The organism is Marinobacter sp. BW6 (assembly GCF_008107725.1).
GTDB lineage: Bacteria > Pseudomonadota > Gammaproteobacteria > Pseudomonadales > Oleiphilaceae > Marinobacter.
This window is the reverse complement of sequence record NZ_VIRN01000064.1, coordinates 1,148,895-1,203,997: the sequence shown is the minus strand read 5'-3', so window position 1 is coordinate 1,203,997 and position 55,103 is coordinate 1,148,895. Positions and strand designations below refer to the sequence as shown.

The window sequence follows — 55,103 nt, the reverse complement described above, 5'->3', positions numbered from 1 at the left end:
TTATCAGCAAGCGCACATTGGCTAGACGTTTGAAGGCCGAAGGCACCAGTTTTCGACAGATCAGAGACGGCATCCTGTCACAACAGGCTCTGGGGTATCTTCGTGACAGTCAGTTGACCGTAGAGGCCATGGCGGAACTGCTCAACTACCACGACAGCGCCAATTTCAGACGCGCATTCAAACGCTGGTTTCAGGTTACGCCCGACGATTATCGCCAGGGAATTCGTGGCCACGGTGGTTCAGCCGACAACTCAGAAAAGGAGAGTCAGACCGCCGGTAACAACCGCGAAAAGCACGGATAACCAGATAACAGTCTTCCAGGAGAAAGCGGGTGGAGCTGGTTCAACCGCCAACTCCTTTTCCAGGTAGTTTCTGAGCAAGCGGGTGTTACGGGTATTGGCTTTGTAAACCGCATCAAAGGCATCACCCACCACCGGCAACAGACCACCGAGGAAATCAATGCCCATGTTGCGCAGCATGCGAAGCTTTACCGCCTTGCTGGCGCCTGCGCGCTGAGCCTCCACCAGCACGTAGCCGGATAGCAGCAGGCCGGCGGCGTCACCGACAACCGGCAGCAAGCCAATCACAGCTTCCGCACCAATTCGTACATTGGTAAACGGAATCGCAATGTTGCTGTCGGTGAACCGGCTGAACTTATCCAGCCGCTCGAGAATGGCCCGCTGCCGGGCTTCGGAAGGTTTCGGCATTTCCGCTCCAGTTGGGGGACTTTACTCAGGCTTTGCGCCGATTTCCCCGAATGCCTGCACCAGAGTATCGGGTTCCTGGGCGCCGGAGATCAGGTATTTACCGTTCACGATGAACGCCGGCACGGCAGAAACGCCTGCCTGCTGATAGGTGGCTTCGTCCTGCCGGACCACCTTGGCGTACTCATCAGAATCCAGAATCTCTCGAGCCCGGGCAGTGTCCAGCCCCAGACTCTCAACGCAGCCAAGGAGCACCTTGTCGTCAGAAACATCCTCCGCCCTGCCGAAGTATGCCTCGAAGAGCGCCTGTTTCATCTCCGTCTGGCGGCCCTGTTCGCCGGCCCATTTTACGAGCCGATGCGCATCGAAGGTGTTGCAGGTGAACCGTTCCTGCATTTTCTCAAAGTTGAGGCCCAGATCCCTGGCGATCGTCATCATCTGGTCCTGGGTGGCGCGCATTTCCTCCTCACTGCGACCATACTTGCGGGCCAGAGCCGGAAGGATCGGTTCACCGTCGCCACCATGGTCCGGGTTCAGTTCAAACGCGTGCCATTGAACGTTGAACTCGTAATCCTCCGCCAGCCGCTCCATGGCTCGCTCAAGGCGGGCAAAGCCAATCGCACACCACGGGCAGGCAATATCCGAAACAATGTCGATCTGCATCTTATGCATGGGCAATCCTATTAACGCGTGAGAGATTGAAGTACGCCTTTACCCTAACACGGAGTCGGGTCAGCCATCGCCAGCCAGATGCTCTCTGATCAGTTCCGCCATCTGCCTGGCTGGCTGTGTTGGTCGGCCGGACGGGCGGTGAAGAGCCATCTCGATGGATTGCAGAGCCGGCATACCGCTTCTCTCATCCAGTACGCGCAACTGGGGAGTGAGCATGTCGCGGGTTACCGGTACCACGGCTAATCCGGCTACCACCACGGGCATCAGGCCGGTCATCGACTGACTGGAGTATGCCAGACGCCATTGCCTGCCAGCAGCTAGCAGAGACTGCTCAGCCACTTCCCGGAAAACATCGGCGCCCGGCGAGTAAAGCGCAAGAGGAATCGGATCTGTCAGAGACGGCTGTTTCTCAGCGCCCACGGCCCATACCAGAGGTTCCCGGCGAATCACCTCGCCCCCGGGGGAGCGGGTCTGGCGGGTCACAACCGCCAGATCCAGCTCACCGGCCTGCACTTGCTGTAAAAGCCTGACGCTGGAACCACAGATAACCTGCAACTGCACCGCAGGAAAAAGCTGGCTGAAGTGGGAAAGAACGGAAGTCAGCAAAAATGCATAGTCTTCCGGGATCCCCAGGCTCAACTGCCCCGAAACCTGCCGCTGCCGCAGCGAATCCAGTGCCTCATGGTTTAAAGCCAGCATCTTCCGGGCGTAGCCGATCAGCTGCTCACCCTCAGCGGTAAACCGAATACGCCGGCCCTCGCGCTCATGAAGGGACACCTCCAACAAGGCTTCCAGGCGATGCAACTGCATGCTGACTGTGGACTGGGTGTAAGCGAGTCGATCTGCCGCGGCGGTAACCGTTCCGGTATCGGCAATGGCCACCAGTGTCTGCAGTACGTTCAGATCGAGAATCCGGGGACGCAATTCATCAACTCCTGTGATGCTTTAAATCAAAAACCGTTGTTTTTGTGATTCTTAAAGCGAGTATATCCTGCCGCTGTCAGATCGCAACACACCAGCAAAAGGAGGACAGCCCATGAGGATTCTGAACACAACAATCCGTATGCCCAACATCCTGAGCATTACCGCGGCTTTGGTTGCGGTTGTGCTATGGGCTGTCGCACCTTTGCTGGTGGACGCGGCGCAGTCCATTCCGCCTTTCCAGCTTACGACCATCGCCCTGATCAGCGGCGCACTGGCCGTGCTGCCCATGAGCTTCCGCGGCCGCCGGGCGCGCGGATCCGTGAACGTGTCCTGGCAGTGGAAACTGGTAATTTTCGGGCTTGTGCCTTTGCTGGTGCTGGGTGCAGTCGGCGCCTACCTGGCCGGACTGGGCATGGCGCCCACCGCAGAGGCGTCACTGATAGCCTATACCTGGCCGGTCATGTTCATACTGATCAGTCAGTGGGCGTTCCATCGGCGGATTGCCTTTCCAGTCATCGCGGGCGCACTGATTGCCTTTTCAGGGGCTGCCCTCTTGCTGGGTCCAGAGGCCCTGAACAATGGCTTCTCAGGCAACCTGACTGGTTACGGGCTGGCTCTTCTGGCCGGAACTTGCTGGGCTATTTATTCCTGGATCTGCCAGGCCACACCCGTAGCGATCGCTCCTGTTATGCCGGGCCTGTTCCTGCTGGCAGGTGCCGGTGCGGCGGCTGCAGACACCGTTTCCGGCTCTGCCACCGTGTTGCCATCAGGAACTGCTCTCGCAGCGGGCGTTGCGCTTGGTCTGGGGCCCTATGGATTGGCCATGGTGGCCTGGGATCTGGCACTTCGGAAGGGGCCGGCTGCCCTGGTCGGGAGCCTTGCTTATGCGGTGCCTGTGCTGGCAGCGCTGTTCCTGGTACTGGCCGGAATCGCTGCACCAGACTGGAGACTCCCGCTGGCAGCTGTGCTCGTGGTTATGGGATCGCTGATTGCCGCCGGACGCCGGCGCGCCGGAACCGATAGGCCGACAACCTGACTATCGGCCTTTACTGCAAGACATGCGTATACTCTTCGGAGCCAATTAAAACCAGTGCCGAGGAGTATACCAATGGCCGACGAAGATACCCTTACCGCCTTGAAAACCGCCTTCACCTTCATGCCCCAGCCGGTCGAGATCAACCGGTTCGAATACGGGGATGACGCTGACAGAATTCTCGCTCAGGTGAACTTTGTGCGGGAAGTGCTGACCAGTCACGGCATTGACCCAGAAGAAGTCGCCGGCGAAATCAATCCGGACTCATCCCCCAATTCCTGCTACTGAACCAACCGTGTTTTCGGGAGACTGCATGCCTTACCAGTTTGACGATCTGAAACGGAGCTGCCAGTGCGAGTGGCAGGCGTACATCCAGCACGACTTCGTGCAGCAATTGGGTAATGCGTCGCTAGCGCCCGAAGCGTTCCAGCATTACCTGAAACAGGACTACCTTTTCCTGATCCAGTTTGCCCGGGCCTTTGCGCTGGCCGCCTATAAAAGCCCGACACTGTCGGACCTCCGCCAGGCCAAGGATGGTTTGCAGGCCATCCTGGATGTGGAACTGGATCTGCATGTCAGCTTCTGCAAGGAATGGGGCATTTCCGAACAAGAGCTGGCCGAACTGCCGGAAGCCCGAGCCACGCTCGCCTACACCCGCTACGTTCTGGATACCGGTAACCGTGGCGACCTTCTGGACCTGCACGTCGCCCTGTCACCATGCATGGTGGGCTACGGAGAAATCGCCAACTGGCTTAACAGCCGGGCGGAGACTATCCGGGGCGATAGCAATCCCTATGATGCCTGGATCGCCATGTATGAAAGCGAGGAGTTCCAGGACGCTATGCAGGCAGAGATCAGCTGGCTCAATGAGCGACTGGCCGAAGTCTCCCCTGCCCGCTTCAAAGAGCTGAGCCGGATTTTCAGTGACGCTACCCGACTTGAAATCGATTTCTGGGAAATGGGCCTGAAGCAGAGCGATTAACTTGCCCTACTGGTGCGGCAGGTGGCACGCAGGTTGAAGCTCAAGCCTGCGCGGCCTGCTCCTCCCGCAACCTGGCCCGCACATTCATCAACACTTTCCCATAACGGTTTTCGCCCCGCCGATCCCGGCCACAGCCCCAAAAATAATCGAAATTGCTGTTTTCAACGATCTTCGTGTCGCCGGTATCCAGCAGAGCCTCTGCCAGTTCGGGATGGGTTCGGCAGCGTACATAGATCCCTCTCGTCATAACGGTTTCGCGCACCTGCTTCCAATCCCGCCGCAGGCTCTTATGGCGCTTGCGCCCAAGCTTTCCTGCCTTGCCGGGCGTGTCGGCGTTGCGCACCTTTTCCTGGCGGTTGTCGTCGGTGAACTTCATTCCCTGAAAATAGTGTTCCACGGTTGGCCAGATCTTGCCTTCCAACTCGAAACTATAAGGGGCATGGGTGCCCAGCGGGTTTTCCGGGTCGGTTCGTGACATGAACAGATCGTTCTCGCCGTTGTCGTCGGGGAAGAGAGACATTCGTGCAATCCTTTAAAATATAAGTGGTCCTGCAATACCCCTAGTATCAACGAGTCCGCGCCAGGGGTCACGCCAATAAATCTGCTCATATGCAAGACTAGAGATCTCGCAGGTATCCAGCACCCAGCTGTGCAATCTGGCCCCGAATCCAGGCCACTCGTTCCAACACATACGACGACGGCGAATTGACCCGCAGGACTTTCGGATTCGGGAGTACGGCCGCGAGCAGCGCGGCCTGGTACTCGGTAAGGTGACGGGCAGGCTTGCCGAAGTAGGCTTGGCTGGCGGCTTCAACGCCATAAATTCCGGGGCCAAACTCGGCAATATTCAGATAAACTTCCAGTACCCGCTGTTTTGACCAGAGGCCGTCTATTACAAGCGCCAACCCCGCCTCGATGGCCTTGCGAATGAAACTGCGCCCGTTCCAGAGAAAGAGGTTCTTGGCCGTTTGCTGGGTGATGGTACTGGCTCCTCGAAGCCCGTCGCCAGCCCGGTACTCCGAGAGCGCCTGGCGAACCGCCTCAAAATCCACGCCCACATGATGCGGGAATCGCTGGTCCTCGCTGGCAACCACCGCCAGCGGCATCCAGGGAGAGATCTCGCGCATGGGCACCCATTCGTGGGCGAGGGATTTGTTCGCGCCCTGAAGCTGATAACCCAGCATGAAGGCCGAGGTGGGTGGATTTACGAACCGAAACATCAGAACCACCAACAGCACCAGCACGATAGCGCCGGCGCATAGCAGCAAAAACCATCGCAAAAGCTTGCGACCACCTGATGCTCTGGCCATCAGTTCAAATCCTCATCTTTGTACGAGCGAGTTCCCGGCCATAATTGACCAACGGGCCGCACAACGCGCAAACTGCTGTTAGCGATTCTGCGAGAGCGTATGCCACTACCATGCCTGCAAAAGTAAAAACCCGGATTCTCTTTCATTCCAGACGCCTGAATATATACCTGGTCCGATATCCAGAAGGCCACAAGGTAGGGCCGCACGTGGACATGGTTTCCGAGGGCCGGCTCTACAAACTCAATTGGGTTCTGGCGAAACCCAAAGCCGGTGGCGAATTCATCTGCGACAAGAATATTTTCAACCTTTTTGGAAGATTGTATCTGTTTCGCCCGGATCTCTATGAGCATCGGGTATCAAAGATCGAGCGCGGAAATCGATGGCTGTTGAGTTTTGCGTTGACTTCCGGACTCCATAACTCAAGCAGGACAGTAACATGATGTATTTTGCCCATGAAATGAGCCGTGCCGCGCTGATGCCCTTGCGCATGATGACAGACGCACAGAGTAAACTGCTCAGGCATCCCCTCAGCCCCCTGTCCCGTTTGCCCGGCGCCCGCAGTATTGCCTCCGCCTATGGCGTATTCGGCGATTTGACCCGACGCTACCCGAAACCAGCCTTCAATCTGCACACAACAGTGTGCGATGGGGAACAGGTGGACGTCAGTGAAGTCATCATCCAGCGAAAACCCTTTGCCCAGCTCAAGCATTTCCAGCGCAGTGTATCGCGGCCCGATGACTCGAAACTCCTTATCGTTGCGCCCTTGTCCGGGCACTTTGCCTCACTGCTGCGTGGCACTGTGAAGGAAATGCTGCCAGACCACGACGTCTACATCACCGACTGGCGTGATGCCTGCAGGGTTCCTCTCTCCGCGGGCGACTTTGGGCTGGACGACTATATCGACTACGTGATCGATTTCATTGAAGAGCTTGGGCCGGACACTCATGTATTGGCGGTTTGCCAACCGGTAGTGCCAGTGCTCGCGGCTACCGCCCTCATGGCCGAGGATAATAACCCCGCGACACCACGCTCACTCGCCCTGATGAGCGGCCCCATAGATGGACGCGTCGACCCCACCGCGCCGTGCGAACTTGCCACTAAACACAATCTGGCGTGGTTCCGGCGCAATCTGGTTCACCCTGTGCCCGCGCCTTATCCGGGAGCCATGCGGAAAGTCTATCCCGGCTTTCTGCAGCTGACCGGTTTCGTGAACATGAACTTCGACCGCCACGTTGACGCCTACCGCGGCCTTTTCAAGTCCATGCGAAACAAGGAGGTCGAGAAGATCAGACGGCATCGTGAGTTCTACGACGAGTACCTCGCAGTCATGGATCTGCCGGCCACGTATTACCTGGACACTATCCAGCGTGTATTCCAGGAGTTTCATCTTGCCCGGGGTTGCTTCATGCATCGCGGCCGCAAGGTGAATCCGGCCGCAATCGAAAAGACAGCACTGATGACGATTGAAGGTGAAAAGGACGACATTTCCAGCCCCGGGCAAACCCGGGCCGCTCATGATCTATGTGTGAATATCCCGGACGCCAGACGCCTGCACCATCTGCAAAAGGGTGTTGGCCATTATGGTGTCTTCAACGGCAGCCAATGGCGCGAATCCATTGCGCCGCGACTCAAGACATTCATCCGCGAAGCGTGACACGCATCAAGTTTTCTTGTCGCACTTCAGGGGCTCTGCTAGCTTGAATGAGGTTATGAATAATAAAAAATAACACTCAAAGCGAGCGATAGCTCCAGGGAGGATGTCATGCAAGATCTCAAAGGGAAGGTCGCCCTCGTAACCGGCGCCTCACGCGGCATTGGTCGTCATATCGCACTTCAACTAGCTCAACGCGGCGCCGACGTCGCCATCAACTACCGCTCCCGTCAGCATGAAGGCGATGAGGTTGCCAAGGAAATCGAGGCGACCGGCGTCCGGGCACTTGCCTTCCAGGCAGACCTGTCAAAAATGCCGGAAGCACGGAACCTGGTGCGTCAGGTTCAGGAACAGTGGGGCCGCATAGACATTTTGGTGAACAACGCCGGCATCACCAAAGACAAGTCCATGAAAAAGCTTACCGACGACGATTGGAACGACGTCCTGGACACCAACCTGGGCAGCGTCTACGCCACCTGCTCCGAAGTGTTGAAGATCATGATGGACCAGAAATACGGTCGCATCATCAACATCACGTCCTTCGTCGGGCAGGCCGGCAACTTCGGGCAAGCCAACTACGCGGCCAGTAAGGGTGGCATTATCGCGTTTACCAAGACCCTGGCGCTCGAAATGGCCAAGTACAACATCACCGTCAATGCCATCGCCCCCGGCTTTACCGAAACCGAAATGCTGGCCCAGGTCCCGGAGAATATCCGCGAGCAGATCATTGCCCGGGTTCCGATGGGCCGCTTCGGCAAACCAGAGGAAATTGCACGCGCCGTTGTTTTCCTGGCAGCAGAAGGGGATTACATCACCGGCCAGCAGATCAACGTTAACGGCGGCGTTTACATGTAACATGTGAAAGGCATAAGGCGAAAAAATGGCTGATAAACCAATAAAAAAGCAAACAACGCCTGACTTCGAACCCAATGTGGTACGCCGCTCTCTGGCGCGAGTGGGTGTCCATGGTGGCCGTCTTCTCAAGCGCTCTGTCATGCGGCGTTTACGCGGCGGCCCGCCGAATCCGGCCAGCGTGGGGAGCATGACCAGGCCCTTCGTTACCCTGACCGGCAAGCTTGCAACCCAGCCGGACACGCTTCTCTTCGCACAGATGCGACTGCTCAAGGACACCAGTCTGTTCTGGTCTGGCATTCTGGCCAGCGGTATTGGCAAGAAACCGTTGACCGTGGCCGAACCGGAACCCGGCGACGGTCGCTTCCGTGACCAGGCCTGGAACGACGTCATTGCCTTCAACGCGCTCAAGCAGGCTTATTTGCTATCAACTCGCTGGGTTATGGACACCATTGACGATGTCCGGGATATGGACGATCACGATAGACGGAAAGTCCGTTTTTTCACCAGCCAGATGACCGATGCCCTCTCCCCTAGCAACTTCATTCTGAGCAATCCAGAAGTGTTACGCACAACCGTCAAGACACGGGGTAAGAACCTGCTGCGTGGCATGGCCAACCTGCTGCGTGATCTGGACGAAGGCAAGGGCCCAATGCCTTTCCGTATGTCCGATCCGGACGCTTTTGAAGTGGGCGACAATCTGGCCAACACACCGGGCGACGTGGTTTTCCAGAACGATCTGATGCAACTCATCCAATACCGGCCGACCACCGAAACCGTCCATCGCCGGCCTTTGCTGGTGATACCGCCCTGGATCAACAAGTACTACATCCTTGATCTTGGAGAGAAAAAATCCTTCATTCGTTATTGGGTGGAACAGGGGCACACCGTGTTTGTGGTTTCCTGGGTAAATCCCGGGCCAGAGCTGGCACACAAAACCTTTGAGGACTACATGCTCGAAGGTCCGGTCGCCGCCATGGATGCTATTGAGCAGGCGACGGGTGAGCGAGAAATCAATACCGTCGGATACTGCATTGGCGGAACCCTTCTGGGTTGCACACTCGCCTGGCTGGCAGCTCGCGGGGATAACCGGGTAAAAAGCGCGACATTCCTCAACAGCATGATGGATTTCTCAGACGTGGGTGACCTCGAAGTCTTCATCGACGAGGACTCAATTGCGAAAATCGAGAAGGCCATGAACAAACAGGGCTATCTTGAAGGTGCCTCCATGGCAACGGCCTTCAACATGCTACGGGCCAACAGCCTGATATGGTCTTTTTTCGTCAACAATTACCTTCTCGGCCGCGATACTGCGCCCTTTGACCTGCTGTACTGGAACTCGGACGCCACACGCATGCCAGCGGCCATGCACAGCTTCTACCTGCGCAATATGTATCTGAACAACCGGCTGCGTGAACCCGGTGGTATTAAACTGGCAGGCACTCCGATCGATTTGAGAAAGGTAAAGGTCCCGAGTTACTTTGCCTCCGCTATTGAGGACCACATCGCACCCTGGGTCTCCTGCTACAAAGGCGCACGTAACCTGGGCGGCCCGCTGCGTTTTGTTCTCGGTGGTTCGGGACACATCGCCGGCATCATCAATCCACCCGAGAAGAAGAAGTACGGTTATCGTCTGAACGAAGACAACCCATCCAATCCAGAGACATGGCTGAAAGGTGCCAGCCAGTTTGAAGGTTCCTGGTGGCCAGATTGGGTGGCGTGGGCTGAACAGTTCGGTGGCGGCGAGGTGAAGGCTCGCGTTCCGGGAGAGGGAAATCTCCCGGTGATTGAAACCGCGCCCGGAGCTTACCTGCGCAACGAGCCGGCACCTCCGACCCCAGTGGCCAGAAAACGCCGGCAATCACCACGCAGAAAAACAGCACCAGCAAAACAAAAGACCCCGGCATGAGCGCGAGGACCGGGGTGTAACTAAAGAATTTTCACATCGAGACCGCGGCGTCAGGACTGTGCTGTGCGGCTGAGGCTCAGCTCCTGACCGAAGTCCACTGCACTTAAGATAAAACTACCTCCCGAGGTACCTAAAGCGCAGCACATCCTGATACTTATCGATGTATTTCTGGTTAATCGCACCGACGACACCTGATCCCCTCAATCTGTCAAAGCAGCGATCAAAGGCTTCGGCCAATTCAGCGTCCCGAAACACCATTTTATGCGGCGCCGGATTGAAGATTGGCGCAAAACGAAAGGCATCGCCCTGCGAAGGCCACATTTCGCCACGACGCTTCGCGCTGAAGATTCGCCGATTTACTTCTGCCACTACGAATCCATCAGCCAGGATCGCATCAACTCGGCCCATGAAAAGCAGGCGCGAGTGAATGGTTTGATTGGCGATTTCCGTCAGTGACGCAAACTCCGGAACGTTGTCGCGGATTCCCAACACATCAACGCCTTCACGGAACGTCACCACATGAAGACCGGCCAGGTCTTTGATCCTTTCAATGGGTCCAACGCGGGAATGATTGTAGAAGGCGCCGTTCTGATACCAGATATAGGCTGAAGTAGAGTGGCCAGGAAGACGCCAATGCAGAGGCACGGTCATGATGCCATCAAAGTCCTGACGATCACGGTAGGTCCTGGCGTGGCGCTCGTAGGGCTGCATGATGAACTCAGCCTTGAAGCCACACTCCTCGAAGCTTGCCAAAACCAACTCAATATCACGCCCTTCAAGACTCGACTCCGCTGCTCCCGGGATCTCGGGGGCAAGGATCTTGAGCTGCTGAAGAGGCTTGGCAGATCCGGTCAGAGGCAGCCAGATCAGAAGCGCAAAGACCCAAAGGTGGAGCACCGACATCTTCAAATCGCTTTACACTCCCCTCAAAACATAGTGTTCATATTTTGAACAATATCGTTAACCGCCAGCGCAGGCAATCAACTCTGTAGAAACCACTGCCCACCAAACCAAATGTCAGCCAAGAAGGCACTCCTTGGCCTCATTGATCCGCGCCGCCAGATAATTACTGCCGCCGTGATCCGGGTGCAGCTTCTGCATCATCCGTCGATGGGCCTTGATGATTTCGTCCCGACTCACGCCGGGCTCCAGCCCCAGGATGTCCAGCGCTTCGCTTTCAGTCAGGGGGCCACCAGCGCTGCCATTTCCGCCCGCTTGGGTGTCCTCAGAGGCGGCCTCATCATCCGCTTGCCAGGAATCACCGAACCGGCGATCCAGGTAGGTCTCCAGAAGCCGGGCTGAATCCTCGTCCTGCGCTCGGCAATAGCGCAGCAATTCGAGGAACTCGCTCTCACTCAGGTCTGCCAGCTCGCGGCCCTCCATGGGGCCCTTGATGACTTTGCCACTCATGGCTCCGGAATCGTGGTCCAGAGTCATGTCCAGGATGTCGCTGGACACATGGGATTGGTTACCGGGTTTGGCGTTGGCTCCGCCAGCGACGCCGCCAATCCCTCCACGCAACAAGGATGGCAACAATCGTCGCAAAAGCGGATAAAGAAACGCCAAACCCGCGAACAGGAAATGCAGGCGTCCGGTCACGGCCAGTAAAACCACTATCCCGATGCCGACAAGCAAAGCGAGCTTTAGAATGGCGGCATTGCGCTGGCTGGCCGGCTGGTTACGCAGCCATACCCACGCAACAACTGCGACGACGATGACAACAAGCGTTAATGGCACTCACATACCCCGGGCCCACCGGCCCACCAATGGATTCTCATAAGCGCTATCGCATCTGCCGCGTCAGGCGCTTCACTTCCGGGGAACTGCGGCTGGAAAAGTCCTGCAGGGCCTTCGCTCCCCCGGAAGCATAGACCGCAACTGCCGCCATAAGATCCTTGAGAATCTGAGGACTGTTACGATCAAAGGGCGCGTATGCGCCTCCAGACAGCTTACTCACCTGCTGAAATACCGCCCTGGCATGGGCATCACCGCCCTCGTGAAACATAAACACCGGCGTGCGCAGCATGCCCAACTCCCCGGCGGTATGGCAAAGCTCGTCGACCGGTTCCTCGCAGCAGTCCCCGATAAACACCACAGCCTTGACCGGTTTTGCTCGGGTTTCTTTCACCGCATGGGCCAACACCCGACTGATCTGGGTGCGGCCACCCAGGCAGGAAACGCCGTTCATCAGGTTCAGCAGCTGCCCGGTCTCGGTGACAAACCCAGTGGCCTTGAACTCACCGAAGCCTCGATAGTAACAGAGCTGAATGGCCAGCCCGCCCAGATCCCGGGTTGCCATAAACAGTTCGCTCTGCAGGTGGCAGGCCTGATCCCAGGTGGCTTCCCGACTTGCGGTCGCGTCCAGCGCGAAAATCAGCCGCCCCTGTCCACTACCCTGTTTGGGCAGCGTACGAACCTCATTGATAAACTCATTGATCGCCTTTTTGTCGGATCGGGTGCGCAGCTCTTTGTCGGACATAGGCTCCTGAAAATCCCAGTAACGGAAGAATCTAACGCTAAAATAGTAGGGCATAGACCACGCAATTCACAGGCTTGGCAAGAGGCAACGCATGGTAGACACAGGGCGTTGGTATCGAATCAGGAATTTGGCCAGATTCCGGCTTTGCCTTCTGGCCCCGTTTCTTTTTGTCACCCTTGCCCTGCCATGCACGGTGCAGGCCTCAAACAATTTTTACCTGCTCTATCGCCAATGGCAGCCATACGATTGGCCGGAGAATCTGCCGTCTGCCAACGAGGTGACCCGCTCGCAGCGAGGGCTGGGCTGGCACAGACAGGGCTCTGGCAGCACGTTCGGCATCAATTATGATTATCAGCCACTACGCATCCGCACCGGCGATCCGGCCCACAACGGGCACCTGCATCGGTTAACCTTGGGTGGTGAATGGCAGCATCAGCTTTACCGCCTCGAAGCACGGGCCGGCGTTGCCGGCACTTCAAATATGTTCAAGTATCAGGACGTCCACAGTGACTTGGTAAACGGCCGTATCGCTCTGTTCCGGACTCTGGATGAGAACAGCTCCCTGAGCCTCGGCATCGGCGGCGACCACCGCTTCGGATCTTTCCGCTGGCTTCCCAGGGTACGCTGGCAACAAAGCAATGAGCGCGGGAATTGGTTGGTGGACCTGCCGGTTTTAATGGAATGGCAAAGCCCCGGGCGGCTATGGGAGTTCCGGCTGGAACGAAACGGGGATCGTTGGGCCACGCTGGACAAGGCCAGGGAAGTCGAAAGCGCGCTCTATTTACAGGAGTGGAAAACAGAACTGATGTACCGCGTTCACGATGGAGGCGGATCTTGGCCGGCGGTGGTCATTGGCATCGGCGCCAGTATAGATACCCGTGTCCAATACCAGGACTTGAACACGGGGAACGTGGACCTGAGCCTGGGCGATGCCCTGTTGGCCAGCCTCAGGCTCGATTGGTAGACCCGGATGCAGAGCCAGGCTCTGCCAGCCGCGTATCAGCCCACCCGGTTCAGTGTTACATCGATGTTGCCGCGGGTTGCGTTGGAGTACGGGCAAACCTTGTGAGCTTCATCAATCAGCTTCTTGGCCTCGGCATCATCCATACCGGGCAGGCTGATGCGCAGTTCCACCTCGATGCCGAACCCGTTGGGAATCTGGCCAATACCAACAACACCTTCAATGGAGGCATCTTCCGGCATCTTGAGCTTGTCGCGGCCAGCTACGAACTTCATCGCACCGATGAAGCAGGCAGAGTAACCTGCGGCAAAGAGCTGCTCCGGGTTCGTTCCCTTGCCTCCGGCACCGCCCATTTCTTTCGGGGTTGCCAGCTCTACGTCGAGAATGCCGTCTGAAGAAATGGCCCGGCCGTCACGACCACCGGTTGCTTCTGCATGGGCACGATATAGCACTTGTTCGATAGACATAACGCTTTCCTCTCTGCTTTGCATTTAATCAGGAATGCCTGTTCAGGCACTCTCTGCAAGATGACTATCCAGATGACTGTGCAAGCGGTTTCTCAATGCACAGAGCTCGGTCTTCAAACCCTCCAGTTCGGCCAGCGAGCAACCAGAAGCACTGGCAACCCGCTGCGGAATTCCGGCCGCTGCTTGCTGGAGACTCCGGCCTTTTTCAGTAAGGCGAACAAACACCTGCCGCTCATCCTCCGGCGAACGCTGGCGAACCAGCAAACCGTGTTTTTCAAGCCGTTTAATGAGGGGCGTCAGAGTGCCGTAATCCAGAAACAAACGCTCCTTGAGCGTCGACACCCGAATATCATCCTTCTCCCACAACACCAGCATGACCAGGTACTGCGGATAGGTAAGCCCAAGCTCCGACAACAGCGGCTTGTAAAGCTTGGTCATGGCCAACGAAGCGGAATAGAGCGCAAAACACATCTGCCGATCCAGTGTCAGCAGATCTGCGCCGGGAATCGATTGGTCTGAAAATTTATGCTCTGACATTTTAATTGCTCACGATTACCTTGTGCACAATTTAATTTAACGAAACAAGGAGCAGCTTGCAACCCCCGCTGGACTCAGCCAAACAGGGGCAGATCGAAATCAACCCGCCAGTGCGGCTCTTACCTTCTTGCTCAGATGACCCATATCAACACGACCAAGCACCTGGGGCTTTAGCTCGTTCATCACTTTTCCCATGTCCTGCATCCCCTGGGCGTCGGTCGAACTGATGGCCATTCGGATCAAACCGTCAAGATCATCCTCGGTCAGGGCCGCAGGCATGAACTCCTCAATGATCACCATTTCAGCGCGCTCTTTGTCGCCCAATTCCTCTCGACCGGCATCATCGTACTGACTCGCAGCGTCGCGGCGCTGCTTGAGCATCTTGTCCAACACCTTAAGGACGTCCTCATCGTTGAGCTCGCGGCGCTCATCAATCTCGACCTGTTTAACCGCAGACTGAGCCATGCGAAGGGTCACAAGCCGAGTCTTATCCTTATTCCGCATCGCCTCTTTTACCGCATTGTTGAGCTGTTCCTTCAGGGTTGGTGCCGTCATGACTGATCTCCTGTTGTTAGGGCTGTTTTCTGCTTTATGGGGACGAATCGGGAATAATACAAAGGGTAGGAATTTCACGATTCATGCCGCACTGTAGAATTTAGACAATCCGATGACTCAAAAGGGCTCAAACGCAATGATCGATTTCCGCAGCGACACTGTCACCCGCCCTACCTCAGAGATGCGCGAGGCCATGGCCAGCGCTGAAGTGGGAGACGACGTATATGGCGACGACCCAACAGTAAACAGCCTGCAGGCCTACGCTGCCGAGCGGCTGGGTTTCGAGGCGGCCCTCTTTACCGCCACCGGCACCCAGGCCAACCTGCTCGCGATCATGAGCCATTGTGGCCGGGGTGATGAGTACCTCTGCGGCCAATCAGCCCACAACTACCGCTATGAAGGCGGAGGCGCCGCCGTGCTGGGCAGCGTGCAACCCCAGCCGATCGAGAACGAGCCTGACGGCAGCATCAATCTCGACAAAGCCAAAGCCGCCATCAAGGCTGACGACTTCCATTTCGCCGTCACCCGCCTACTCTCTCTGGAGAACACCATCGGCGGCAAAGTGCTATCTCAGGACTACCAGAAGCAGGCCCGCACGTTCTGCGACGAACACGGACTGCTACTGCATCTCGATGGCGCACGGATTTTCAATGCGGCGGTGAAATCAAATTGTGATGTCACCGAGATAACGAGGCACTACGATTCCGTCAGTGTTTGCCTATCCAAAGGCCTGGGCGCACCTGTTGGTTCGTTACTGCTGGGGTCCCGAGCCTTTATCGAACGGGCGACCCGGCTACGCAAAATGGTGGGTGGCGGCATGCGTCAGGCTGGCATACTGGCCGCCGCCGGACGGATCGCCCTGGAGCAGAGTCCGCTTCGGCTGTTCGAAGACCATGAAAACGCCGAATACCTGAGTGTTGGCCTGGCTAAAATTCCGGAACTGGAGATCGATCCTGCCAGCACCCAGACCAACATCGTTTACGCCAGATGCCAAGCCGGGAAGGCCTCGCAACTGAGAGAGTTCCTGGCTGATCAAGGGATCCTGATTACCGCCGGCGATCCCATCCGTTTTGTCACCCATCAGGATGTCAGCCGACAGGATGTGGACACCCTGCTAAGTGCCATCCGGCAGTTCTATTCGTCTTGATCAGATATTGCCGCCCAAACAACAAGGCCCCTCAATGAGGGGCCCGCTGTTGCTGCAATTTGTAATTAAACTGGCAGTCACATCTTGCCTTCAGCCATCAGCAAGCGGCGCTCATGGTGAAGGCCCTTAAACAGGCTGTAGCTCATCACCAGCAGCACCAGCGTAAATGGCAGCCCAACGCTCAGGGCACCAGCCTGCAGTGCGTTCAGCGCCTGTTCACCGCCAACGAACAGAAGCACACCAGCAATCGACCCTTCGGTAACCGCCCAGAAGATGCGCTGTGCTTTTGGGGCGTCGGTCTTGCCACCAGAGGTAATGCTATCAATCACCAGCGAACCGGAATCGGAGGACGTAACGAAGAAGGTCAACACCAGAGTGATCCCGATAAACGAGGTGATTCCCGCGAGTGAAATATGTTCCAGCATCTGGAACATGGCAAGCGACACTTCCGTGAGACCATCAGCCCCCAGCGCACCAATATTGTTCTGCACCTGATTAAGCGCGCCGCCGCCAAAGGCGCTCATCCAGAAGAGCGTAATTATCGTCGGGATGATCAGGACCGCGGTTACGAACTCACGTACCGTACGGCCATGGGACACACGCGCGATAAACATACCTACGAACGGTGACCAGGAGATCCACCAGGCCCAATAGAATACGGTCCAGCCGTGGAACCAGGTGGTGTCTTCCTCGCGACCGAACGGATTGCTGAGTGCAAACATGTTGGACGCGTAGGAAACCGATGTATCCCAAAGCCACTGAAAAACGGCGAGCGTGGGTCCCGCAAAAATCACAAACAGGAGCAGCAACCCCGCCATCACCATATTGGCGTTACTTAAAATCCGAACACCGCCATGAATACCGCGAATCACTGAGTAGGTGGCGACAGCAGTCACGCCCGCAATCACGCCAACCTGAACGTTGAGACCTCCCTCAATATCGAACAGGTAGGAAATACCCGATGCTGCCTGCTGAGCGCCAAAGCCGAGCGAAGTCGCAAGACCAAAAATCGTCGCCAACACGGACACGGTATCGATCACGTTACCGGGCCAGCCCCAGACCTTGTCACCAAGGATTGGGAAAAAGGCAGAGCGGATGGTGAGCGGCAGGCCTTTGTTAAAGGCAAAGAACGACAGTGAAAGCCCGACAATCGCGTATATCGCCCAGGGATGCAGGCCCCAGTGGTACATGGTCGCGCCCATCGCCAGGCGCGCGCCTTCTGCGGTGTTTGGTTCAACTCCCAGAGGCGTTCCATACCAGTCGGTGTAGTAAGCCACAGGCTCGGCAACTGACCAGAACATCAGCCCTGTCCCCATGCCCGCCGCAAACAGCATGGCAAACCAGGACAGCAGGGAGAATTCAGGCTTGGCATCGGTACCGCCAATCCGAATCTTGCCCACCGGCATGAAAATCAGTGCCAGGCAGAAGAGCACAAACAGGTTTGCACTGAGGAGAAAACCCCAGTCAAAGACAGCGATCGCGCCATTCTTGGCGCTATCAAGCAATTCCTTTGCACCCGAAGGAAAAATGAGTGTTCCGACGACAAAAGCAACGATCAGGATTGCGGTTAACGGAAACACGATGTTGTGTATATCGAATCCGAACTTCTCGATATTATCCTGACCTGCTACGTAGTCGGTCTGATAATCATCTTTAATGACGTCACCCAATGTGAGGACTCCTATGACTGCATAACCCGGCAGTCGGTTGGAAAGTGTACCTCTCAAGTGCTACACCAATATTTTGAACTCTAATGATTAAAATTTCCAACGCCGCTCCGAAAACCAGGGATTAAAATGGGAATAACGACCCTTGTTTCGGTTTCGAATCCTCTTTGGCCTGACCTCACCATCAACTCTGTTAGACTTGGCCGATACTTGCCCCTGCAACACCTGAAGGTTCCTGCTCATGAAACTCAACCCCTTTAACACCCGTATCGGTCTGGCTCTGGGAGGCGGGGCTGCGAAAGGCATTGCCCATATTGGCGTTCTTAAAGCCTTCGAGGAGGAGCAAATCAAGATCCACTGCATTTCCGGAACCAGTGCGGGGGCACTGATCGCCAGCTATTACGCCTTCGGCCGGCCGGCGGAATCCATTCTTTCCATCTGTTCGACGCTGAACCTCTCGAAAATCATCAACTTTACGTTCGAGCGCGGCGGTCTTTTCAGCACCCATGCCATTCGGGAGATGATCCATCGGGACCTCGGGGATGTCCGGATCGAAGACGCCGAGATTCCACTGGCCATCTGCGCAACGGATATCGAAACCGGCGAACAGCTGATCTTCCGGGAGGGCAACCTGGCGGATGTCGTTTGCGCTTCCATGGCGGTACCCGGCCTGTTTGTGCCGGTCGAGATCGATGGGCGGACACTGGTGGACGGCGGGCTGGTTGAAAACGTCCCTATTTCGCCGTTGGCGGCGATGGGCGCCGGGATTTCTGTGGCGGTTGATCTAAGCCATGTCAGCCGATACCCGAAACCGGACAACACCTTCGATGTCATCACCAATGCCATCAACATTGGGATCGATTTCAACACCCGCAAGCAGCTCAAGAACGCCGACATAGCGGTACCGCTGGATCTGAGCGACTACAGTCTCACCAACAACGCAGACCGTGTGGACGAGCTTTACCTGGAAGGCTACCAGCCCATGAAGAAAAAAATTCGCCAGGTACTCTGGTACAAGCGAATGCACATTGCGATCAGCCTTCTGAAAACAACCCGCACATTAATGCCCTTCAAGGTGCCCGAGATTCTCAAGGAACTAAAACGCCACGGCTTTGCCGTGCGCAACCGGAATTAGCCGCTCAATCACCGCTGGCGGTGAACCAAAACGGACTTTGAAGACTACTCTTCACACCCAACCATTTTTCAATGCGAATGGAGCTTGCGCATGATTACTGTCCACCATCTCAACAATTCCCGTTCACAACGCGTTCTCTGGATGCTGGAAGAGCTTGGAGTTCCCTATGAGATTAAGCATTACCAGCGTGACCCAAAAACCATGCTGGCGCCGGAAAGTCTCAAAAAGGTACACCCTCTGGGAAAGTCCCCCGTGATCACCGACGGAGATCTGGTGGTGGCCGAGTCCGGCGCCATTATTGAATACCTGGCCCACACCTACGGCAAAGACACCCTGCTGCCTGAGGGCGGCGGGCAGGCATGGCTCGATTACACCTACTGGCTGCATTACGCAGAGGGCTCCCTGATGCCACCGCTGGTCATGCGCCTGGTGTTTGAGAAGGTCAAAACCAGCCCGATGCCGTTCTTTATAAAGCCCGTCGCCAAAGGCATTTCAGACAAGACCAACGAAATCTTCATCGGCCCAATGATCAAGACCCATCTGGATTTTGTGGAAGACCACCTGGCAAAGAACACCTGGTTCCTGGGTGACAACCTGAGTGCTGCGGATATCCAGATGAGCTTCCCCCTTGAGGCTTCAGTGGCACGGGGCATCGTTGGCAAAAACCGGCCCCACATCACCGACTGGGTGAAGCGGGTTCACGCCAGACCGGCATATGAGAAGGCGCTTGCAAAGGGCGGGGATTACGACTTTGCTTAGGTAAGAAGGCAGCGCCTCGATAAACACGACACAAACCCAAACCACGCCTGCAGGTGACACGATGGGCCCCACAGACAAGCCAATCGCTCTGATCATCGGAGCAGGAGACCATCTGGGTTCCGCCATCGCACGGCGCTTTGCCAGGGAGGGGTTTCACCTGGTTGTCACCCGCAGGCGCGGTGATCTGGATCTGGTCAGCGCACAAATCGAGGCGCTTGGAACAACGGCTACGGCCATTCACTCCGATGCCCGGGACGAAGACCAGGTCAGCGAGCTGATCAATCGAGTGGAATCGGAGCTTGGCCCGATCCGAGTCGCCGTCTTCAACGTGGGCGGAAATGTCCGATACGACATCTCTGAAACCAGCACCCGGGTCTATCGAAAAGTCTGGGAAATGTGCGCACTGGCAGGGTTTCTCGTGGGGCGCGAGGTGGCAAAGAAGATGTTGCCTCGCAACGAGGGCACTATCCTGTTCACCGGCGCATCCGCCAGCCTCAGGGGTGGACGCGGCTTTGCGGCCTTTGCCGGCGGCAAGCATGCCCTGCGGGCCCTGGCACAGAGCATGGCGCGGGAATTGGGCCCGGAAGGCATTCACGTCGCCCACGTCATCGTTGATGGTCTCATCCGCAACGAGGCCACCGCCGAATTCCTGCCGGATCTGTACGCCAGCAAAGGCGAGGACGGCATCATCGAGCCAGACGACCTCGCGGAAACCTACTGGCAGCTGCACAACCAACCGCGCTCGGCCTGGACCTTCGAGCTAGATGCCAGGCCGTTTTCAGAAGCCTGGTAGAAGCCTCCGAAGTACAGCCTGCCCAGTAGCTTCCTGCAGGCTCAGTTTGCCAGCAGGAAATCCGATACCGCCGCGTTATAAAGCTCGGCATCTTCAAGGTAAGGCGCATGCCCCAGGCCTTTCAGTTCCAGGTGCTGCACGTGTGGGATATTCTCGAGCAGCGGCTCGGCTTTTTTTAACGGCGCTACCGAGTCCTTGTCACAGGTAATCACAAGGGTCGGCGCCTGAATTTTCGACAATTCCGGTATCAGGTTAGCAGTCTGGATAGCCCAGGCCGCATTCACCACACCATCCGGGCGGGATTCAGCCGCAATCGCCGCTACTCGCTGGAACAACGTCTCGCTGGCTCCTTCTGGCAACATGCCTTTTGCCCTTCGCCGACCGTACTCCTCCTTGGGTAGTTCCTCCAATTCCCGCAACCTCCGCTGGTAACGATCGTTAGCTCCGTCCGTCAGGCCGTGGCCTGGATGGGTACACGACAGCACCAGTCGTTTCACGAGCTCGGGTTTCATGATGGCAATTTTCATGGCCACCAGACCACCCATGGAATGCCCGACCAGATTGACCGGGCCGGCACCAAAGGATTCCAGAAACTCGATGGCAACTCTTGCCAGATCTGTCACCGAATCGCCGGCAACATCGGACTGTCCATATCCGGGTGCGTCCCAAGCCCACATCTTCATCGACGTCGCCAGAGCCGACAGCTGGTCAACCCAGCTCGATCCGTTGCCATTCAGGCCGTGAAGGAAGAGCACCGGCGTACCGCTGCCGTTTTCCAGGTAGCTAAGCCGACCATGCGCAAGGCGTACAATCGATCGGGGCATTTGCTGTTCCATAGTGGTCCCTTCGCTCAAAATTGAGTGTCTTCAGAACGGAGATTCTTCACCGTCGTCTGAGCCTTTCAGCAGTTCGTTTTCTTCTTCGGAATCACCGTCCGAGCGGTAGGATTCGTTCACCTCCATATCGTCTGTGAACAGTGGCTCCTCGGCTTTACCTTCCAGCAGGTATTCGGCGCCTGCTGCCGACATTTTTCGCCCGCTGTGGCCAACGCCGTATACCGTTTGCAATTCCCAGTTGTATTTCGTGTTCAACTTGTCGGCCAGTTCCCTGTTCACCCGGTAAAAGTTCTTGCCCTTTTCCAGACGGTGGGCCCCCTGAGCCTTGGCGATCTCAAGCTGGCTAAGCAGGCGATGGGAAGTGTCGTCATCATCGGTGCCCAACATAATCACCAGGTGATGCTTGTAAGACGCTTTGAGGTCTTCCGGCTCGATACCCGTGTTCTTCAGCCCGTAACGCAGTGGCAGGCTCCAGTCCGGGAACGTATAGGTGCCCGAGTTTGCGGCTATGCCGGTTCCAATCCGGGCCTGGGGATAGAGCATGATCATGCGAGTTACAAACTGAGCCCCGCTGCCATGGCCCCAGATGTCATAGGTTTCGGCGTTAAGGTCAAAATGCTTTTTCAGCTCATCAAATGCCCGCTCGAAGGCAGCAAATGATGTCTGCTCAACGGGTACTCGCTCGCCCTTGGAGGCATCCGTGGAGTCGGAGTCCGGCGTCACCCAGTTGCCGGTTTGATACCCCCAACCCGTGGGAAAGTCCTCGTTCGAAATCTCCGGAGCGACGATCAGTACGCCGTACTGTTTGGCGTAAGCACCCCAGTAGTCACGGTACGTGTCCGCATCACGGCGCCCGCCATGCATTACCATCATGACCCGGGTGTTGGGCGTGATCTGGTCGGGGCGGGAATACCACAGCCTCATATCCACCGGCTTTGCATCAGTGCCGGCGGATACCACGAAAGAGCCGTAGCTCTCAAAGGTTTCCGGCTGGAATAGATCAGATTCGGATTCGTCGCTGTATGCCGTGCTACCAGATTGCACCGAAGCACAACCGGAGAGGGCAGACATAAGCCCTATTAGAAATATGGCGATGAGTTTCATGGCGCAGGTCCTCTGTTTTGTTGTTTGGATCAGGATTTCAGTTGGCTGCCGGCGGCTCTTGCCTTCCAGCACTGAACCAGCGTGTTGTCGATGAGTTCCGGCGCCGGGGCCTGTTCACGGCATTGCTGATCCGCAAGCGGACAGCGTGGGTGAAATGGACACCCGCTGGGCCGATTCATCGGATTTGGAAATTCGCCGGACAAGCCCGGGTCAGGCACGCTCTCGCCCGGAGAAATGCTCAGCGCCGAATCCATCAGCGCATGGGTATAAGGATGCTTGGGGTTGGACATCACCTGGTCACGCTCGCCGCATTCGACGATTTCGCCCAGATACATAACAGCTACCCGATCCGCCATGTGCTGAACAACAGACAGGTTATGGGTAACGAACAGATAGGTCAGATCCAGCTCGTCCCGAAGGTCCAGCAGCAGGTTCAGGATCTGGGCCTGTACGGAAACATCCAGCGCAGAGGTGGGCTCATCGCAGATGACCACCTCCGGATTCAGTATCAAGGCCCGGCCTATGGCGGCACGTTGGCGCTGACCACCGGACAACTGATCTGGGTAACTGTTGAAAACCCGTGAAGGCAGGCCCACCAGGTCCATCATTTTTCGAACCTGCTGATGCTGCTCGTGCTTAGACCCAATACCGTGCACCACGAGTGGCTTGGCGATGATCTCGCCAATGGTTTTCCGGGGATTCAGGGACGAATAGGGGTCCTGAAAAATGGGCTGTATCATGCGGGCCCGTTCCATGGGCGGCAGATTTTCAATCCGCTGACCATTGAGCGTAACAGAGCCCTTAGACGATGCCTGGAGTCCCATGATGGTTCGGGTTAATGTGGTTTTCCCGCATCCGGACTCACCGACCAGCGCCAGTACCTCGCCCTTTTTCAGGGTCAGGCTGACGTCATCCAGTGCCTGCAGCGGTTTGCGCTTGCCGAAGAGGCCCCGTCGCACTGAAAAGGTACAGCTGACGTGGTCCACCGTCAGAACATCTTCCGCCCCATGGCTAGCAGTTTTGCCAGTCGCTTTACCAGGAGCTGACTGCTTGGTTGCCCTGCCCTGATTCGGAATATCCGGCTCGTGGCAGACAAAATACCGGCCCTCATGGAGTTTCTTGGTGGGAGGATTCGTAGTCCTGCAAACATCGGCTGCCCTCGGGCACCGGGAAGCAAAGGCACAGCCAGAGATTTCGCCAGTCATGGCAGGAACGATACCCGGAATGGCCCCAAGCCTTTGCTGACTGCCGCCCTGATACCCCGGCACACACTCCAGCAGCCCTTTCGTGTAGGGGTGGCGAGGGTCTTCGAGTACCTCGGCAGTCTTACCGGTTTCGACAATGTCACCTGCGTACATCACTGCTATGTTGTCGGCGGCTCGCGACACCACGCCCAGATCGTGGGTGATCAGAATCATGGACATACCGAATTCCTGCTGCAACTCCCGCAGCAGGTGCAGAATCTGGGCCTGGATGGTCACATCCAGAGCCGTCGTTGGCTCGTCGGCAATCAGCAACTCCGGCTCGTTCATCAGGGCCATGGCGATCATCACCCGCTGACGCTGACCACCGGACAATTCATGGGGGTACTGCTTAAGCCGGCTGGCAGGGTCTGGCAGGCCTACCTTCTCCAGCAGGTAGATTGCCCGCTTTTCGGCCTCTGCGTCGGATACCTTCCTATGCAGCGTCATGGTTTCCTTGAGCTGCCGGCCGATCGAATACACCGGATTCAGGCTGGTCATCGGCTCCTGGAAAATCATTCCGATGCGCTGGCCCCGGATCTTGCTGGCCAGTTCACGTTCTGTGGCGTGAGTCAGGTCACTGCCGTCAAAGTCGATACAGGACGCCTGGCGCCGGGCAGCCGGTGGCAGCAGGTTCATCAGAGCCAAAGCCGTCATGGATTTACCAGAGCCGGATTCGCCCACAATACCCAGGGTTTCGCCCCGATTGAGCTCCAGGCTGATGCCCCGCACCGCGTGCAGCGTGCTCGAATCGGTCGGAATGTCGACTGACAGATCCTGGATATCCAGAATGGAAGCCGTGCTCATATCAATTCCTCCGATTGGTAACGGTCACGTCCCGCACACCATCACCCAGCAGGTTGATGGCAATAACGAGGATGAATAGCGAGATGCCGGGCAGAATCACCAGCCAGGGCTGGAAGAACATCGCCTGCTTGCCTTCGGCGATCATCAGACCCCAGGACGGAATCGGCGATGGAATGCCCAGGCCCAGGAATGACAGGGTAGCCTCGTTCAGGATCGCCACCGCCACCTCCAGGGTGAAAATCACCATGATCTGGTTGACCAGGTTCGGCAGCACTTCCTTGACCGCAATCTGGAATTTGCTGCACCCCATGGCCTGTGCCGCTGCGACAAAATCCAATTCCCGCATTCGCAGCGTTGCTGATCGCGTGACCACCAGATAAAACACCCAGTGAGTGGCACCAATCACGAAGATCACCACCGTGATCGACTGGCCAATGACGAACACCAGCGCCATTATCAACAGCAGGCTGGGCACCGCCAGCTGGCAAGTCACCAGAAAGTTCACCGCCTGATCCAGCCAGCCGCCGAAGTACCCGGCGAGCAGACCAAGGGTGACGCCGATGATCATGCCAATGGTGGCGGCCCCAATACCGATGGTCATGGAGATGCGAGCACCGTAGATAATGCGGCTGAGGTAATCCCGGCCTAGATGATCAGTACCCAGCAGGTATTCCCAGGTGCCGCCTTCTACCCAGACCGGCGGCAGCATACGCATGGGCAGGTTCTGCAGGTATGGATCATGGGGTGCCAGCCAGGGAGCAAACAGGGCAAACACAGCCATTACCAGCAGGATGCCGAAGCCGATCTTCAGGCCATAGTGGCTGCGGGCGCGCTTGAGAGCTGCCATAGTCGGGCTGAGGCCAAGACCGGCCTCTTCCGACTCGATGTGCCGTTCGTCGGCTGTCAGTTCAGATGGATTCATAGCGTTTCTAGCAGTCATGGTTCACCCCATCCGGATCCGTGGGTCAAGCCAGGCGTTGATCAGATCAGCCGCCAGCGTGAGCAGTACGAACGTCAGTACAAAGATCAGGATCAAAGACTGCACTGTCGGAATGTCCGAGTTGAAAATGGATTCCACGGCCAGGCGGCCAAGGCCATTCATACTGAATACTGATTCGGTCACCACCGAACCACCCAGCTTGTGGCCAAGCTGCACGGCCAGCACACTGACAATAGGCAGCAAGGCGTTGCGCATGGCCTGCTGCAGAATCAACCGGTAGCCCATAAAGCCCTTGGCGCGAGCGGTGCGAATGTAATCGGATGAGAGCACGTCCAGCAGACCAGTTCGGGTCAAGCGCATCACCGCAGGGACCGAGCTGGCCCCGAGTACCAGCGCAGGCAGTACATAGTGTTTCCAGGTGGCATCACCGGACACCGGAAATATCGGAAAGGTCACGGAGAACAGGATGATCAGCATCAGGCCCAGCCAGAAGTTGGGGATGGCCTGGGCCGACACCGCCGTCGACAGTGCAAACCGGTCCACCCAACTGTTGGGTTTCAGGGCTGCACTGATTCCCAATGGCAGCGCGATCAGGATGGTGACCCCCAATGCCGCCAGCGCCAGCACGATGGTGACTTTGGCGTGGTCCTTGATCAGTTCCACCACCGGTTGCTTCCAGAAATAGCTCTGGCCGAAATCGCCCTGAAGGGCACTGCCAAGCCAGTCGGCGTACTGGACAGACACCGGCCGGTCAAAACCGTACTGCTCGCGGATATCGTCGACCATTTCCTGGGGCGCGTCTTCGCCCGCAATGGTCTGAGCGGGGTCCGTCGCAAAATGGAACAGTGCAAACGTGCCGAAAGACACTGTCAGTGCTACTAGCAGGGCCATCAGCCCACGTCGGAGGATGTAATTAAGCATTATTGGTCGCTCCAGCTGGCTTGCCAGAAACGCGGAACACCGTCTTTGGGAACTGAGAACTCAAGCCCCGGCGACAGCAGGTAGTTTTGGCTGTAGGAAAACATGGGAACCCAGTAGGCCTGCTCGGCAATGCGATTCAGGGCCTCACGATAAAGCCGTTTCCTCTTATCGGTGTCGATGGTGCGCTCGGCGGCCAGAACGGTCTCTGCCAGCGCTTCGTCATCGGTGTAGTTGCGGGCAGAACCCTCGGCAAAGTGCACCCCGGTTGAAGCAGAGGCGTCAGCGGTACCACCACTACCGTAGGAGGCAAAGAACGCTTCCATGTCCTTGTCATTGCGGACTTTGGCGAACACATTCAGCTTCACGAACCGAAGATCAACATCCAGACCGATCGCCTTCAGGTCGCTGACCACGGCTTCGGCAATGATCTTTTCCCGGTAGGCCCACAGCTTGAAGGCAAAGCCATCCGGGTAACCGGCTTCTTCCAGAAGCCGCTTCGCCTTTTCAGGATTGTAGGGATAAACCGGGCCGTCACCTTTGCAGCCAAACTGCCGGGGGTGACAGGCATAAGGAACCACCTCCGCACTGCCGCGCACCAGATATCGGGTGATTTCCTCGCGATTGATGGCGTGATTGATCGCCTGACGCACCTTGAGTTTGGTAAACGGGCTTTCCGGGTCTGAATAGCCGGCAGCGTCCAGAGTGATGTAGCCAATGCGAATATCATTGCCTTCCTTGCGCTCGACACCCGGGAGGTGGCTGATGTTGTCGGCCACATCCGGCGGCACGCCCATCATCATGTCGATACCACCACTGAGCAGCTCCGCCTGTTGGGTCCCCTGGTCCGGGATGACCCGGAATATCATGGTTTCAATAGCGGGATTGGCTTTCGGACTGGCCTGGTAGTAATTATCAAAACGCTCAATGACAATTTCCCGGCCGGCACTGAACTCCTTGATCCGGTATGGGCCAATACCGTTCAGCGGTCTGTCTTCGGCCGCGTCCTCCATTCCATCGGCCCCCTCATACGTACCCTTTTTGCGTACAGGGATACTGATCGCCATGTCCCGCAACGCCATTGGATACGGCAGCCGCAGGTTAAAGCGCACGGTTCTCGGGCCGGTCTTCTCAATGCTCTCGAGCCAAGACTGAATCACAGGTCCGCGACTGGTGTCGGACTCTCCATCGAGCACCCATTCAAAGGTATAAACCACATCGTCGGCGGTCAGTTTGCTTCCATCATGGAAAAGCACATCGTCCCGCACGGTGACATCCAGCGTGGTTTCATTGACCCACTCATAAGACTCGGCAGCCAGTGGCTCAAATTCGAGAGACTCTGGGTTCACATAGAAAAGGCCGTCGTCGGTCAGGCGGGAGAGAATCAGTCCCTCACGCTGGATCGAATAGAGCCGGTCGACGGTGGTCAGTGGTTTTTCAAAAGCAACCACCAGCGTGTTGTCGTCCTTGCCTGCGTTTGCGCACAACGGCAAGAGGCCAGCGACGACCACGCTCGTTAATCGGTTTTTGAATGGCACCGGGGTCCGGGTCCTCATCTCTCCTCCTGATTGTCATTATTTGGAGAATCTAACCAACCCACCCTGGCGAGGTTCATTGATGGGCGATCAGTGAATGAGGCCAGTTTAGGGACGGCTAATTGATTTTAAAATTGAATATAAGTCATATTTCTATGCAATTAATGCATCTTTAATCGATGTCGCCAGTCATCACGGCGTGATCGCCCAGAGACTCGCGTACCTGGTTACCAAGGCAACGAACCAGGCTCTTAGTCGCTGGTGTTTCTTCAAAGCCCGGAGGAAAGAGCAGAACAAACTGAAGCCTGTATGTCGGGTTCAGGGGCAGCAGACTGTATCGGCTTTCATCAACCGCCAGTGCTGCCAGTCGGTCAATAATGGTTACGCCAAGCCCCTCTACCACCATCTGGCAGGCCAGCACGCTGGAGGTTGTTTCGATCTTGCAGGTGAGTTCAACGCCAGCGGCATTGAAGATCTCTTCCATCTGAAATCGTGGTCGCAGTCCCGGAGCCAGCGCAATGATGTCGTGTTCTGACATCTGTTCCGGTGTCACGGAATCCAGCTGTTCCAGCGGATGGCCTTTTGGCACCATCACCATGGCATCCGTATCAAAGAAAGGCCTCTGAATCACCGATGGGTGGTTGCAGGGCTTGGTCAGTGCCACCGCAATGTCGTAATGCCTGCCAGCCACCCACTGTTCGATATCACGATGGCCTCGAACGTCTACACTGAAACGTTGTTCAGGATGTTCCGCCACGAACCGGGCAAGCGCCGGAGAAACCAGGCTGTTCGCCAGCCGGGCAAGTGCCACAATCCGAAGGGTACGGGTACCACCATCCTTGATTTCCCTCACGATGCGGGGCAGATCATCGAGGTTGGCCAGAATCTTCTCTGCCTCCTGATAGAACTCCTTGCCTTCAGGGGTCAGCACGAGGCGGCGCTTCTCACGCTTGAAAAGTTTTAGCTTCAGTTCGTCTTCTAATGTGGAGATGAGACGACTGGTTGCCGGCTGACTCAGGTTCATCACAGATGCGGCCGCCACCAAAGAGCCATGTATTACCACCGCACGGAAGCACCTCAACTTCTTGATATTCATAATGATCTCCGGATCACATGCATAAAACGCATATATCTATCTAATGTTTTCAATTTACATAGGTATCAACTGTAGTCGATAACAGGAGGCGTCAACATAGGAAACGCCACTGAGGAATCAGTACAAAACAAAAACCGGAGGCAATATGAGGTTTTCAAAAACACTGCTGGCGGCTGGAATTTTCGGCATTGCGGCATCCCCGGCATCGGCCCTTGAGGTAGAAGTAGGTGGCCAGGTAAACCGGGCAATCATGTACGCGAAAGACGGTTATAATGCCAACGAACTTGGACTTGGATCCGATACCGAGATCTACCATGTAGACAACCGCAATAGCCCCACCAGGTTCAACATTGGCGGCACCCAGCGCATCATTGACGGCTGGACCGCCGGTGCACTGATCGAAGTTGGGGTATTTGCCAACGGATCCAACGATGTGGATCCAGCACAGAAAAACTTCGGCCCGGAGCTGGATGAGCGCGTCACCGATGCCTTTCTGGACACACCCTACGGCAAACTGACCGTAGGCCTCGGTGAGGGCGCCGCCTACAATGCGGGACGCCGGGATTATTCCGGCACAGGCGTGATCAGTTTCCGCAATCCCAGTCTGATTGGTGGCGAACTCCGGTTCGCACTGAAACCCTTCCCGGCATCGTTTCGTTCAAGGCCGAACAGAACCCCACCGGAAATCAATCCCTTTGATGAAGCCAACCCGTTCGGGAACGAAGTAAGCATTTCCGGCAGTATCCGGGATTACAACTTTGAAGGCCGTCATAACCGGATCCGTTACGACAGCCCCCGCATTGGCCCCGTTACAGTATCAGTGAGTGCCGGCCACGACGGCGATGATGGTCAGGACTCAGTTCTCCAGATGGGCGTTAAATCCGGCTTGCGGGTTCCGGGTGGCCGTATGTTGATTGGCGCCGGTTATTCCCGTGCGACTCAGAACGTCGACAACCTCAGCAGTGACGAGCCGGATGTAAACATCTACGGCGGCTCGGTATCTTACTTTCACAGTGATACCGGCCTGAACCTGACCCTGGCTGCAGTAAACCGCGCCCAGAAACTGACCGCCGAGGAAGCGACGGATACCTTTGACGCCACCGATTCGGAACTTGGTCAGTTCCGCTACGTGAAGCTCGGCTACCGTCCTAACAGAACACATGCCTTTGACATTCATTACGGCGAAACCCGGGATCGGAACAAAAATGACGAGAAAGGGTCTGTGATTGGCATGGGTTATGTCTTTAGCCCGACCGACCTGTTTGACGCCTACGCGGGCGCCAAAATCCACAGCCATGAGCGGGCCGAATGGTGCACCACATCAGGAAATACCTGTTATGCCCCGGAGTATGAAGACATCATTCTGGTGACTACCGGCTTGCGGGTGAAGTTCTAGAGCGATCAACACAGCATCTTTGTTGTTGTCTTTTTGCCCCTGCTTGCAGGGGCTTTTTTATGGTAATTTCAGCGAATGACGAACCCTCAACAGACCTCACTCCAAACCCTGCTAGACACCCTTCCCCAGACCGGTCGGGTCGACAGGATCGGAATCCGCCCAGCCCGCGGTGACCAGGTTCAGGCTTGCATGTGAGCAGTGATTACTTGGCGGGAGACTCGCCTGCGCCCCGGTCCGCAACGCCGGAACAAACCTTTTCCGAAGCTGAGGTAGAGCAGGCAATCCGCTCAGGCATTGAGCGCTACTTTGACGACTGCCGGGGCCGAATACCGGCATTCATTGACCGCCATTTCCACTACCCGGGGGCCTTCGCAACCAACCGGATCGCGCTGGGATGGGACATGCTTCGGGCACCCATCAATCTACTGTGGGCACCCGTCTATGCCCTCGCCTGCCTGCTGAAAATCCTCGTTCCCCAACGTTCAGCCCTGCGGTGGCTTCACAAAGTGGCCAACCGGGTACCCGCCGGTCTTACCACTCAGGTACAACAGCACATCTCCCACCTGATTCTGGTAGAGCTTTTGAACAATGGCCGGGAAAAACCGCTGCTGGAGAGCTACCTGATTGAAGAATTGGAAGCCGTTTATGAGCGCCATAACTGCGAGCCGGTCGATCATCAGCAGTTCAAAACTCTGATCGAACCGCTGGTGGCAGACACACTCAGTCAGTACAGGGTGACCCGCACGGCATCAGCCGATATCACCAACAGCATCACCTGTACGGTGTTGGGGGCGTTCGCCTTTCAGAAGTTCACCCCCGGTGGAATCGGGCTTGGGGTCATGCTCGCATCCGTGCTTGCCAAGACTCTGGCCGCCAGGGATTTCATCCTCGGTGAGACCATTGGCGGGTGGTATTACAGCGTGTTTCCACCAGAGCCTTCCGCGCTGACCACGGCCAGCGTCATGCTCGCCGTCATGGCCGCACTGGCGGCGTTCGCAGCTTTATCCGGTATGATTTTTGATCCCATTCAGGCGGCGCTCGGCTTGCACCGAAGGCGTCTGCACAAACTGCTGGATCATCTACAGAGAGACGTCACGCTCAGTACGCAAAGCAGCTTCCGCCCGAAAGACCAGTTCATAGCCCGGGTTCTGGACACCTTCGACATGATCAAAGCAGGTTTACTCTAGTTGACGGATCGCCCTGCGGGGTCCTCACTATAGGAGTTACTATCTTCCGGAGGAAAGGGACATGAAGTGGATTGTGATCGCAATAATCGTCGCGGTAGTAGCCATCTGGCTATATCGGGGCAAGCGCAAAAACGTCGTTGAAGATCCTGATGTGAAAACATTCGATGAGAAGGACTATTACCTTACATCGAATGATAACGCCTCAGATGACGAGTCCTCTCCAGATCAAAGCAATCCTCGCCACTGAGTTGCGTTCTATCGTTACTTTTTCAGGCTAATCTGCTTTGAACCCGTTGGGGCAATTTGTCCGCTTTTACCTTTGCCGACATATTCAACGGATCCCCCCGCCTTTAAAAAAGCAGCGGTCTGTTCCTCAATCGCGGCGGACGTCAGAGTTACTTTCTCGGGTTTCTTGCTCATAGTAATATCCAGGTCAGGATGGCTTCATTAACAACATAAGCCCGCCAGTATACCCGAAATGGCGAAAAATTGTTCGATTTCTGTAGATCAGAGGACTTCACCGCATGGAAACCGCTGACATTTTCCTGGCGCTGCTGTTCGGTTGCATCGGTTTCGGGTATTTCATGTACGGGCGGCGCATGAAAAACATTGTCATCCGATACTGCGGCATTGCCATGATTCTTTATCCGTATCTGGCGAGCAGCGCCTGGGAGATGTTGGCGGTGGGTGCTGGGCTGATGGTGGTGCCGCGGTTTATCGAACTCTAATGGATACTCCCTTACTGTCCCTACACAAACACCCCATAAAGTTGCGCATACACGATCTGCGTGCCAATGTTGAAGGACATCTCTCGTAAGGAGGATAGGACATGCTCTATTGGGCTATCGTCTGTCTGGTAATTGCGATCATTGCGGGTGTTCTTGGTTTTGGAGGTATTGCAGGGACGGCCGCCGGCTTTGCGAAGATACTGTTCTTCATCTTCCTGGTATTGCTGGTCGTGTCACTGATCGTGAACGTCTTCCGCGGCAAAGGACCAAAAGTCTAGCGGGCGGCCAAGACGCTATCGCCTATATCGTTTTCCGCAGGAGATTCGGTATGTTCGAAAGCGAAATCCCACCAATGGACATATTGGTCCGGCTGGTGATGGCTGCAGGACTGGCCCTGCTACTGGGGCTTGAGCGGGAATTGCGCGGCAAGCCCGCAGGCCTGCGCTCCCACATGCTGGTCTCAGTAGGTGCTTCCGCATTCATCCTGATTGGCCTCCACATCCTGATGACAACGGCCGAAGGCGACCCCTCTGCCCGGATAGACCCGTCGCGGATCGTTGAAGGTGTGATCGGCGGTATCGGTTTCCTTGGTGCCGGTTGCATCATTCAAAGCCGGGGCAACGTTCAGGGCATTACCACCGGTGCCTCCATCTGGATTTCCGGAGCCATCGGGGTCGCATGCGGTCTCGGCACCCTGGTGCTTGCCAGCATGGTGACCGTTTTGGCACTCATCATTATGGTGGTGCTTGGCCGCTTTGAACGGAACGTCATTGAGGAATGAGCCCGGAGTTTTGAAAAGCTCAATCAGCGGCGGGCAGACTCCCACCCAGCATGTTTTCGATCACCGCTGCGTTGTAGAAAGTTTCAACGCACTGGATTTTTTCCTCTCGCACACGAAACCAGATTGCCAGGCGCACATCTCCGATCGGCTCGAAGTAGGTACGGTAATCGAGGATCGCAAACACGTGCTCGCCGTCGGCACTTAGCTGCCGAAGAACCAGGTCTTTCTGAATGGCAAACATACCGAACTGGTAGGCCAGCATGTCGTCCCGGCTGAGAAAACGCATATTCGGCCCCACGTATTCAAAGCCCTCTTCGGCCAGCAGGTCCTTGGCTTCATCCAACCGTTGGGCGCGGATGTTTTCGACGAACTGAGCCACAATTTCCTTTGGCTGCATGAACATTCTCCAAAATCAGGGACTGACGATGTTGATTGCTCTCGCTACCTTAAAAAGTAGCTCATCTGGCGGTGCAACAACATGAACCTGAGAAATGCCGTAACAAAACGCCTATTCGATTGTCAGAACACCCTAAAGCCGCTCAATGGCCTTGAGCAGAGAACTGAAAGCTTTCGAAAAGCTGCGCTCAGCCAATCGGTCCATTATCCGACCCAGAACGGGCACCTGCACGTGCCCTTCGGAAACCCAGGTCACCCGGGTTTGTTCGCCCTCGGGCTTTAAAATAATCTCCCCCTTCGTGTGCTGAACGGCGAATGGGCTCGATTTTTCAATTTGATAGTGCATCCGGTTTGGCCTCTCAAACTGCGTAATACGCTCAGTCAGTTCAAGCCGGCCTGCTCCAATAATTCTCAGGGCGCCGGTGCCATTTTTCTCATGCTCCCCTGCCTCAATCAGCAAAGACTTGCTAACCCCTGGAAAGCGATCGTAACGGGCATGGTCGGAAATGGCCTCGAAGACAGTCTCGATATCCTTTCCAAGAACCCGCTCAACGTGAATGCGAAACATAGCTACTCCTTAAAACCTGGGCTGACAGACAAGATACGCTTACGCGTCATCAAATGAATGGGTTTTCCTCGTTTTTTTGATACCGTTTCCAGACCATTCGGGAAACTGCTGGAGGTGGAGCATGACTAAATACGAACTCGGGTCGCAGAAAGTGACAGACACCTGATCATGCAGAAGCCCAAGCGCATCTACCTCGCCGGACCCGAAGTTTTCTTCCCGGCCGAAGAACATCGGGCCATTGTCGACGAGAAAAAACGCCTGCTACGAGAGGCTGGGCTTGAGGGCGTAGACCCGCTGGACACCGAACTGGTGTTTTCAGAGGATGCGGCCAAACAGGACCGAGGACACCGGATCTACCACGCCAACCGCGACTTGATGGACAGCTGTGATGCCATCATCGCCAACCTCACGCCCTTTCGCGGCATCAGCGCGGATCCGGGCACCGTGTTCGAGGTAGGCTATATGATCGGCCAGGGCAAGTCCGCCTTCGGATTCACCCTGGACAGCCGGCACTACCGGGAACGCACAGGCGCAGCCGATCTGGACGATCCGGACCACTCCATTGAGGATTTTGAGATGAGCGACAACCTCATGATTGAGGGCGGAATCAGGGACTCCGGTGGCCAGCTATTGGTGGCCGCCGAGCCAGGCGAACACCGGTTTTTCTCAGCAGAAGTGTTCCGTCGCTGTGTTCGGGCGCTGGTCGATGCCTGAACCTGCAGGCCCTGAAAGCCAGAACCGTCGAGATCGGAAAAGCTTGCCTCTAGGGAACCCGTGAATACGCAGGCCTTATCCGATTCATGGCGATCCGCGCATCATCCGGCTCTGCCCGGATCGGGCGTTTCCTCATTAAGCCAGGTACCACAGTATTTACAATACCTGGCATCTTTTTCATGCCGATGCTTCCCGCATCCCGGGCATGCTTCATCGGAATAACGTTCCGCACGCAGGGCGCGAATCACTTCCGCGGAAAAAACGCCAACGGGAAGCGCGATAATCGAGTACCCCGTCAACATGATCATCATGGAAATGAACTGACCCCAGGCGGTCACAGGCGTTATATCGCCATACCCCACGGTCGTCAGTGTCACGATTCCCCAATAGATGGATTTGGGTATACTGCTAAAGCCCGCCTCGGCCGGTTCAATAAGATAGAGCAAAGAAGAGAAGATGGTCACCAGCATCAACACTGTGAACAGAAACAGCAGGATCTGATGCCGGCTACGAATCAGGGCATCCATCAGCAGGCGCCCCTCCCCCACAACCGTCATCATTTCCAGTACCCGGAACAGGCGCAGCGTCCGCAGAAGACGCACAACGACGAGGGTCTGGGCACCCGGGAACAACAGCGCCAACCAGGTAGGCAAGACAGCCAGAAAGTCGATAACGCCGTAAAAGCTTTTGAGATAAAGCTTTGGTTTTTCCAGGCAATAAATGCGCAGGGCTAGCTCAAGGGTGAACAGCAGTGTTATGCCCCATTCCACCGCATAAAAAAGATCACCGAAGCGAGCATGATATTCCGGAACACTGTCCAGGAGAATAATCCCCACGCTGAGGAATATCAGCAACGCCAAGAAAATATCAAAACCTTTGCCCAGCCGGGTATCTGACTCGAAAATAACCTGAAACAGACGCGTTTTAATCCCCAGACCGCCGGGTTTTATAGTCGCCAACTAAGCTCTCCCTTGGCTGTATTTTCAATCTGTCCCATTTCGTCCAATCACCAGATCTCAGAACACCCCCGTCTCCGCCAGCTGCCGGATGATCTGAATGGTTTCTACGTCTGTGGCCACATAGGCCTGGTGGAGGTATTGGTCATAGGGCATCGCATCAGCGGTGTTCTCGATGCTCGCCGTGTGATAGCGAAAGCGAACAAACAGCGACTCAGGTTCCGGCTCCTCAATATCCATGACAAGTGTTGCAGCTGGAACGGTATGAGTTGGCTGAGTTTGATACTCGATCCTCGTCTCATGCCAGAACGTGATTTCGTCAACCACCTCCAGCCCCGGCAGCTGCAGGCACCGTTTCATATAGGCCGGTTCCTGCTCTAGAATCTCGTAATCGTCAACGCCCACCAGGAACTTGTCTGGGCGCCGGGCTCGAAGTACCAGGCCTTCCCATACTTGAAACCGAGTCAGAATCGGTAATTCCGGCTTGGTCAGGTCGTTTATCTGAACGATGTGCTCAAAGGTCACTTGTCCTCCAGTTTTTTGGCTAGCAGTACTCCCCATTCAGATCCGGCACAAAATCGATACCTAGCCCGTAATTCTCCAGAATTCCGCAAAGCTGCCCGTCCTTGCGAATCTTCTTGAAACCACGATCGAAAGCCTCCGCAATCGCATTTGATCGTTCCCGGTCCTCCGGGGAAAGAGCCAGGTATCCGCGATGACGTTCATCCAGACAGCCGGCATTCACCAGACCGACGCGATTCTGGCCGGATTCAAACAGAAGACGATCATCCAGAAGCGCATCAACGCGCCCCCTTCTGACAAGTTCCCTAAGTCGATTGGAGACGTCCTCTCCGCCTATCAGGATGGCTCGCTCACCCTGATGATCAGAAATATAAGCGTCCATCTCCTCTCCGTAGGTGTAGCCGGAAGTGGCCACGAATCGAATGTCCTTGAGCGAATTCAGCCCATCATAACGGCGAGGCTCATCCCCCGAAACGTAAAAGCAATATTCGGTCTGCGACACTGCGTAGGAAGGAAAGACAAAATCAGGGGCCTCTCCCTTGAACGAAGGCAAAATGGCATCGACACGACCAGCTCTTACCTCAAGAAGGGCCCGGTCGTACGGCAGATTTCTATATACAACCTTGTGCCCTTCGGACTCCAGCGCTGCACGGGCAATATCAACGGCAAAGCCCGAAAGTGGTTGGGTCGAATTGCAGGCGTAGGGGCACCAATACCCCGGCGCGGCGATAGAAATCGTGAGCGATTCTCCCGCCGGTGCGTTAGGCCATGCTGGCGAAAGCGCCAATGCCCAACAAGCCCCTATCAGAACTTTAGCGGCAACTTTCATCGCTTTGCTGTCTTTCCGAGGAACACAGAAATAAGAGCCAAGCACTTCCTCCCGTCTTTGCGGTTTGCCCCGAAAGACTGCATTTCGATTTAATCTCAGACTAGATCATCAGGCATAGTGCGTCTAATCCTTCGAATCTCAATTAATGGCGTGCGTCCCTTCATTATGACGAGCAGGACGATCAAAATTGACCGAAACAGCATCAGGCGTTCGCAGAAGCTTCCCCGGTTTTTAATGCAAGAAACGCAATGCCATGAATCACCGCAACACAAAGACTAAAAGAAGCAGACATAAGGTGATGTTCACCGCCCAGACGATCAAAGAAACCCGTTTCCGCAGACTCGCATGCTTGGTTGGATTAGTCATAGTTGAACCGCTCAGACAGGATACGGTAAGAGGGCGTGCCCCTCTTAATCAGGTGATCTTCAACGATATCCATCATGATCGACGGGCCGCACATCACAAAGACCCATTCATTGATCTCTTGGTCTGAAAAGACACGATCCATCAGCGCTGCATCGATGAAACCTGTCTCTCCCTGCCAGGTTTCGGGCGGCTCTGACAGCACATGAACCACGTCCTGCTCCCCCAACTCCTCACGATAGGCAATCTGGTCGATCAGCCGATTTCCATAGATCACCCTTACCTTGCGCGAATCGCCGGTGAGGCGCATTTGCCGAAGTATACCCAGCAGCGGAGCAAGGCCAACGCCACCTGCGATGAGAGCGACCCCGGGTTCAGTGCGACCATCGACAGACAGATTGCCATAAGGGCCGTCAACGTAGGCGACTGTACCCGCCTCTATCTGGCCTACTGTTCGCGTGAAGTCGCCAAGCTCTTTGATCATGAAAGATACTTCAGCCCCGGACGCCGGTGCCGAGCAAATGGAGAACGGGTTTTCCTTCATCGAGAAGGTGCTGTGACCGACATTCAGCCAGGCGAATTGCCCGGCCTGGTATTCAAGCCCCCTATGACCTTCGGGTTTTACGGTCAACTCCCATTGCTTTGGCGTCAACTGGACGACCGAGGCGACGCGCCAGGGACGAGCTTTCTGCCAAAGGGGAACCAGCAGGTAAACCGTAAGCAATGACCCAACAGCTACCCCAGTCATTGCCAGCCACACCCAGGTCATCACTGGCTCCGATCCATAACGCCCGCCATAGACGGTGTGGTGCAACAGAAGAACCGCAATCAAAAGTGCGCCGATCCCATGCAAGAGGCGCCATGTCTCGTATTTATAGTCCAGTTGGGTGCGCCCGATTGCCATAACAACAAGGCCTGCAAGAAGCAGATAGGCGACAATACCTGTCGACAGATCGGCAAAGTCGGTCGTGATCGTCAATTGGCGCGTTGGGTCCCAGGGGCGCTGACCACCTGTCGGAGTTCCCTGGTAAAGGAACGGATGCAACAGAGCAAAGACCAGAGCTGTGCGGGCCATGATCTGGTGAAACCTCATGGTCACATCCATTCCGACGCCATTTGAAATGGCTTTGAAACGGCCGGACAGGATGAACTCCATGAGAATCATCGAGAAGGCAAGGATGCCAAGACCAGATGCCAGTTCCTGATGGAACTGGCGTGGCGGTCCGCCCACCCACGCGGACAGGATCAGCGGCAATGTGACAGCAACAAGGTAAACAAGGATCAAAAAGAGCGGTTTCATCTGTCCAGCCTGATTTACTTCCCCTGGCCTTGCAATCTAGTCTTCCACGCAGCCCCTGGCAACGCGGTCGCATAGAACACCCCCTGACTCTGCAGGATGTGTTTAACTATAGCCCTAGTCAGCAGAGGACAGATTTCCGTGCCCCCTAAGTCCTGGGTCAGCCATTTTCGGCCTCAAAAAATACCGTTCCGGCGCCGATGCGCTCGCGCTTCTGTTGCGTTGATCTCTCGAAAAACAGAAGCCGGCGGCAAGGAGTTGCTCTTTATCCAGCGAGCCCGGCGGGAGGGTGATCCCTGGTCTGGCGATATGGCGTTCCCCGGTGGCCGACTGCAACCCGAAGACGCGTCCGCCCGGGCCGCTGCCGAGCGGGAGACACTGGAAGAAACCGGCATCGACCTCAGCCGCCACGGCCGCTATCTGGCGCGGTTATCAGACCTGATTACCCGCCATCACAGCCGTTGGCGCCCGATGGTAGTCACACCCTATGTGTTCGAATGGCGGGGGCCAAAGGCCGTCTCGCCCAATCATGAAGTCGAGCGGGTGGTTTGGGTCCCCCTGGACTACCTCGCTGCCGGCGAGAACCAGAGCCAACTCCCCTGGCGCACTCCGCTCGGTACATTGAACCTGCCCTGTTGTCGCTACCGGGATTCGTGCATCTGGGGGCTGAGCTACAGCATGTTGCAGGAGTTGTTGGCGATGGCTCCCGAAACGAGACGTTAGTTGGAATCATGAGTCGCTCCTGTGCAAACTCAGAAATACCCCAACAGCCGGCCAAGGATCAGCACGCTGATCCAACCTACCAGAGACATCCCGGCCCTTACCCTCACGGATGAAGGCATGCGGGCCTTCATCGGGAGGCTCCGTATATCTTCGTGCTTCAACACCCGCCCCAGAATCAATGCATTCAACACACCCAACAAGACAAGCAGGATCTTAGCCTGGAACAACGGCGACCCGGCATAATCCACGGCTGCTGTAGCAAATAACAGCGCACCGCAAACAACCGCCAACCCCAAACCAATCACCGATGTGATTCGAAGCACATCAACAAACACCATCACGGGGTAACTGCGCCAGAGCCCCAGCAAACGCAGATCCAGCGGCACAATGCCGCCTACCAGCATAGAAACCCCGAGAATATGCCCGGCGTTTACCAGCGGGTACATGAATGTGGAGTTACGCAGGGCCGATACAAAGGCGAGATTCTCGACGGGGGCCAGCGACTGCTCAATCATCCCGAAGCTCAGGAATCACGGTCGGGATACAGATCGTAGTCCTGCCCGTCGATGACAACCCGCTCCGCCTTGACCAGCCGCTCGCCTTCTTTGGCCGAGCGATGACCATGCACGGTGATTTCCCGGCCCTGGCTCAACATCTCTTTGGTAAGCCCAACACGGTCGTTACGCCAGGGCTGACCAACTTCCACAACCCAATCCTCGCCATCCACACTTATGGTGACCTCACCATGGGGATTACCCAGACGAACAGATTGGACGACACCGGTGATCTCAAATTCCTTGTCGGTTGCCCATGCCCAACCGTGATGGGCCTGCGCAGAAGAGGCAGCCAGAAAAGCGGCAAGAACAGCAAAACAGAGCAGGTAGGTAAAACGAAGCTGAAGCATATCCAATCCTCTTATCGCGGGCTTGTCAGGGCAAAAGTGAGTCGCATGCCACTAGCAAGTGCAACGTAACCCCGTTTTTGCTCAGTACTTCCGTGATGGTCTCAATGTTCGGTGGGCCGGGCGGTTCCTGCTCCTATCGGGGCATGGCGCTGAACCAGCCTGTAACGTTCGAGTCGTCAAAAGCGATGTGTGAACCCGGCCAAAAACATCTGGTCCTTATCGAAGTTTAGAACAGACAACGAAAACCACACTGCTAAAAAACCCCGCCCTGGCCACAAATTACCGCGTTGGCGGCGCCATAAACTCAGGCCCGACGGGATCATCAATACACTTGGCGAGAATGTCATCGATAGCGGCCATCGCTTCCTTATCTAGCGACCATCCCTCAATTTCATCGACCGGATCCAGCTGTTCCGGTCTTCTCGCACCCCAGAGCGCTGTGGTGACACCCGGCTGATCCACCAGCCAGCGAAGGGCCAGCGCCAGTACGCTTTTCTGGTACCGTTCGCGGGCAAACGCATCCAGTTCAGACACGGCATTCAGGTACTGACGATAGCGATCACCCTGGAACTTGGGATCGTTCTTGCGCAGGTCGTCACCGGTGAACTGGGTGTCTTCCCGCATCTTTCCGGTCAGCAAGCCGCGGCAGAGTCCGCCGTAGGTAATGGTGGCAATGTCGTTTTCGCGACAGTAGGGCAGAATCTCCTGCTCGATATCACGCTCAAACAGGTTATACGGCGGCTGCAAACTGTGAAGTGGCACATTCTTCTGAAGCTCATCCATCTGCGACGGCGTAAAGTTGCTGACACCAATGGCGCGGATTTTTCCGGCCTTGTAAAGGTTTTCCAACGCCCGAGCGGTCTCTTCCATGGGCGTCTTCGGATCCGGCCAATGAACCTGGTAAATGTCGATCCTGTCCGTCTGAAGGCGTTTCAGGGAATCCTCGACCTCCCGCTCTATGCGCGAGCCAGTGGCATCCCTCCAGACCTTGTCGTGATCATCGTTCCAGTTCAGAGCCACCTTGGTGGCCAGCGCAACCTGATCCCGCCGGCCATCGGCAAGGGCCTTGCCCACAATCTCCTCGGAGCGCCCGAAGCCGTATACCGGCGCCGTATCGATCACACCAATGCCCTTGTCGATTGCCCTGTGGATAGTGTCGATGGACTGGGCTTCGTCCGTTCCGCCCCACATCCAGCCGCCTATGGCCCAGGTACCGAGCCCGACCGGTGTTACCTGGATATCTGTATTTCCGAATATTCGCGTATCCATGCGTCCTCCCGTTGCCATGAAAGTCATTTAGATAAAATGCGGCACTGAGAGTGCCTCATACCACAGACTTGTGTGGGAGAACCTGTGAATTCAACCCCAGAGACCATCAGTAATGAAGGAGCAATTGAGGCATGCAGGGCCAAATCATCGGCGGGCAGAAGGCAGGCAATACGGTGGTCACCGACAGAGGAGTGGCAAAGCGACCGTCCCTGATCGCTTGCCATCGTAACAACGTTTTATTTCACCAGATGAGATCCGCGATATTCCATCTCGCTCTCGATCTTACCTAACCCTTTACCTTTATCGGTTCCGTTAACCGAAGAGGTGGTCATGGCGAAAGTCATTACCGAATGGGCGACGGCGTCAGACATCTCGTCGAGCGCCTGCAGGCTTATATTATCGAAGGTGTCACAGGCCAGGTGGTAGCAGGGGTCATATTGCTCACCGGCTGTACCACCATACAGAGCGGCTTCATCAGGTGTCTTGATCCCTTCCGCGCCGGTGAAAAGCCCGCCAGCCGGAATTCCGACTTCAATAAAGGGTCCGTAATCGGAGCGGCCGTCGAATGCCGTGGGCTCAACCGCTAAAGACATCGCTGCGAAATATTCCTGAAATACGCTTTCGATGTTCTTCGAGCCGTTGGGGCCTGCCAGCGGGGTATCAGAGCCGTCGCCATCGTAAACAAAACGGACAAAATTCGGTGAACCTATCATGTCGAAATTCAGATTCAGCGCAATGTCCTTGATATCTCGAGGGCTCAACTGATCAACGTAGTATTGTGCTCCGAGCAAGCCGGCTTCTTCCGCCCCCCACCAGGCAAAGCGAACCTGATTTCTCGGGCTGATTTCCTGGTTTGCCATCTGGATAGCAACCTCCAGGATGGCCGCCGAGCCGCTGCCGTTGTCCTGGATGCCAGGGCCTTCGGCGACAGAATCAAGGTGAGCGCCCACAACAACTACCCGGTCGTCCCGGCCTTCCGGCGAGTTGGCAATTACATTCGACGTGGTACGGATTTCCGAGCTGGCGTCTACCATGAGATTCACTACAACACCGCCATCGGAAAGCTCAACTCCGACCCCGAATGCGGCCCCCACCACTGGAACAGTAAAGCCAGGGCCACCGAGCGTTCCCAGAAAGTTATCTGTGCGCCCAGGCTGACCTTCATTGAAGATAATAACGCCGCTGGCACCGGCGCTCTCGGCATTCTCGGCCTTGAGGCTGAATGAACAGGAGCCTCTCTGGACCAGCGCGATGTTGCCGGGGGTGAAACCTGCGAAATCCGTTGCCTCACAGCCACTGGTGGAGGTGTTGGCTTCAGTTCCCGGTGGTAATGCCAAATCCACGGCTTCCACTTCTGCCGTTACATTACCACTGCCGGAATACGTCATGGTGGCAAAGCCATCAAGGCCAAAATACTCATAGACAGTCGGATTGGGGCTTATCTGCTCAAGAGTAGCGGGACTGTTTTCTTCAAAGAATGGATAGTCGAACGGCTGAATCGTTACGTCATACCCTGCTAAGGCCATCTGCTCAACGACATAGTCCACCGAGGCTTGATAGCCGGGCGATGAAGCTTCGCGAGTTCCTCCATTGGCATCGGCTGCTGCCTGAAAGGCAGCCTGATGATTGCGAACACCTTCAACAGTAACCGCTTCTCGAAGGGTGTAGGTATCGACGCTGGTAGCGGCGAAGACAGGTAAGCCGGTCGCTGCTGCGACCACTGCGATGGCAAGAGGTGTACGATTAAACCTGACGTTTAACATGGCATAGCTCCTTGCTGCGTTATTTTTATCTTTCCCTGGGTACCACTCGCGTCTTGCCGCAGAATCAGCTGCGACCAATAAAGCCTATCAGGTATCTTTCATTCCGCCAGTTTCGGCCGGCCGGGGCATGAAGGTAATTCATGCCTGCCCCCTCAAATGCTCAGTGATGGTGCCCACCGGGGCCATGGGCGTGACCATGGGCCAGCTCTTCCGGGCTGGCCTCGCGCACGTCAATAATTTCAATATCAAACGTCAGGGTTCTGCCGGCCATCGGATGATTGGTATCAACATCGGCAAACTTGTGGCCCACCTTGGCAACAACAACGTGGCGAGGCCCCTGGTCGGTTTTCACCTGGGCGACCATGCCCGCCTTCCAGCGCTTGGCGCCCATTAGATGCTTGATCGGCACCCGCTGAATGGCGTCCGGCTTGCGGGGCCCGTAGGCTTTATCAGGGCTGACGGTGACGCTGAATGTATCGCCCGCGTCGCGACCTTCCAGGGCTTCTTCCAGGCCCTTGATTATGCCGCCATGACCATGCAGGTAAGCGTTCGGCTGGCCGCCATGGGAGTTTTCAACAACATTGTCCTGTTCATCGCGCAGGCTGTAATGGAACAGGACGACTTGGTTTTTTTCGATGGGCATAGGTCTCTCTAAAACGGTTAACGGTAGGGCAGTATAACCAGCGGAGGCGTTGACTTCAGTATCTCCTGCGGTCAAAGCAGTTGAGGGCCCCATCGGGCGGCGGGCACGCTGATCAGAACGCACAAAATAAAACCTGCACCGGTTTTCCATTTCATGACCAGATTGACTAAACTTTAACCAGATCAAATGTACGGGGTTCGTGCCATGAATCCGTCTCCTGACTCCACAGGAAGCGCCTCCACGCGTTCTTTAGGGCGGTTTTCCAGGCACGGACTTTCCTGGCTGATGATCCTTGCCGCCCTCGTTATTTCCGTCCACCCGCTCGCCGATGAACTGGCCCACTCGCCTCAAGCACTGGATGGCCTGTCCTTCAAGAGTGCACTCGGCCCGATGGGGCAACCCGCCGATACTGACGATCTGTTGGTATTCGAAGACGGCTATTTCGTCTCTGAGGAGTGCGCTCGGCGTTGCGGTTATGCCAAGGTCGAATACTGGGTCAGGGCGCACAATGATGGCATTCAGATGCGAGCCGAAGTGCCATGTAGCAATTCGGATGCAGTCATGTATTGGCGGGGCACTGTACGGGGGAATGAAATCGAAGGCTCGTTCACCTGGGTAAACAGGCGCTGGTACTGGACCTTTGAAAAAGAGTTCAGCTTCAAAGGTCGGCTGATCGAGACCAACAATCGATGACCAGGCAAGGCCTACTGGCGGGTAAGGGCCTGGCAGGACTCGTAAAACTCGCCCTCCTCATCAGCGTCATCATCGCCGGAAACCTGTTGACGAGCGGTATCATTGATGGCCTGGAGATGGACGTCCGACCCACGAACGAGCCCCTGCTGCACCAGATCATCATGTTCTCCATGGCCGCCTACATTGTTTTGATGGCGATGCCATTCGTGCCGGGCGTCGAAATCGGGCTCGCCCTGATGATGATCCTCGGGCCTAAAATTGTGCCACTGGTCTATGCCTGCACTCTGATATCCATGTGCCTGGCTTTTCTGATCGGTCGCCTGGTCCCAGAGAGAAGTATCATCAAGTTCTTGAGAGAAATACGTCTCGTTAAAGCCGCGTCATTCCTGGAGAGCTTCAGCGGGCTATCTGCCGAGCAGCGACTGACACGCCTGTCAGACCTCTCCCCCCGGCGTTGGGTCCCGTGGCTTTTGCGGCATCGCTACCTCACCCTGATGCTTGCGATCAATCTGCCGGGCAATATGGTTCTGGGCGGGGGTGGCGGCCTTGCGCTGATGGCCGGAATGAGCCGGATATTCTCCGTTGGCCGATACCTGCTTCTGGTCGCCGTCGCAATTTCACCCATCCCGCTCGTTCTGCTGATCTTCGGCGACAAGTTTGCCAGCTGGCCGATATAAATCAGCGATCGAGTGGCTGCCCCCGTTTTCAGATTGGATACTTCAACGAAGTGGCCTTACGTTTCATTCGCCTTACGATAGGCACCCCGATAATCAAAAATCCGCTCCTGCACCTGCCAGTAGTGCTTTTGCCTGCGGGCAATGACGAAATCCGGTGCAGTCAGCGAGGCCTGACTCTCAAGCACCTCATCCGCCCTGCCGAACGCTTTCGGGGCCTGGCCATTGGCGAAACGACGCCCGAACAGTTTGTTGAACACATTGCGCGGTCCCGGCTTGCTGAGATCAAACGACTCGTTGAGTTCCTCCCCATCTTCACCGTGATAGGTGATCCTCAGTCTGGCCCCATCAGCGCCCAGCGTGAGCCCGGCACAACGGATCACCATAGCATCCTTGAGTTTCAGCGCATCTCTCAGCTGATCATCCGGGTCGATGATGGCTTTATGGCACTGGTGACAGTTGCGGGCCGCAATATCATTCTCGCCACCGCAGTGTGGGCACTCCTTGAAACGGAAACGGTAATCGCACTGTTCAGGACGGCCGTTCTGCACGGCCGGCTCCAGCAGCCCCTGACAACGGCGGCCGTAGTGCTCGATCACACGGCCGTCATCGTCTGTTTTGCCCCAGAAGATATTGGCAAACCCGCAGCCCGGGCAGAACACCTGCACCGGCTCACTATCAGGGTTCGGTTTCGGCTCCCCCACCTCGGGGTGATGCAGGTTTACATGGTTGCCGGCGTAATCAATTACCAGGCAATCCTGCTTGCCTTCGTCCAGACGAAGACCACGGCCCACAATCTGCTGATACAGGCTCACGGACTGGGTAGGACGGAGAATGGCGATAACGTCCACATGGGGCGCGTCAAAACCCGTGGTGAGCACGGACACATTCACCAGATACTTTAACTGGCGCTGCTTGAAGCGCTGAATCAGCAAGTCCCGATCCTTCAGATCGGTCGCGCCGGTCACCAGGGCCGTTTCGTGTTCCGGCAGGTAGCCGGTAATCTCCCGCGCATGCTCCACCGTGGCCGCAAAGATCATCACCCCCAGGCGTTCAGCGGCCAGCTCCATCACCTGCTCAATGATGGCACGGGTCACCCGCTTGTGTTTGCTCAGCAGCTGGTTGACATCCTTTTCGGCGTATTCGCCAAAGCGGTCCTGAGACAGCGCGGAGAAGTCGTATTGCGCCACCGCCGCGTTCACCAGATCAGGCCGGGTGAGATACCCCCGGTTGATCATGTAGCTCAACGGCAGTTCATAAATGCAATGCTGAAAGGGCTTATCCTCCTCACTACGAACAAAGCCCCGGTAGTGATAGCGATAGATCCAGCCCATGGCCAGACGGTAGGGAGTGGCGGTTAGCCCGAGTACTTTGAGGGCGTCGTTCTGTTGCCGCAGCAGCTCGATAATCCGTTGATACTGACTGGTTTCCTCACCGCTGACCCGATGGCACTCATCGATGATGACCAGCGAGTATTCACCCCGGAACTGATCCAGATTCGCCGATACCGACTGCACACTGGCAAAGGTCACCTGATACCGGTTTTCCTTGCGTTTCAGCCCGGCGGAGAAGATACCGCCCTCTAACCCATAGCTCTGATATTTGGCGTGATTCTGCTCCACCAGCTCTTTGACGTGGGTCAGCACCAGAATCTTGCGCCGGGCGAGGCGGGCCAGCTCGGCAATAACCAGGCTTTTACCCGCACCGGTTGGCAGCACGATAACGGCAGACTCATCGGATTTTCGGAAATGATTCAGCGTGGCGTCGACAGCTTCCTGCTGGTAAGGCCGCAGTTTGAAAGGCGCATTCATTCGTAGTGCGTAGTCGTTATCAGGAGGACAAGGCGGTCATACTAGCAAATGCAATTGCCGTTGCCTTCGAGACATCAATAAATCTGTCCCGGTTTTTGACCGCCCCACTCCAAAGTGCCCCTAGGACGGCAGCCCAGCCAGCACCCCGCCTTTTTGCAATAACGCCATCTCGGCGCGACTGGCAAAGCAGGCGATCTCTCTCTGGCCCAGAGTCGGCCGGATACGACGGGCATCGCTCAAGGCATCGACTGCCCCCGGGATGTTCCCCTCGTGAATATGGGCAATGGCCAGTACAACTCGGGGCAGGAAAATCCGGTCATCACAACGGCAGGCATCGCTGGCTGTCCGAATGGCGTTGTCAATCTGGCCGAAATTGAGCATCCCCCGGGCAAGCAACGCGCCCCACGCCGAGCGACGATTATCTCGCGGGCTGATCTTCATACCCTGGAGCATGAAGTCGATGCCCTGAACATCGCCCTGGCGAATCATGGCGGCCCCAAGCGCAGTCATCGCCTGGGCATTGCTTGGGTCCAGTTCCACTGCACGACGTAACATGCCAACGCCCCGTTGCAGGTCCCCCATATCGGCAAACGCACAGCCGGCATAGCCCAGAACATCGGTATCCTGACCGTCCAGAGCCACGGCTTTTTCAGCTGACTGGGTGGCTTCAAAGAGCCACTCCTGCCCACGAATGAGCCCCACCAGATGGCCAATGGCGATAATCAAAGCCAGATAGGCGTGGGCAAACGCAAGTTCCGGATCCCGCTGGATCGCTTGTCGCAGAAGGTTGGCAGCTTCGATGAAGCTTTCCTCACTCCAGCCTTTCTGGCCAAGAATGGCGTGGCCCTGGCGATACAGTGCCCAGGCACCCAGATCCACCGTACGTCGTTTTCGGAGCTGGATTAGCTCAGCCCGATTGAGTTGGGGCTCAATCCGGCTCACGATCTCGCGTACCACCTCCTCTTCGAGCACGTTCAGGCTGTCTACCGGGATCAGTTTCCGGTCTGACCAGAGCATGTTGCCGCTCGCCGCGTCCAGCAGCTGGACCCCGACTCGCAAGTTGTCCCCCATGGGCCACACCGAACCTTCGATGACGTAGTCCACACCCAGCTCTCTTGCGATGTGCTGAATGCTCACTTCCCGCTGACGATACTGAGAGGCGGTATTGCGAGACAGCACCAGAAAGCCGGGGATCCGGGCCAGGTGAATACTGATGTCTTCACAGAGCACCTCCGCAACCCAGGCAGTCTGATCAACGCCCACGCCGTGCGAGAACGGAAGCACCGCCAGCACGGGCTGCTCTTTCTCCCGTTCATTGCGGGACGAAAACAGGCCGGCGGCGGCCAGCACCTGATGCGCCTCGGCAGCGCTCTGCTGCATGACATCCGCCCCAGGAACCTCGGCCAGCGGCTCAGACGCATCAATGTCGGCCACAAAGCGATAACCCCGACGATTGAACGTGGCAATGAGGCCCTGCGTCTGCCCGCTATCCCCCAAGGCGTGGCGTGCGGCTTTAATGGCACTGCTCAAGGCAGACTCGCTGACAACCTTGCCCGACCACAGCTGGTCCAGCAGTTCCGCCCGGCTCACGATACGGTCGCGGTGAGTCACCAGATAGGTCAGCAAATCGAAGACAAGCGGCTCCAGAGGCTGGACTGCGCCGGCGCGACGCAGCTGGAGCTGATGGGTGTCCAACTGAAAATCAGAAAACCTGAAAATCATGGATCTGTTCCGCTATGACTAGCTGATTCCTAAATTAGCAGACAACACCTCCAGATTCTCCACATATTCTTCACACCTTCCCCAAGTATGGCCGGGGGCAACCTCGTAGACTGATCTCAAGTTGTTGTACCGCCCTCCCATCAAGGGAGGCTTTCAACCACACAAAGGAGAACAACCATGCCATTAGTCACTATCAACCTGATTGCGAACGTATTCGACAAAAAACAGAAGCAGGAGATGATCGCGAAAGTCACCGACGCCATGGTGGGTATTGAAGGGGAAGCGATGAGAGGTCTGACCTGGGTAGTCATTAACGAAGTCAGCGAGGGGGAGTGGGGAATCGGCGGAAAACCCCTCAGCAGCGAAGACGTCCACAAAATCCAGGCCTCTGCTGCCTGAAATCAAGAGGGGCCGGTCACTCGACCGGCCCCTCTTGTAGCCCAGGACCTGCTGGCTTTGGGACACATTTTTCTGAGGGTGTCTGCGATCGGTGAGTTGAGGCTAACTCAGCTTTCCCAGGTAATCGAAAACCGCGGCAAAATCATCCCGTCCGTGACCGGCGCTGTTGGCCTGGCCAAAAACGGATTTCGCAAGACCCGCAAGGAACAGCGGCTGGCGCTCCTCGTAGGCGGTCAAATCCAGCAAGTGCAGATCCTTGAGCATCAGCTCCAGCGGAAACTGGGCCTCATAATTGCCCTCTTTGATTAACTCTGCCTTGCCCTTGAGGAAAGGCGCGGTCACCGGCAGGTTCGGCAAGGTATCCATCAGAAAATCCCGACTGAAGCCCAGCTTTTCGCCCAGCAGAGCGGTCTCTGAATACACCAGCATGCTCTGGGCGAGCAAGGCGTTCACCAACATCTTGAACGCACTTCCCTGGCCAGCAGGACCGACATGGAGAATCTTCTGGCCCATGTGCTCAAGCAATGGCCGAACCTGCTTCAGGTCGTCAGATTCACCGCCGAGCAGGAACGTCAGCTCCCCGCTTTCCGCCGGCATTTTCGTCCCTGCCACGGGTGCATCCAGATACCGCAAACCGTGGGCACGAGCCCGGCCGTTACATTCACGGGTGTAGGACGGATTCACCGTGGAGCAATTCACCCACAAGGCGCCCTCCTCCATCGCATCGATGAAGCCCTCATCGCCGAACGCAACCTTTTCCACCACTTCCGGCGCACTGAGCATGGTAAATACAACATCCGCACCCGCCACGGCTGCCCGCGCCGAGTCAGCGGCGTTTGCGCCAGCCCTCTCCAAAGCGGTCGTAGCCTCTGAAGACCGGTTGAAGACCGTGAGTGAAATGCCATCGTCCTTGAGCAGGTTTTTGGCCATGCGGCTGCCCATGATGCCGAGACCGATAAACGCGACGTTCATGCAATCCTCCCCTTTCGTTTTCGGTAAGTGTAGTTCAGCCCAAAAAACAAACCTGTCCCGAATTACGGGAAGACACGGGACAAAGTTATATTCGCAATATTCAAAACTTTGCTATGCAGGGCCTCTTAAATAGCGTACCGTGAGTCTCGTTGGAAAGATTTAGCAAAGCATTTCACGAATAAGACCTCTTGTGTTACCACACCTTTTGTCCTGTTTTTGATCCTGCACGTTTTCTTGTTTCCCGCATATCGCTGATCAAAGATCACAACGATACTTTGGCGGCACCTTATTGATTAATATCAGGATAATATTTATGTCTACAATTACCGGTAACGTTAAGTTCTTCAACGAAGCAAAAGGTTTTGGCTTTATCACTCGTGAAGGCGGCGCAGACGTCTTTGTTCATTACAGCAATATTCAGGGTGGCGGTTTCAAAACTCTGGCCGAAGGCCAGGAAGTTGAGTTCACCGTGACTCAAGGCCAGAAAGGCCCGCAGGCAGAGAACGTTATTGGTCTGTAAATAACAGCCAATACGTGATCAAAAAAGGCAGCCCTCGGGCTGCCTTTTTTATTGAAAACCAGTTCAGTACGGCGTATGTATCCGACTTCTTCATCGTCTTCCTCAATGCCTCTTCCTCCGCATCATCCTCTTCTTGTTTCAACCTGCTCGATATCCCACGTGACCGGCTCGATGCATTCACAGATGGCCTCCCGCCAGTTGCAGCTCCGAACACGCTGACACGTTGAAGCTGTGCTGAACCATCGGGGTTTTCAAGTTCGGAACGGGAAACCCGAAAATAGGTGACCAATGGTTATTTACAGATCCCGATCACCCGGGTACATTAAGTGACCAAGGTTCACTTAAATGGAGAGAGTCATGTCATACGTGGTTATCACCGGCGCCAGTGCCGGCATTGGCGAGTGCTTCGCCCGGGCGCTGGCAGCTGAAAAGCAGAATCTGATTCTGGTGGCCCGCCGGGAAGAGCGCTTGAATACCCTGGCCACAGAGCTGAAGCAGCAGCATGGGATCGAGGCCATTGTCCTGAAAGCCGACCTGGCGAATGAGGCTGGCGCAGAAGCACTGGCACGGCAAATCAACGACGGCGGTTGGGCACTGTCTGGCCTGATCAACAACGCTGGATTTGGCGACCGCGGCGCCTTTGCCGATCTGGGGCTTGAACGTCAGCTGTCGATGATTCAGGTGAACATTACCTCATTGGTCTCCCTGACCTGGCAACTGCTGCCCTCGCTGCGCAAGCAGCCGGGGAGTTTTGTGATTAATGTGGCGTCCACCGCGGCGTTTCAGGCCGGGCCCAATATGGCCATCTACTATGCCACCAAGGCCTTCGTACTGTCCTTCTCCGAGGCATTGCATGAAGAACTGAGGGGGGCAGGTGTTTCGGTGAGTACGCTGTGCCCGGGAGCTACCGATTCTGAGTTTGCGACGGAAGCGCACATGACCGACACCAAACTGTTCAAAGCCGGCACCATGACGGCCGAAGCGGTGGTAAAGAAATCCCTGGCCCAGCGCAGAAAAGCGATTGTGATTCCAGGGCTGCGTAACCTGCTGATGGTCTGGTCTGGTAAACTCTCGCCCCGGGCCGTGACAAGACGGCTTGCCGGCTGGCTGCAGGCCTGATGTTGACCAACGAGCGAGTACTTTGAGGTGGTTTTGAAGCACAGATTATGCAGCGGTAAACAGCGCGCCCGGTCCGAGTCTGATAAAGCGCTACGGGAACAACAGATACTCGATGCGGCGGAAAGCCTGTTTCTGAATCATCGATTCCACGGCCTGACTCTGGCAGATGTGGCCCGTGAGACCGGACTTACCAAGGCCGCGCTGTATCGTTATTTCCGCAGCAAGGAGTTGTTATTCATTGCAGTTTACCGCCGTGCGATGTCGGACTGGGTTGCAGACGTTGAAGCGATTGGCCCAGACGGCTTCCCTGAACAGTTCGTTGACCGCATTCTGGCTCATCCCGTGTTCTGCGGCCTGACCGCCATCCTCCACATTGCCCTGGAAACTGGTCTGAGCGAGGAGGAGGCCCGGGAATTCAAACTGTTTCTGCTGGCCCAGACCCGCCGTCTGACGGCCGTCTTCGCTGCAGCGACAGGCCAGGAGGAAGCCGCCTGTTTTCGGTATCTGATGCAGTGCCAGCAGGCGTTGATTGGCTGCTGGCATATGTCCCACCCGCCGGAGCCGGCCCGCAAAGCCATGCAGGCGGAACCGTTGACAGTGTTTCAGGTGGAGTTCTCGGACACACTGGGAAACCACCTGAGTGTTCTGACCGAAGCGTTTATTCGGCAGTAGAGTCAGTGTCTTGCCCTACTCACCGCCTCCGATTTTGTGGCTACGGAAAGTGGCAAAGCAGCTTCTGCACATCTTTTTATGAGCTGCAGGTTTCAGGGCGCGAAACAAAACCACCTCATTTGTGTCCATAGAGCGGGAGCAAACATCAACGATTCAGCATGCGCCAATATCGCCAGCACAGCATGGGGTGTTTTGTGGCAACAAGGCTGCACCAGGGTTCTCGGTTGAAGAACCAAATCCTTCGGGGGACACCGACATGAACAGACGACTGGTATTCATCACCTTCGCACTCTTCTTTACCGCCACCACCTGGGCTTCCGAACCAGCCGTCTACACTGGCCTGCTGAGCAACACAGGAGCAGGCGGCTACGACACAGTCAGCTACTTCGAAACGGGAAAACCAGCCAAAGGCTCGCGCGAATACACCACAGAGCACCTCGGCGTAACCTGGCGATTCGAAAGTGCAGAGAACCTGACGCGCTTCGAAGCCAATCCTGAACGCTACTTGCCTGCCTACGGCGGCTACTGCGCCTGGGCGGTCGCCCAGGGCTACCTCGCCAAAGGCGACCCTCAACACTGGGCCATCCGCGATGGCCGTCTGTATCTTAACTACAATGAGTCTGTCCAGGATCGATGGCTGAAGGACACAGAGGGATTCATTCGGCAGGCAGACGTGAACTGGCCAAAGGTTCTGGAATGACGAAAAGAATTGGTCTCGGTTTATTCTCAAACACACCGGGGTTGATCGCCTGCCGGCGGTCTACCCCGACGGAAATACCGTACCATTCAGTAAGCACTTTAAATCGGGAACGGGCTGTCTTATGGAATACGAACACGCTATCGTGAAATTTGAAGGCGACGTTGCCATCCTGCTCTGCAACGGCTGTGGTATCAAAATCACAGAGGGCACCAGTCACGAGGACCGTGAGCATTACTGTACGATGTGCATGAGCGGGAATTGCAAAGCCAAATTCAAAAAAGGGAACTGAAACCACCGCATCAAGGCGGTTTCAGCGGGCAATCAGGTGTCATCGGCAATGAATGAAACAACCGACGATAAACCAGCGTCAGCGCCAACGCCCGCAAAGAAGGGCTTCAATGGCTTGCATGTCTTTGGCATTGTCCTGCTTACCATCGTTGCCACTGTCGGCATAGGTTACTGGTGGTTAAGCCACTATGTGTTCCCAGACAACTTCGAACCCGTAACCCTGAATGCCAGTGAACAGGATTCACTTAACAACAAGCTGAATACTCTGGGCATTGATACCCAAGGCCGTGAATCTGGCGGCCCCCTGCAGCCGGAGCCCTACAGTGAGGAAGGGGCCAGCCGGGAGGTACGCTTTAGCGAGCGGGAACTCAACGGCATGCTGGCCAACAACACCGATCTGGCCCAAAGACTTGCCGTCGATCTTTCGGACAATCTTCTGAGTGCACTGCTTCTCGTGCCTCTTGAAGAAGACTTCCCCGTACTCGGAGGCAGAACCCTACGAGTAAATGCCGGAGTAGAACTCTCTTTTGCCAACGGTCGCCCCCTGGTTAAGTTAAAGGGTGTGAGCCTGATGGGCGTCCCCATCCCGAATGCCTGGCTGGGCAACCTCAAGAATGTGGACCTGGTTAACGAGTTCGGCGCCAACCCCGGCTTCTGGCAATCCTTTGCAGCCGGCGTGGATTATATCCAGGTCGAAGATGGGCGGTTGCTCGTTCGACTCAAGGAATAGCGTCTGACGTATTTCGTGGCCAACTCAGAAGCAGATCGTATCCCCCGATTCACTTCTGTGTCATAAGCCCATAAGGCCGCTCCAGGGCAGCACGCAAATCGCCAATAGAAAACACCCTGGCGAATTCCGCGAATCGTTGCCCATTGAACCACAGCTGAACAACCGGCAGAGAAAAGATACCGCGAGCTGCACATAACGGGCCGGCGGCTTCCTGGCAATCGATGTAAGCGGTCACCAGCTTCGGGAATTCCTCGCTGGCCAGCGTCTCTAACCGCGGCTTGATGGCCTGACAGACACCGCAGTTCGCGCCCCCATACAAAAGCAGCACCGCCGGGCTGGACTGGAGCAATGCCGATAAGGCCTCTTCTGAGCAGACTTTGTGCACCGTTAAATCCTGATAAGCATGACCGGTTTAATCTCCAGCGCCTGCCGGGCAAACTCCGCATCCGGCCACAGCAACAACCACCCGAGAACCGCAAGATTCAGAATCACATAAAACCAGAACGACACCTGAAACGAAGCCTTGCGGGTTTTATGCCGAAAAAATTGCTGGCCCACCAGCGCACCCGGCCAGCCACACAGCAGTTCAAAAAGGTGCAGCCGCCCCTCCGGCACGCGTCGGTTACCGCTTTCGGCGGCCCCTTTGTCGATTGCGTACATCAAGAAGGTAACCAGGCTCATCACCCCATAAGCCACGGGCAAAAGAACCGGAACATAGCCCTGAAGATACAATGTTGAGACCGCACCTCC

63 protein-coding genes and 3 pseudogenes (2 of these 66 cut by a window edge) are annotated in these 55,103 nt (G+C 56.1%); 29 read left to right on the top strand and 37 right to left on the bottom strand.

The window, feature by feature from the left end:
- On the top strand, positions 1-302 hold the end of the coding sequence (locus tag FMN52_RS14195; RefSeq protein ID WP_148609233.1) for an AraC family transcriptional regulator. Its footprint begins 796 nt before the window's first position; only the last 302 of its 1,098 coding nucleotides appear in the window; its start codon lies beyond the left edge, outside the window; the stop codon is at positions 300-302.
- Here the strand turns inward: FMN52_RS14195 and FMN52_RS14190 are convergent.
- From FMN52_RS14190 to FMN52_RS14180, 3 genes are read right to left on the bottom strand one after another with little or no spacing between them, the layout of a single operon-like run.
- Positions 252-707 (bottom strand): DUF4112 domain-containing protein, encoded by a 456-nt coding sequence (locus tag FMN52_RS14190; protein ID WP_148609232.1) that lies wholly within the window; start codon positions 705-707, stop codon positions 252-254. The two genes, FMN52_RS14195 and FMN52_RS14190, sit on opposite strands and share 51 nt — an antisense overlap.
- A 21-nt stretch (positions 708-728) precedes the next feature.
- Positions 729-1,388 (bottom strand): DsbA family oxidoreductase, encoded by a 660-nt coding sequence (locus FMN52_RS14185; RefSeq protein WP_346341312.1) that lies wholly within the window; start codon positions 1,386-1,388, stop codon positions 729-731.
- A gap of 48 nt (positions 1,389-1,436) precedes the next feature.
- A complete protein-coding gene (locus FMN52_RS14180; RefSeq protein WP_148609230.1) occupies positions 1,437-2,300 on the bottom strand; it encodes a LysR substrate-binding domain-containing protein in 864 nt (287 codons plus the stop codon).
- A 112-nt stretch (positions 2,301-2,412) separates the two neighbouring features.
- On the opposite strand from FMN52_RS14180, the gene FMN52_RS14175 reads away from it, so the two are divergent.
- From FMN52_RS14175 to tenA, 3 genes are all read left to right on the top strand, one after another.
- Positions 2,413-3,336, top strand: coding sequence for a DMT family transporter (locus FMN52_RS14175; RefSeq protein ID WP_148609229.1), 924 nt, complete (start codon positions 2,413-2,415; stop codon positions 3,334-3,336).
- Between the two features lie 72 nt (positions 3,337-3,408).
- Positions 3,409-3,621, top strand: a complete 213-nt coding sequence (locus FMN52_RS14170; protein ID WP_069184321.1) for a penicillin-binding protein — start codon at positions 3,409-3,411, stop codon at positions 3,619-3,621.
- 25 nt (positions 3,622-3,646) lie between these two features.
- Complete coding sequence (gene tenA, locus FMN52_RS14165; protein ID WP_148609228.1) at positions 3,647-4,315, top strand: thiaminase II; 669 nt, start codon at positions 3,647-3,649, stop codon at positions 4,313-4,315.
- 40 nt (positions 4,316-4,355) lie between these two features.
- Here the strand turns inward: tenA and FMN52_RS14160 are convergent, their stop codons facing one another.
- Entirely contained in the window at positions 4,356-4,835 is a 480-nt protein-coding gene (locus tag FMN52_RS14160) for an NADAR family protein (protein WP_148609227.1), read from the bottom strand.
- A gap of 97 nt (positions 4,836-4,932) precedes the next feature.
- Entirely contained in the window at positions 4,933-5,625 is a 693-nt protein-coding gene (gene mtgA / locus FMN52_RS14155; protein ID WP_148609226.1) for a monofunctional biosynthetic peptidoglycan transglycosylase, read from the bottom strand.
- Between the two features lie 110 nt (positions 5,626-5,735).
- On the opposite strand from mtgA, the gene FMN52_RS14150 reads away from it, so the two are divergent.
- The 4 genes from FMN52_RS14150 to phaC all read left to right on the top strand — a co-directional run bounded on the left by FMN52_RS14150 (position 5,736) and on the right by phaC (position 10,037).
- Entirely contained in the window at positions 5,736-6,065 is a 330-nt protein-coding gene (locus tag FMN52_RS14150) for a 2OG-Fe(II) oxygenase (protein ID WP_148609225.1), read from the top strand.
- On the top strand, positions 6,062-7,279 hold the full coding sequence (gene phaZ / locus FMN52_RS14145; protein WP_148609224.1) for a polyhydroxyalkanoate depolymerase: 1,218 nt from the start codon (positions 6,062-6,064) through the stop codon (positions 7,277-7,279). Before FMN52_RS14150 ends, phaZ begins: the two co-directional genes overlap by 4 nt.
- A gap of 108 nt (positions 7,280-7,387) precedes the next feature.
- A complete protein-coding gene (gene fabG / locus FMN52_RS14140; RefSeq protein ID WP_148609223.1) occupies positions 7,388-8,131 on the top strand; it encodes a 3-oxoacyl-[acyl-carrier-protein] reductase in 744 nt (247 codons plus the stop codon).
- A gap of 25 nt (positions 8,132-8,156) precedes the next feature.
- Positions 8,157-10,037: a class I poly(R)-hydroxyalkanoic acid synthase gene (gene phaC, locus FMN52_RS14135; RefSeq protein WP_148609222.1), complete on the top strand. Its 1,881-nt coding sequence runs from the start codon at positions 8,157-8,159 to the stop codon at positions 10,035-10,037.
- A 114-nt stretch (positions 10,038-10,151) separates the two neighbouring features.
- On the opposite strand, the gene FMN52_RS14130 is transcribed toward phaC, so the two are convergent.
- From FMN52_RS14130 to FMN52_RS14120, 3 genes are all read right to left on the bottom strand, one after another.
- Positions 10,152-10,940, bottom strand: a complete 789-nt coding sequence (locus FMN52_RS14130; RefSeq protein WP_148609221.1) for a transporter substrate-binding domain-containing protein — start codon at positions 10,938-10,940, stop codon at positions 10,152-10,154.
- A gap of 114 nt (positions 10,941-11,054) precedes the next feature.
- On the bottom strand, positions 11,055-11,774 hold the full coding sequence (locus FMN52_RS14125) for a molecular chaperone DnaJ (RefSeq protein WP_148609220.1): 720 nt from the start codon (positions 11,772-11,774) through the stop codon (positions 11,055-11,057).
- A 46-nt stretch (positions 11,775-11,820) separates the two neighbouring features.
- Entirely contained in the window at positions 11,821-12,516 is a 696-nt protein-coding gene (locus tag FMN52_RS14120) for a VWA domain-containing protein (RefSeq protein WP_148609219.1), read from the bottom strand.
- Between the two features lie 91 nt (positions 12,517-12,607).
- On the opposite strand from FMN52_RS14120, the gene FMN52_RS14115 reads away from it, so the two are divergent.
- Positions 12,608-13,480, top strand: coding sequence for a hypothetical protein (locus FMN52_RS14115; protein ID WP_148609218.1), 873 nt, complete (start codon positions 12,608-12,610; stop codon positions 13,478-13,480).
- A 35-nt stretch (positions 13,481-13,515) separates the two neighbouring features.
- On the opposite strand, the gene FMN52_RS14110 is transcribed toward FMN52_RS14115, so the two are convergent.
- From FMN52_RS14110 to FMN52_RS14100, 3 genes are all read right to left on the bottom strand, one after another.
- Positions 13,516-13,944, bottom strand: a complete 429-nt coding sequence (locus FMN52_RS14110) for an organic hydroperoxide resistance protein (protein WP_148609217.1) — start codon at positions 13,942-13,944, stop codon at positions 13,516-13,518.
- 42 nt (positions 13,945-13,986) lie between these two features.
- On the bottom strand, positions 13,987-14,481 hold the full coding sequence (locus FMN52_RS14105; RefSeq protein WP_148609216.1) for a MarR family transcriptional regulator: 495 nt from the start codon (positions 14,479-14,481) through the stop codon (positions 13,987-13,989).
- 99 nt (positions 14,482-14,580) lie between these two features.
- A complete protein-coding gene (locus FMN52_RS14100) occupies positions 14,581-15,036 on the bottom strand; it encodes a GatB/YqeY domain-containing protein (RefSeq protein ID WP_148609215.1) in 456 nt (151 codons plus the stop codon).
- A 136-nt stretch (positions 15,037-15,172) separates the two neighbouring features.
- Here FMN52_RS14100 and ltaE point away from each other — a divergent pair, with 136 nt between their 5' ends.
- The gene (gene ltaE, locus FMN52_RS14095) at positions 15,173-16,183 is read left to right on the top strand and encodes a low-specificity L-threonine aldolase (protein WP_148609214.1); all 1,011 of its coding nucleotides are present in this window, start codon (positions 15,173-15,175) and stop codon (positions 16,181-16,183) included.
- Positions 16,184-16,260: 77 nt separating this feature from the next.
- Here the strand turns inward: ltaE and FMN52_RS14090 are convergent, their stop codons facing one another.
- Entirely contained in the window at positions 16,261-17,853 is a 1,593-nt protein-coding gene (locus tag FMN52_RS14090) for a BCCT family transporter (protein ID WP_148609213.1), read from the bottom strand.
- A 262-nt stretch (positions 17,854-18,115) separates the two neighbouring features.
- Between FMN52_RS14090 and FMN52_RS14085 the strand changes: the two are divergent.
- From FMN52_RS14085 to FMN52_RS14075, 3 genes and pseudogenes are all read left to right on the top strand, one after another.
- Positions 18,116-18,985, top strand: a pseudogene (locus tag FMN52_RS14085) (patatin-like phospholipase family protein); the annotation flags it as partial.
- 90 nt (positions 18,986-19,075) lie between these two features.
- Positions 19,076-19,744 carry a glutathione S-transferase gene (locus FMN52_RS14080; RefSeq protein ID WP_148609211.1) on the top strand — a complete coding sequence of 223 codons (669 nt, stop codon included), beginning with the start codon at positions 19,076-19,078 and terminating at the stop codon, positions 19,742-19,744.
- A gap of 61 nt (positions 19,745-19,805) precedes the next feature.
- Positions 19,806-20,537: an SDR family NAD(P)-dependent oxidoreductase gene (locus FMN52_RS14075; RefSeq protein ID WP_148609210.1), complete on the top strand. Its 732-nt coding sequence runs from the start codon at positions 19,806-19,808 to the stop codon at positions 20,535-20,537.
- Between the two features lie 41 nt (positions 20,538-20,578).
- On the opposite strand, the gene FMN52_RS14070 is transcribed toward FMN52_RS14075, so the two are convergent.
- The 8 genes and pseudogenes from FMN52_RS14070 to FMN52_RS14040 form a co-directional block, all read right to left on the bottom strand.
- A complete protein-coding gene (locus tag FMN52_RS14070) occupies positions 20,579-21,361 on the bottom strand; it encodes an alpha/beta hydrolase (protein ID WP_240339485.1) in 783 nt (260 codons plus the stop codon).
- Between the two features lie 42 nt (positions 21,362-21,403).
- A complete protein-coding gene (locus tag FMN52_RS14065) occupies positions 21,404-22,477 on the bottom strand; it encodes a hypothetical protein (protein ID WP_162851873.1) in 1,074 nt (357 codons plus the stop codon).
- A 29-nt stretch (positions 22,478-22,506) separates the two neighbouring features.
- Positions 22,507-23,472 (bottom strand): annotated as a pseudogene (locus tag FMN52_RS20145) (oligopeptide/dipeptide ABC transporter ATP-binding protein); the annotation flags it as partial.
- A 93-nt stretch (positions 23,473-23,565) separates the two neighbouring features.
- Positions 23,566-24,525 (bottom strand): annotated as a pseudogene (locus FMN52_RS20140) (ABC transporter ATP-binding protein); the annotation flags it as partial.
- 1 nt (position 24,526) lies between these two features.
- Positions 24,527-25,447, bottom strand: coding sequence for an ABC transporter permease (locus FMN52_RS14055; RefSeq protein ID WP_148609207.1), 921 nt, complete (start codon positions 25,445-25,447; stop codon positions 24,527-24,529).
- Between the two features lie 21 nt (positions 25,448-25,468).
- The gene (locus FMN52_RS14050) at positions 25,469-26,386 is read right to left on the bottom strand and encodes an ABC transporter permease (RefSeq protein WP_148609206.1); all 918 of its coding nucleotides are present in this window, start codon (positions 26,384-26,386) and stop codon (positions 25,469-25,471) included.
- Positions 26,386-27,939, bottom strand: a complete 1,554-nt coding sequence (locus FMN52_RS14045) for an ABC transporter substrate-binding protein (RefSeq protein WP_148609205.1) — start codon at positions 27,937-27,939, stop codon at positions 26,386-26,388. Before FMN52_RS14045 ends, FMN52_RS14050 begins: the two co-directional genes overlap by 1 nt.
- Positions 27,940-28,090: 151 nt before the next feature.
- On the bottom strand, positions 28,091-29,014 hold the full coding sequence (locus FMN52_RS14040) for a LysR family transcriptional regulator (RefSeq protein WP_148609204.1): 924 nt from the start codon (positions 29,012-29,014) through the stop codon (positions 28,091-28,093).
- Positions 29,015-29,159: 145 nt separating this feature from the next.
- On the opposite strand from FMN52_RS14040, the gene FMN52_RS14035 reads away from it, so the two are divergent.
- From FMN52_RS14035 to FMN52_RS14025, 3 genes are all read left to right on the top strand, one after another.
- Positions 29,160-30,410 (top strand): porin, encoded by a 1,251-nt coding sequence (locus tag FMN52_RS14035; RefSeq protein ID WP_148609203.1) that lies wholly within the window; start codon positions 29,160-29,162, stop codon positions 30,408-30,410.
- 191 nt (positions 30,411-30,601) lie between these two features.
- Positions 30,602-31,597, top strand: coding sequence for a DUF6635 family protein (locus tag FMN52_RS14030; RefSeq protein WP_240339484.1), 996 nt, complete (start codon positions 30,602-30,604; stop codon positions 31,595-31,597).
- Between the two features lie 61 nt (positions 31,598-31,658).
- Positions 31,659-31,844, top strand: coding sequence for a hypothetical protein (locus tag FMN52_RS14025; protein WP_148609202.1), 186 nt, complete (start codon positions 31,659-31,661; stop codon positions 31,842-31,844).
- A 14-nt stretch (positions 31,845-31,858) separates the two neighbouring features.
- On the opposite strand, the gene FMN52_RS19865 is transcribed toward FMN52_RS14025, so the two are convergent.
- Positions 31,859-32,017, bottom strand: a complete 159-nt coding sequence (locus FMN52_RS19865) for a hypothetical protein (RefSeq protein ID WP_162851872.1) — start codon at positions 32,015-32,017, stop codon at positions 31,859-31,861.
- A gap of 104 nt (positions 32,018-32,121) precedes the next feature.
- On the opposite strand from FMN52_RS19865, the gene FMN52_RS14020 reads away from it, so the two are divergent.
- From FMN52_RS14020 to FMN52_RS14010, 3 genes are all read left to right on the top strand, one after another.
- The gene (locus FMN52_RS14020) at positions 32,122-32,325 is read left to right on the top strand and encodes a hypothetical protein (RefSeq protein ID WP_148609201.1); all 204 of its coding nucleotides are present in this window, start codon (positions 32,122-32,124) and stop codon (positions 32,323-32,325) included.
- 101 nt (positions 32,326-32,426) lie between these two features.
- Positions 32,427-32,603: a DUF1328 domain-containing protein gene (locus FMN52_RS14015; protein ID WP_014578073.1), complete on the top strand. Its 177-nt coding sequence runs from the start codon at positions 32,427-32,429 to the stop codon at positions 32,601-32,603.
- A 50-nt stretch (positions 32,604-32,653) separates the two neighbouring features.
- The gene (locus FMN52_RS14010) at positions 32,654-33,106 is read left to right on the top strand and encodes an MgtC/SapB family protein (RefSeq protein ID WP_148609200.1); all 453 of its coding nucleotides are present in this window, start codon (positions 32,654-32,656) and stop codon (positions 33,104-33,106) included.
- A gap of 19 nt (positions 33,107-33,125) precedes the next feature.
- Here FMN52_RS14010 and FMN52_RS14005 read toward each other — a convergent pair whose 3' ends face one another.
- Positions 33,126-33,503 (bottom strand): nuclear transport factor 2 family protein, encoded by a 378-nt coding sequence (locus FMN52_RS14005; RefSeq protein WP_148609199.1) that lies wholly within the window; start codon positions 33,501-33,503, stop codon positions 33,126-33,128.
- A gap of 132 nt (positions 33,504-33,635) precedes the next feature.
- A complete protein-coding gene (locus tag FMN52_RS14000; protein WP_148609198.1) occupies positions 33,636-34,070 on the bottom strand; it encodes an SRPBCC family protein in 435 nt (144 codons plus the stop codon).
- Between the two features lie 168 nt (positions 34,071-34,238).
- Between FMN52_RS14000 and FMN52_RS13995 the strand changes: the two genes are divergently transcribed.
- A complete protein-coding gene (locus FMN52_RS13995; protein ID WP_148609197.1) occupies positions 34,239-34,784 on the top strand; it encodes a nucleoside 2-deoxyribosyltransferase in 546 nt (181 codons plus the stop codon).
- A gap of 101 nt (positions 34,785-34,885) precedes the next feature.
- Here FMN52_RS13995 and FMN52_RS13990 read toward each other — a convergent pair whose 3' ends face one another.
- The 4 genes from FMN52_RS13990 to FMN52_RS13975 all read right to left on the bottom strand — a co-directional run bounded on the left by FMN52_RS13990 (position 34,886) and on the right by FMN52_RS13975 (position 38,754).
- Positions 34,886-35,743: an ion transporter gene (locus FMN52_RS13990; RefSeq protein ID WP_148609196.1), complete on the bottom strand. Its 858-nt coding sequence runs from the start codon at positions 35,741-35,743 to the stop codon at positions 34,886-34,888.
- 57 nt (positions 35,744-35,800) lie between these two features.
- The gene (locus FMN52_RS13985; protein WP_240339483.1) at positions 35,801-36,265 is read right to left on the bottom strand and encodes an AtaL-like protein; all 465 of its coding nucleotides are present in this window, start codon (positions 36,263-36,265) and stop codon (positions 35,801-35,803) included.
- Between the two features lie 19 nt (positions 36,266-36,284).
- A complete protein-coding gene (locus tag FMN52_RS13980) occupies positions 36,285-37,091 on the bottom strand; it encodes an ABC transporter substrate-binding protein (protein WP_148609194.1) in 807 nt (268 codons plus the stop codon).
- A 358-nt stretch (positions 37,092-37,449) separates the two neighbouring features.
- A complete protein-coding gene (locus FMN52_RS13975) occupies positions 37,450-38,754 on the bottom strand; it encodes a ferredoxin reductase family protein (RefSeq protein ID WP_148609193.1) in 1,305 nt (434 codons plus the stop codon).
- Positions 38,755-38,892: 138 nt separating this feature from the next.
- Between FMN52_RS13975 and FMN52_RS13970 the strand changes: the two genes are divergently transcribed.
- On the top strand, positions 38,893-39,474 hold the full coding sequence (locus FMN52_RS13970) for a CoA pyrophosphatase (protein ID WP_148609192.1): 582 nt from the start codon (positions 38,893-38,895) through the stop codon (positions 39,472-39,474).
- Between the two features lie 29 nt (positions 39,475-39,503).
- Here FMN52_RS13970 and FMN52_RS13965 read toward each other — a convergent pair whose 3' ends face one another.
- From FMN52_RS13965 to FMN52_RS13945, 5 genes are all read right to left on the bottom strand, one after another.
- A complete protein-coding gene (locus FMN52_RS13965) occupies positions 39,504-39,989 on the bottom strand; it encodes a hypothetical protein (RefSeq protein WP_148609191.1) in 486 nt (161 codons plus the stop codon).
- A gap of 8 nt (positions 39,990-39,997) precedes the next feature.
- Positions 39,998-40,378 carry a DUF6152 family protein gene (locus FMN52_RS13960; protein ID WP_148609190.1) on the bottom strand — a complete coding sequence of 127 codons (381 nt, stop codon included), beginning with the start codon at positions 40,376-40,378 and terminating at the stop codon, positions 39,998-40,000.
- A 279-nt stretch (positions 40,379-40,657) separates the two neighbouring features.
- Complete coding sequence (locus tag FMN52_RS13955; RefSeq protein WP_148609189.1) at positions 40,658-41,647, bottom strand: aldo/keto reductase; 990 nt, start codon at positions 41,645-41,647, stop codon at positions 40,658-40,660.
- A gap of 236 nt (positions 41,648-41,883) precedes the next feature.
- Positions 41,884-43,410 carry a M28 family metallopeptidase gene (locus tag FMN52_RS13950; protein ID WP_148609188.1) on the bottom strand — a complete coding sequence of 509 codons (1,527 nt, stop codon included), beginning with the start codon at positions 43,408-43,410 and terminating at the stop codon, positions 41,884-41,886.
- Positions 43,411-43,570: 160 nt separating this feature from the next.
- Positions 43,571-44,053 carry a peptidylprolyl isomerase gene (locus FMN52_RS13945; protein ID WP_148609187.1) on the bottom strand — a complete coding sequence of 161 codons (483 nt, stop codon included), beginning with the start codon at positions 44,051-44,053 and terminating at the stop codon, positions 43,571-43,573.
- 285 nt (positions 44,054-44,338) lie between these two features.
- Here FMN52_RS13945 and FMN52_RS13940 point away from each other — a divergent pair, with 285 nt between their 5' ends.
- Complete coding sequence (locus FMN52_RS13940; protein ID WP_148609186.1) at positions 44,339-44,746, top strand: hypothetical protein; 408 nt, start codon at positions 44,339-44,341, stop codon at positions 44,744-44,746.
- Entirely contained in the window at positions 44,743-45,423 is a 681-nt protein-coding gene (locus FMN52_RS13935) for a hypothetical protein (RefSeq protein ID WP_148609185.1), read from the top strand. Before FMN52_RS13940 ends, FMN52_RS13935 begins: the two co-directional genes overlap by 4 nt.
- Before the next feature lie 56 nt (positions 45,424-45,479).
- On the opposite strand, the gene FMN52_RS13930 is transcribed toward FMN52_RS13935, so the two are convergent.
- A complete protein-coding gene (locus tag FMN52_RS13930) occupies positions 45,480-47,231 on the bottom strand; it encodes a DEAD/DEAH box helicase (RefSeq protein ID WP_148609184.1) in 1,752 nt (583 codons plus the stop codon).
- Between the two features lie 120 nt (positions 47,232-47,351).
- A complete protein-coding gene (locus FMN52_RS13925) occupies positions 47,352-48,953 on the bottom strand; it encodes a winged helix-turn-helix domain-containing protein (protein ID WP_148609183.1) in 1,602 nt (533 codons plus the stop codon).
- A 177-nt stretch (positions 48,954-49,130) separates the two neighbouring features.
- Between FMN52_RS13925 and FMN52_RS13920 the strand changes: the two genes are divergently transcribed.
- Positions 49,131-49,352: a tautomerase family protein gene (locus tag FMN52_RS13920; RefSeq protein WP_148609182.1), complete on the top strand. Its 222-nt coding sequence runs from the start codon at positions 49,131-49,133 to the stop codon at positions 49,350-49,352.
- Positions 49,353-49,454: 102 nt separating this feature from the next.
- Here the strand turns inward: FMN52_RS13920 and FMN52_RS13915 are convergent, their stop codons facing one another.
- Positions 49,455-50,324 carry an NAD(P)-dependent oxidoreductase gene (locus FMN52_RS13915; RefSeq protein ID WP_148609181.1) on the bottom strand — a complete coding sequence of 290 codons (870 nt, stop codon included), beginning with the start codon at positions 50,322-50,324 and terminating at the stop codon, positions 49,455-49,457.
- Positions 50,325-50,637: 313 nt separating this feature from the next.
- Between FMN52_RS13915 and FMN52_RS13910 the strand changes: the two genes are divergently transcribed.
- From FMN52_RS13910 to FMN52_RS13890, 5 genes are all read left to right on the top strand, one after another.
- Complete coding sequence (locus tag FMN52_RS13910) at positions 50,638-50,844, top strand: cold-shock protein (RefSeq protein ID WP_008172483.1); 207 nt, start codon at positions 50,638-50,640, stop codon at positions 50,842-50,844.
- Between the two features lie 357 nt (positions 50,845-51,201).
- Positions 51,202-51,963, top strand: coding sequence for an SDR family oxidoreductase (locus FMN52_RS13905; protein ID WP_148609180.1), 762 nt, complete (start codon positions 51,202-51,204; stop codon positions 51,961-51,963).
- Positions 51,964-51,990: 27 nt separating this feature from the next.
- Positions 51,991-52,635: a TetR family transcriptional regulator gene (locus FMN52_RS13900; protein ID WP_148609179.1), complete on the top strand. Its 645-nt coding sequence runs from the start codon at positions 51,991-51,993 to the stop codon at positions 52,633-52,635.
- A gap of 256 nt (positions 52,636-52,891) precedes the next feature.
- A complete protein-coding gene (locus tag FMN52_RS13895) occupies positions 52,892-53,335 on the top strand; it encodes a YHS domain-containing (seleno)protein (protein ID WP_148609178.1) in 444 nt (147 codons plus the stop codon).
- Positions 53,336-53,672: 337 nt separating this feature from the next.
- Positions 53,673-54,353, top strand: a complete 681-nt coding sequence (locus FMN52_RS13890; protein ID WP_148609177.1) for an arginine N-succinyltransferase — start codon at positions 53,673-53,675, stop codon at positions 54,351-54,353.
- Positions 54,354-54,402: 49 nt separating this feature from the next.
- Here the strand turns inward: FMN52_RS13890 and FMN52_RS13885 are convergent, their stop codons facing one another.
- Together FMN52_RS13885 and FMN52_RS13880 are read right to left on the bottom strand one after the other, a co-directional pair.
- Positions 54,403-54,738 carry a thioredoxin family protein gene (locus FMN52_RS13885; RefSeq protein WP_148609176.1) on the bottom strand — a complete coding sequence of 112 codons (336 nt, stop codon included), beginning with the start codon at positions 54,736-54,738 and terminating at the stop codon, positions 54,403-54,405.
- Between the two features lie 2 nt (positions 54,739-54,740).
- Positions 54,741-55,103 carry the 3' portion of a cold shock and DUF1294 domain-containing protein gene (locus FMN52_RS13880; protein ID WP_148609175.1) on the bottom strand. Its footprint extends 270 nt past the window's final position, so only the last 363 of its 633 coding nucleotides appear in the window; its start codon lies beyond the right edge, outside the window — the gene reads right to left on this strand; it ends in the stop codon at positions 54,741-54,743.

Bases quoted from the DNA above. Each gene is read 5' to 3' on its own strand.
- FMN52_RS14190 (WP_148609232.1), bottom strand. From the start codon at position 707: ATGCCGAAACCTTCCGAAGCCCGGCAGCGGGCCATTCTCGAGCGGCTG.
- FMN52_RS14175 (WP_148609229.1), top strand. From the start codon at position 2,413: ATGAGGATTCTGAACACAACAATCCGTATGCCCAACATCCTGAGCATT.
- FMN52_RS14170 (WP_069184321.1), top strand. From the start codon at position 3,409: ATGGCCGACGAAGATACCCTTACCGCCTTGAAAACCGCCTTCACCTTC.
- tenA (WP_148609228.1), top strand. From the start codon at position 3,647: ATGCCTTACCAGTTTGACGATCTGAAACGGAGCTGCCAGTGCGAGTGG.
- FMN52_RS14160 (WP_148609227.1), bottom strand. From the start codon at position 4,835: ATGTCTCTCTTCCCCGACGACAACGGCGAGAACGATCTGTTCATGTCA.
- mtgA (WP_148609226.1), bottom strand. From the start codon at position 5,625: ATGGCCAGAGCATCAGGTGGTCGCAAGCTTTTGCGATGGTTTTTGCTG.
- FMN52_RS14150 (WP_148609225.1), top strand. From the start codon at position 5,736: ATGCCTGCAAAAGTAAAAACCCGGATTCTCTTTCATTCCAGACGCCTG.
- phaZ (WP_148609224.1), top strand. From the start codon at position 6,062: ATGATGTATTTTGCCCATGAAATGAGCCGTGCCGCGCTGATGCCCTTG.
- fabG (WP_148609223.1), top strand. From the start codon at position 7,388: ATGCAAGATCTCAAAGGGAAGGTCGCCCTCGTAACCGGCGCCTCACGC.
- phaC (WP_148609222.1), top strand. From the start codon at position 8,157: ATGGCTGATAAACCAATAAAAAAGCAAACAACGCCTGACTTCGAACCC.
- FMN52_RS14130 (WP_148609221.1), bottom strand. From the start codon at position 10,940: ATGTCGGTGCTCCACCTTTGGGTCTTTGCGCTTCTGATCTGGCTGCCT.
- FMN52_RS14120 (WP_148609219.1), bottom strand. From the start codon at position 12,516: ATGTCCGACAAAGAGCTGCGCACCCGATCCGACAAAAAGGCGATCAAT.
- FMN52_RS14115 (WP_148609218.1), top strand. From the start codon at position 12,608: ATGGTAGACACAGGGCGTTGGTATCGAATCAGGAATTTGGCCAGATTC.
- FMN52_RS14110 (WP_148609217.1), bottom strand. From the start codon at position 13,944: ATGTCTATCGAACAAGTGCTATATCGTGCCCATGCAGAAGCAACCGGT.
- FMN52_RS14105 (WP_148609216.1), bottom strand. From the start codon at position 14,481: ATGTCAGAGCATAAATTTTCAGACCAATCGATTCCCGGCGCAGATCTG.
- FMN52_RS14100 (WP_148609215.1), bottom strand. From the start codon at position 15,036: ATGACGGCACCAACCCTGAAGGAACAGCTCAACAATGCGGTAAAAGAG.
- ltaE (WP_148609214.1), top strand. From the start codon at position 15,173: ATGATCGATTTCCGCAGCGACACTGTCACCCGCCCTACCTCAGAGATG.
- FMN52_RS14080 (WP_148609211.1), top strand. From the start codon at position 19,076: ATGATTACTGTCCACCATCTCAACAATTCCCGTTCACAACGCGTTCTC.
- FMN52_RS14075 (WP_148609210.1), top strand. From the start codon at position 19,806: ATGGGCCCCACAGACAAGCCAATCGCTCTGATCATCGGAGCAGGAGAC.
- FMN52_RS14070 (WP_240339485.1), bottom strand. From the start codon at position 21,361: ATGCCCCGATCGATTGTACGCCTTGCGCATGGTCGGCTTAGCTACCTG.
- FMN52_RS14065 (WP_162851873.1), bottom strand. From the start codon at position 22,477: ATGAAACTCATCGCCATATTTCTAATAGGGCTTATGTCTGCCCTCTCC.
- FMN52_RS14055 (WP_148609207.1), bottom strand. From the start codon at position 25,447: ATGAATCCATCTGAACTGACAGCCGACGAACGGCACATCGAGTCGGAA.
- FMN52_RS14050 (WP_148609206.1), bottom strand. From the start codon at position 26,386: ATGCTTAATTACATCCTCCGACGTGGGCTGATGGCCCTGCTAGTAGCA.
- FMN52_RS14045 (WP_148609205.1), bottom strand. From the start codon at position 27,939: ATGAGGACCCGGACCCCGGTGCCATTCAAAAACCGATTAACGAGCGTG.
- FMN52_RS14040 (WP_148609204.1), bottom strand. From the start codon at position 29,014: ATGAATATCAAGAAGTTGAGGTGCTTCCGTGCGGTGGTAATACATGGC.
- FMN52_RS14035 (WP_148609203.1), top strand. From the start codon at position 29,160: ATGAGGTTTTCAAAAACACTGCTGGCGGCTGGAATTTTCGGCATTGCG.
- FMN52_RS14025 (WP_148609202.1), top strand. From the start codon at position 31,659: ATGAAGTGGATTGTGATCGCAATAATCGTCGCGGTAGTAGCCATCTGG.
- FMN52_RS19865 (WP_162851872.1), bottom strand. From the start codon at position 32,017: ATGAGCAAGAAACCCGAGAAAGTAACTCTGACGTCCGCCGCGATTGAG.
- FMN52_RS14020 (WP_148609201.1), top strand. From the start codon at position 32,122: ATGGAAACCGCTGACATTTTCCTGGCGCTGCTGTTCGGTTGCATCGGT.
- FMN52_RS14015 (WP_014578073.1), top strand. From the start codon at position 32,427: ATGCTCTATTGGGCTATCGTCTGTCTGGTAATTGCGATCATTGCGGGT.
- FMN52_RS14010 (WP_148609200.1), top strand. From the start codon at position 32,654: ATGTTCGAAAGCGAAATCCCACCAATGGACATATTGGTCCGGCTGGTG.
- FMN52_RS14005 (WP_148609199.1), bottom strand. From the start codon at position 33,503: ATGCAGCCAAAGGAAATTGTGGCTCAGTTCGTCGAAAACATCCGCGCC.
- FMN52_RS14000 (WP_148609198.1), bottom strand. From the start codon at position 34,070: ATGTTTCGCATTCACGTTGAGCGGGTTCTTGGAAAGGATATCGAGACT.
- FMN52_RS13995 (WP_148609197.1), top strand. From the start codon at position 34,239: ATGCAGAAGCCCAAGCGCATCTACCTCGCCGGACCCGAAGTTTTCTTC.
- FMN52_RS13980 (WP_148609194.1), bottom strand. From the start codon at position 37,091: ATGAAAGTTGCCGCTAAAGTTCTGATAGGGGCTTGTTGGGCATTGGCG.
- FMN52_RS13975 (WP_148609193.1), bottom strand. From the start codon at position 38,754: ATGAAACCGCTCTTTTTGATCCTTGTTTACCTTGTTGCTGTCACATTG.
- FMN52_RS13965 (WP_148609191.1), bottom strand. From the start codon at position 39,989: ATGATTGAGCAGTCGCTGGCCCCCGTCGAGAATCTCGCCTTTGTATCG.
- FMN52_RS13960 (WP_148609190.1), bottom strand. From the start codon at position 40,378: ATGCTTCAGCTTCGTTTTACCTACCTGCTCTGTTTTGCTGTTCTTGCC.
- FMN52_RS13955 (WP_148609189.1), bottom strand. From the start codon at position 41,647: ATGGATACGCGAATATTCGGAAATACAGATATCCAGGTAACACCGGTC.
- FMN52_RS13950 (WP_148609188.1), bottom strand. From the start codon at position 43,410: ATGTTAAACGTCAGGTTTAATCGTACACCTCTTGCCATCGCAGTGGTC.
- FMN52_RS13945 (WP_148609187.1), bottom strand. From the start codon at position 44,053: ATGCCCATCGAAAAAAACCAAGTCGTCCTGTTCCATTACAGCCTGCGC.
- FMN52_RS13940 (WP_148609186.1), top strand. From the start codon at position 44,339: ATGATCCTTGCCGCCCTCGTTATTTCCGTCCACCCGCTCGCCGATGAA.
- FMN52_RS13935 (WP_148609185.1), top strand. From the start codon at position 44,743: ATGACCAGGCAAGGCCTACTGGCGGGTAAGGGCCTGGCAGGACTCGTA.
- FMN52_RS13930 (WP_148609184.1), bottom strand. From the start codon at position 47,231: ATGAATGCGCCTTTCAAACTGCGGCCTTACCAGCAGGAAGCTGTCGAC.
- FMN52_RS13925 (WP_148609183.1), bottom strand. From the start codon at position 48,953: ATGATTTTCAGGTTTTCTGATTTTCAGTTGGACACCCATCAGCTCCAG.
- FMN52_RS13920 (WP_148609182.1), top strand. From the start codon at position 49,131: ATGCCATTAGTCACTATCAACCTGATTGCGAACGTATTCGACAAAAAA.
- FMN52_RS13915 (WP_148609181.1), bottom strand. From the start codon at position 50,324: ATGAACGTCGCGTTTATCGGTCTCGGCATCATGGGCAGCCGCATGGCC.
- FMN52_RS13910 (WP_008172483.1), top strand. From the start codon at position 50,638: ATGTCTACAATTACCGGTAACGTTAAGTTCTTCAACGAAGCAAAAGGT.
- FMN52_RS13905 (WP_148609180.1), top strand. From the start codon at position 51,202: ATGTCATACGTGGTTATCACCGGCGCCAGTGCCGGCATTGGCGAGTGC.
- FMN52_RS13895 (WP_148609178.1), top strand. From the start codon at position 52,892: ATGAACAGACGACTGGTATTCATCACCTTCGCACTCTTCTTTACCGCC.
- FMN52_RS13890 (WP_148609177.1), top strand. From the start codon at position 53,673: ATGAATGAAACAACCGACGATAAACCAGCGTCAGCGCCAACGCCCGCA.